A 56,950-nucleotide genomic window follows, 5' to 3' on the forward strand; every position below is an offset into this window, starting at 1 on the left:
AAATGCATGAGGAGGTGTTTTCGGACCCGACCATCGCGCAACTGATCTCGGACAATTATTTCGTCATCCAGATCAACATGTTTGGAGATATTCCCGTCACCGATTTCGACGGCACCGAACGGCCCGAGAAAGAGATGGTGAACCGTTGGGGGGCGATGTTCACGCCGACCATGATCTTTTTGCCGGAAGAGGTCGAGGATGGCGCCACCGCCGCCCAGGCCTCGGTCGCGACCATGCCCGGCGCTTTCGGCAAGGGGACGACCACGGCGCTTCTGGAATGGGTCCGCGATCATGGCTATGACGCGGAAGAGAATTTCCAGAAATATATGCAGGACAAGGCCAGTGGGTCGAACTAATTCCCCAAGCCCGTCTCGCGCAGGTAATGGCGCAGCGCATCCGCTACATGGCGAAAGCGGTCACCGCCCAGATGCTTGCCGCCATACCAGCGCGTGACGACCACCACGTGATCCTGCAACCCGGCGCGCTCCAGCATCTGCAACATCAGCGCCCCCGCCCCTGCCTCGCCATCGTCATCCTTGACCGGCTCTCCGCCCAGAATCGCCGCCCATGTGTTATGCGTCGCCTTGGCAAAGCGCTTGTTCCGCTTCAGTTCCGCAATGAATGCCGCAACCTCGTCCCGGTTCCTCGCCGTCCCGCCCGAAACCGCATAACGCGACCCGCGATCCGAGATGATCTTGTCGAAAACCTGCATAAACCCTTCTTCTTCATGAAAATATCCCGGGGAGCCAGCCCGAACGGGCTGGGCGGGGGCAGAGCCCCTTTCCCCTATTCCGCCTCCAGGAACGCCCTTATCCGCTCACCGGCCTGCGCGATTCCCAGCACCCCGTCCAGATGCCCGCGCGTGCCTTCCAGTTCGACGAACTCCACGGGCGTTCCGTCCGATTTGATGATAGCCCCCGTCTCGCGCACCGCGTTTCCGGGAAAGACCAGGTCCTCGTCGGTATGGATCAGCATCACCGGCACGTCGATATCCAGCAAACCCTGGTACAGGCTGCCCTCGGGATGGCCTGCGACGAATTGCTGGTTGGCGCGCACGAGATACAGGAAGTGGTTGGCGTCCGACACCGATGCCCGCGCCGCGCCCGCCCCGTTCAGGACATCCACGACCTTGTAATCATTCGCCCAATCCTCCCCGGGATCTGCACCCTCCTCGGCCCAGTCCCGCCCGAATGCGCCATTGGTCCATTCCGCCGAATTCGCATGCAGCGTCACGATCTTGAGCGCCTGCGCCAGCCCCGCCTCCGGAGCCTCTCCGTCATAATAATCTCCGCCGTTCCAGTTCGGGTCCAGCCGGATCGGCGAGCCCCAGACATCCAGCCAAGCGATGAGGTCGGCATCCGCCCAGCCCGAGGAGATCACCGGGATCACCCGCTCCAGCCGGTCGGGATAGCGCGCCGCCCATTCATAGCTTTGCAACCCGCCCATCGAGGCGCCCATGACGGCATGCCATTTCTCGATCCCCAACTGTTCCATCAGGCCCAGTTGCGTATCGACGAAATCGCCGATGGTCAGGATCGGGAAATCCATGCCCCAGGGCTTGCCCGTCTCGGGGTTGATCGTCGCGGGCCCGGTAGTGATGACATTGGGATCATGCGCGCCCAGATTGACCGGCGTATCGACCGAGACGACGAAATACCTGTCCGTGTCGATCGGCCTGCCCGAGCCGATGATCGAATCCCAGTAACCGGGCGCGGCATCGTCCTCGCTGTATTTCCCCGCCGCATGGCTGTTGCCGCTGAAATAATGCGGGATCAGGATCGCGTTGTCCCCGGCCTCGTTCAACTTGCCATAGGTCTCGTAGCCCAAGCGCATCTCGGGGATGACCTCCCCGCCGCGCGTGGTGAAATTCTCCAGGGTAAATTCCTGTTTCTCGACCAAAGGCTCGTAACCCGCGGCCGGTCCGGCCAGCATCACGGCGATCATTGTCGTCAGACGCATCGATATCCTCCCTCGTTGCGCGCTCAGGGAACATCGCGCAAACCGGAAAGTCCAGCGCCCCCGGAACCAGAGCGGGTGGCCAGCCCGGCCGGTCTTGCCCTATGTTCGCGCCAACAGCACAGAAGGAGCCCGACATGCTACCCTCCCGATCCGAGTTCCCCGGTGATTTCATTTTCGGCGCCGCGACCGCCGCCTACCAGATCGAAGGATCGGGTTTCGGCGGTGCGGGACCGTCGCATTGGGACACATTCGCCGCCACTCCCGGCAATATCGCCGATGACAGCAGCGGGGCGCGGGCCTGCGATCATTATCACCTGTGGGAAACCGATCTCGACCTGATGCGCGATGCGGGTTTCGACGCCTATCGCTTCTCGACATCATGGGCGCGGGTCATGCCGGATGGCCGGACCCTCAATCCCGAGGGGCTGGATTTCTACGACCGCCTTGTCGACGGGATGCTGGAGCGCGGGTTGCAGCCCTTCCTGACCCTGTATCACTGGGACCTGCCCGCCGTACTCGCGGATCAGGGCGGCTGGCGCAATCGCGACATCGCCGCGCTCTTCGCCGATTATGCCACTGCCGTTCAGGCCCGTCTCGGCGACCGGCTCGCCAGCATCGCGACGCTGAACGAGCCCTGGTGCATCGCGTGGCTGTCGCATTTCCTTGGCCATCACGCCCCCGGCCTGCGCGACATCCGCGCCGCGAGCCGCGCCATGCATCACGTTCTGCTGGCACATGGCACCGCGATGGAGGCGTTGCGTGCCGATGGCGCGCGAAATCTCGGCATCGTGCTGAATTTCGAAACTTCGCATCCCGTGGACGACAGTCCCGAAGCCGCGGAATCCGCGGCCCGGCAGGACGCGATCTATAACCAATGGTTCATCCGGGCGCTGATGGGACAAGGCTATCCCGAAACCGCGCTGGAGGGGATCGGTCCGCATCTTCCCGAGGGCTGGCAGCACGACATGGAACGCATCGCCGCGCCGCTGGATTGGCTGGGGGTGAATTACTACACCCGCAAGCTGCATGGCCATCTTCCCGGACCATGGCCCAACGACCGGGCCGAGGATGGCCCGCTGCCCAGGACCCGGATGGGCTGGGAAATCCGTCCCGAGGGGCTGAGCGAATTCCTGGTCCGGCTGGCCCGCGATCATATCGGCGATCTGCCGGTGCTGGTGACCGAGAACGGCATGGCCCTGGAGCCCGGCGAGGACGTCACCGAGGATGCGGCGCGCGTGGCCTTTATCGGCGAGCACCTGCGGGCGGCCAGATCGGCGCTGGATCAGGGCGTCAACCTGCGCGGATTCTTCTACTGGTCGCTGCTGGACAATTACGAATGGGCGTTCGGCTATGGTCCCCGCTTCGGGTTGGTGCATGTGGATTATGCCAGCATGAAGCGCACGCCCAAGGCGAGCTGGCATGCATTTCGGTATATGATGCGCGGGTAGATTAGCATACAATACCCACAACCAGGACGATCTCAATGCATATATAATTATTTTAAATCAATGACTTAATTGTATATTTAACCATCAGTTCATCGCGATGGAAAATATTTGACTCCCTTGCGGGTTGCCGCCAAGTTGCCAGTTGTGAATCGGGGGAATCACGTTCCGCAACATTGGTTTGGCCTGCTCTTGTCTCGCCGCATCCAAGCGGATCATGAATTGACACAAGGGGAATTACAGACATGGCTTCATTTGCATCATGGGGTTGGATCACCGGGGAAAACGTTGGCTTGGATTCTTCGGGGTTTGTCGGATATACGTTTGATCCAAATGCAATTTACACTGAGGGGACGATCCGTGACGGGGATGAGGACGGTCGGGTATCCCCCCGTAACAGCGGCGGCTTCCATCCGAATGATGGCTGGGGTTTCAACGGTCAGGCTTACCAGGTGTCCCGTAACTGGACATTTGAAGCGACGGTTACCTACGCTGACGGAACGACCTCTACCGCAAACATAACCGGGGCGCGTCTGGTTGATCCGGATAACGATGCATCCGATCCGCTCCACAGCACCATGATGTTCCGGTTGCAAGACGGCGCGATGTTTGCCACCGCCGATGGCGGTACCGATGACGGAAACGGCGAATATGTTTACGCCATGGAGGACATCACCTCGATCGAGATCACCAGTGTTGTCAGCGAAGATACCTGGCGAAACCCGGATAATAACGATGATTTCTGGCCGGCAGTGGTGTGCTTCTCCGCAGGCACGCTGATCGAAACCTCCCGTGGCTCGGTGGCAGTGGAAAATCTGAACCGGGGCGACATGATCCGCACCAGGGATAACGGCTTCCAACCCATCCGCTGGATCGGATCGCGCAAGATCGGCACCGCCGAGCTGGAGCGTAATCCCGGGCTCCGCCCGGTCCGGATCGCTGCGGGTGCGCTTGGGAACGGCCTGCCCCTTCGCGATCTCGTGGTCTCGCGTCAGCACCGGGTCCTGGTGCAATCGCCCGAACTCGACATGGCCGAGGCCCTGGTTCCGGCCAAGGACCTGTTGGCCCTGCCAGGGGTCGAGATCCTCGATCATCTCGAACATGGGGTCGAGTATTTCCATGTGCTTTGCGAGAATCACGAGGTGCTGCTTGCCGAAGGCATGCCGGCCGAAAGCATGCTGACGGGAACCGAGGCCCTGAAGGCGCTGGACGACACCGCGCGCGAGGAAATCGCGATCCTGATGCCGGAATTGCGGAATGTCGATTACGTCCCGACCCCGGCCCGCAGGCTTCTCAATGGCAAGCCGGCCCGCAAGATCGTTCAGCGGCATCTTGAAAGCAGGGACCCCCTGTCGGCTCGGGTCCTGTAACCCGCAGCATCATCGCGAATGAACAAACCCGCCGGCAAGGATCATGTCGGCGGCCTTTTCCGCGATCATCGTCACCGGCGCATGCGTGTTGCCCGAGGGAAGCACCGGCATGATCCCCGCATCCGCGATGCGCAACCGCTCGATCCCGCGCAGCCTCAGTTCCGGATCCACCACGGCCATGGGATCATTGCCCATTTTCGTGGTGCCAACGGGATGGAAGATCGTCGTCCCCACATCCCCCGCAGCGCGCGCCAATTCGGCATCGCTTTGCAGATGCGCGCCGGGCTTGATTTCCTCGGGCCGAAACTCCGCCATCCGCCGCGTCTCCATCAGCCGCCGCGCATGACGCAGGCTGTCGATGGCTACCTGCCGGTCCGCTTCTGCCGACAGGTAGCGCGGCGCAATGGAAGGTGCCGCCGCGGGATCCGGCCCGGTGATATGGCTGCATCCCCGGCTTTCCGGCCGCAGGTTGCAGACCGAGACGGTCAGGCCGGGAAAATCATGCAAGGGATCGCCGAATTTCTCCAGCGACAGCGGCTGGACGTGATACTCGATATTCGCCGTCTCGAATACGTCCGAGGATTTCGCGAATATCCCCAGCTGACTGGGCGCCATCGCCATCGGCCCCGTCCGCCGCCACGCATATTCCAGCGCGATCCCCGCCTTGCCCCAGATCGACCGCGCCCGATCATTCAACGTGCGCGCGCCCCTGATCCGGAACACGGTCCGCAATTGCAGATGATCCTGCAGGTTCTCGCCCACTCCCGGCAGGTCCAGAACGGTCTCGATGCCCAGATCCGAGAGCCGCTCGCCCTGCCCGATCCCGCTCAGTTCCAGGATCGCCGGAGAGTTGATCGCCCCCGCCGCAAGCACCACCTCGCCCCGCGCCTTCGCATGCATCCGGCGGCCCTTTTGCGTGAAGACGACACCGGTGGCGCGCGTGCCTTCCAGCGACAGGCGCTCGACCTGCGCATGGGTCTCGATCCGCAGGTTCGGGCGGGATTTCGCGGGGTTCAGAAAGGCCTTGCGCGAATTCCACCTTATGCCGCCACGTTGGGTCACGGGAAAATAACCCACCCCCTCGTTGTCGCCATCGTTGAAATCGTCGCGGACCGGCAGACCCAGCTCCTGCGCAGCCTCGGCCACGGCATCGAGGATCGGCCAGCTCAAGCGCTGCCGCTCGACCCGCAATTCACCGCTATCGCCATGGAATGTGTCGGCCGGGCCGTAATGATGCTCGGAGCGGCGGAAATAGGGCAGCACATCGTCCCAGCCCCAGCCCGGATTGCCCGCTTGACGCCAGCGATCGTAATCGCCCGCCTGCCCCCGCATGTAGATCATGCCATTGATAGAGGAACAGCCGCCCAGCACCTTGCCGCGCGGATAGTTCAGGCTGCGGCCATTCAGCCCCGCCTCGGCCTCGGTGCGATAGCACCAGTCCAGCGTCGGATCGCCCATGGCGTATAGATAGCCGACCGGCACATGCACCCAGAAGCGGTTGTCGCTGCCCCCGGCCTCCAGCAGCAGGACACGATTGCGCGGATCGGCGGAAAGACGATTGGCCAGCACGCACCCACCCGAGCCCGCGCCCACGATGATAAAATCATATTCCCCGAAATCCTGCATATGCTCCCCCACGGATCAAGCGCGACGGCCCGTACGCCGAATTCCGAACCGCGCTTATTCTTCTTCATGCAAATATCCCGGGGGTCCGGGAGCAGCGCCCCCGGCCATCGCGGGACGCAATCACCCTACTCCGCCGCCGCCAGCAGCGAGGCATTGCCCCCCGAGGCGGTCGTGTCGATGCACAGATGCCGTTCCAGCACCGCATAGCCCGGCAGTTCCACCGAGGTCACGAGCGGAATGATCGCCCCCTCGCGCGCCGCCAATGCCTGCCGGTAAAGCTGCGCCTGCTCCTCGGGGCCGTCATAGGCCACCAGCGCCATGCCTGACAGCGTTCCAAGGGCATCGGCGGGCAGGCTTCCCGGCACCTCCACAGCGGCACAGCCCTTCGCCCGGGCGATAGCCGCCTGCGCAGCACTATCCGGGCCGAGGCACAGCACCGTGCCCCGGGCATGGGTGGTCAGGCGGTTGGATTCCCCCGTCGGACCGGGCAGCAGCACGGTTTCACGCGGAGTCGCGCTATCGGTCCGTGCGGCATCCAGCGCCTTTTGCAGTGCCGCCGGATCGGCCTCGGGTCCCTCGGATGCGGGCATCCGGTTCACCTTCGCCGCCCGGAAACGCGGGACGTAATGCGGCCCGCCCGCTTTCGGCCCGGTCCCCGACAGCCCCTCGCCGCCGAATGGCTGGCTGCCGACGATGGCGCCGATCTGGTTGCGGTTCACATAGAGATTGCCGACATTCACGAGGCTGTCGATATGCTGCACCCGGTCGTCGATGCGCGTATGTAACCCGAAGGTCAGCCCGTAGCCCGAGGCATTGATCGCCCCGATCACCCGGTCCAGGTCGCTGGCCTCGAAGCTGGCGACATGCAGCACCGGGCCGAAGATCTCGCGCTCGACATCCTCGATCCCACCCACGCGGATCGTCACCGGTGCGACGTAATGCCCGCGCCCCGGCGTCTTGAGCCGGTGCAGGATGCGTCCATCGCTGCGCGCCTTGGCGATATGATCCTCGATCCCCTTCTTGGCGGCTGCGGAAATGACCGGGCCGACATCGCTGTCCAGATACCACGGATCGCCGATATGCAGCTCATCCATCGCGCCATGCAGCATCTTCAGCAGCTTCTCCTCGACATCGCGCTGAACATAGAGCACCCGCAACGCCGAGCAGCGTTGCCCCGCCGACTGGAAGGCGCTGGCAAGGATGTCGCGCACCGCCTGTTCGGGCAAGGCTGTGGAATCCACGATCATCGCGTTCAGCCCGCCGGTTTCGGCGATCAGAGGCGCCTCGGGCGACAGATGCGCGGCCATCGCCCGGTTGATTGCCTGCGCGGTGGGCAGCGAGCCGGTAAAGCATACGCCCGCAACACGCGCATCGCTGCACAGCGCAGTGCCCACACGCCGCCCCTCGCCCGGCAAAAGCTGCAACGCAGTCGCGGGCACACCGGCCTCATGCAGCAATTGCGTTGCCCGCCAGGCGATCAGGCTGGTGGTTTCGGCGGGCTTGGCCAGCACCGCATTGCCCGCCGCCAGCGCCGCCGCGATCTGGCCGGTAAAGATCGCCAGCGGGAAATTCCACGGCGAGATGCAGGTGAACACCCCGCGCGGAGCCTCCCCCGTGGCGAAACCCGCGTAATAGCGCAGGAAATCCACCGCCTCGCGCAGCTCTGCCACCGCGTCGGGCAGCGATTTCCCCGCCTCGCGCGAGATCAGCGCGAACAGCTCGGCATAATGCGCCTCGTAAAGATCGGCAGCGCGGCGCAGGGCCTCTGCCCGTTTCTCGGGCGCGGCATCCCAGATCTGCGCCGCCGACAGGGCCGCCGCGATGTCGCCATCCGTGGCCCATGCCACCTGCCCCACGCGGTCATTGCCATGCGCGGGGTTGACGATCTCTTCAAGGTCGCGCCCATTCTCGTCCCCCACCGCCGCCAGCAAGGGTCCGCCCGTCCAGCGATGCTCGATCCAGCGCGTGCGCTCGGTCTCGATCCGCGCCAGCTCCAGCGGATCGCGCAGGTCGAAGCCTTTCGAATTGATCCGGTCGGGGGCGAACAGTTCGGCCGGGCGGATGACGCCGGGCGCGGGCTTGCCCGCCATCGCCTGCCATTCGGCAAAGGGATCGGGGGCGACGTCCTCGGGGGCGATATCCTCGTCCACGATCCGGTTGACGAAACTGGAATTCGCGCCGTTCTCGAGCAGGCGGCGGACCAGGTAGGCCAGCAGATCCTCATGCGCACCGACCGGGGCATAGATACGGCAGCGGGTGTGATGCCGTTCCTTGACGATCTCGTGCAGCGCCTCGCCCATCCCGTGCAGGCGCTGGAACTCGAAATCCCGGTCCTCTCCGGCCAGATGCAGGATCGCGGCGACGGAATGAGCGTTATGGGTGGCGAATTGCGGATAGATGCGCGGGCTGGCCAGCAATTTCCGCGCACAGCAGATCCAGGCGACATCGGTGGCCGATTTATGCGTCCAGACCGGGAAATCCGCCAGCCCCTCGACCTGGTAGCGCTTGATCTCGGTATCCCAATAGGCGCCCTTGACCAGCCGCACCATGATCCGGCGGTCGAGGCTTTCGGCCAGCGCCTCCAGCCAGTCGAGCACCGCGGGCGCGCGCTTGCCATAAGCCTGCACCACGACGCCGAAACCGTCCCAACCGGCCAGCGAGGGATCGGACAGCACCGCCTGGATGACATCCAGCGAGATGTCCAGCCGGTCGGCTTCCTCGGCATCGATATTCAGCCCCATCCGCGCCTCTTTCGCCTGCCGGCACAGGCGCAGCACGATCGGCACCAGCTCGGCCATGACCCGGTCGCGCTGCGGTTCCTCGTAGCGCGGATGCAGCGCCGACAGCTTGATCGAGATGCCGGGATTGTCGCGGATATCGCCCGCCTTCGCCTCGCCCGCAAGCGAGCGGATCGCGCCCTCATAGGCCGCCTGGTAGGCGCGGGCATCGGCCTCGGTCCGTGCCGCCTCGCCCAGCATGTCATAGCTGTAGCTGTATCCCTGCCCGACCCGTTCGCGCCCGCGCCTGATCGCGTCCTTGACGGTTTCGCCCAGCACGAATTGCTGCCCCATCTCGCGCATGGCGCGGTGAACGGCGGTGCGGATCACCGGCTCGCCCAAGCGGCGGATGGCGTTGCGCAGATGGCCCGCGATCCCCGGATGCGGCTCGTCGCGCAGAACCTTGCCGGTCAGCATCAGGGCCCATGTCGAGGCATTGACCAGCGACGAGGACGACTTGCCCATATGCTGGCCCCATTCCGACGGCGCGATCTTGTCCTCGATCAGCTCGTCCATCGTCTCGGCATCGGGCACGCGCAGCAGGGCCTCGGCCAGGCACATCAGCGCCACGCCCTCATCGGTGGACAGACCGTATTCGGCGAGAAACACCTCCATCAGCCCCGGCTTGCTGTCGGATCGGATCGCCCGGACCAGGTCGGCGGCACCCTTGGCGATGCGGCCGCGCGCCTCCTCGTCGGGAGCATGGGATTGCACGAGTTCGCCGATGAGGCTCTCTTCGCGGCCCAGATGCAGGTCGCGGATCGTCTGGCGGATATCGTCAAGCTGGCTCATCGGTCGTTCTCCCCGGGGTCATTGTGCCGCGCCCATTCGAATCGGCAAGCGGTTGCACGATGTTGAAGCACGGTCTATTCGCTGATGCAAAGGATCTACCGAGGCCATCATGATTGTCATCGCCGCCCTTGTCATCGGTGCCCTGCTGGGCTGGCGCCGCGCCGCCACGCTTGGCGGGAATCGCCGCGATCGCGCCCAATATGCCGCCGCCTTCGCGCTGGCATTCGCGGTGCTCGGCCTGTTCGCCACCGTCATCATCGACCGGATGGCGTGATGTTCATTCCCTTCCTCGACCATTTGCGCAGGCAAGGGGTGCCCGTTTCCCTGCGCGAATGGCTCGACCTGATGGGAGGGATGCAGGCGGGTGTCACCGGCTGGTCAGTCGATGGTTTCTACCATTTCGCCCGCGCCGCGCTGGTCAAGGACGAGCGTCATATCGACCGTTTCGACCGCGCCTTCGGCGAGGCCTTCGCCGGGCTGGAGCATATCCCGGTCGAGGCGCTGCTGCATGAACAGGCAATTCCGAAGGAATGGCTGGAAAAACTGGCCGAAAAGCTGCTGACCGACGAGGAACGGGCGCAGATCGAGGGTAGCGGCAGTTTCGAGGAACTGATGAAGAAGCTGCGCGAGCGCCTGGCCGAGCAGCAATCCCGCCACCAAGGCGGCAACAAGTGGATCGGCACCGCGGGCACCTCGCCCTTCGGCGCCTATGGCTACAATCCCGAGGGCGTGCGCATCGGCCAGCAGACAAGCCGCCACCGCCGCGCCGTCAAGGTCTGGGACAAGCGCGAATTCCGCGATTTCGACGACAGCGTGGAACTGGGCACCCGCAATATCAAGGTTGCGCTGAAACGGTTGCGGCAATGGGCGCGCCATGGCGCGAACGAGGAACTGGACCTGCCCGCCACCATCCGCGCCACCGCCGATCACGGCTATATCGACGTTCAGACCCGGCCCGAGCGGCACAATGCCGTCAAGGTGCTGCTGTTTCTCGACGTGGGCGGCAGCATGGACGACCATACGAGGCTGGTGGACGAGTTGTTCTCGGCCACCCGGGCGGAATTCAAGCATATGGAGCATTTCTACTTCCATAACTGCCTTTACGAGGGGCTCTGGAAGGACAATCGCCGCCGCTGGACCGAGCAGACACCGACATGGGACATCCTCAATCGCTTCGGGCGCGACTACAAATGCATCTTCATAGGCGACGCCTCGATGTCTCCTTACGAGATCGCCGTGCCCGGCGGTGCCAATGAGCATTGGAACGAGGAGCCCGGCGAGATCTGGCTGCGCCGCATCTGCGAGACATGGCCCGACCATGTCTGGCTGAACCCGGTGCCCGAGACGCATTGGCGCTATACCCAGTCCATAGCCATGGTCCGGCAGATATTCGAGAACCGGATGATGCCGTTGACGCTGGAAGGGCTGACGCAGGCGATGCGGGTCCTGGGATAGCCTGCCCGTCCGTCCCGCCCGGGTTTCCCGGGCTGGACCGAACCGCCCTAGCCGAAACGCGCCACCCAGCTTTCGATCAGTTCATGCTGCAGCCTCTTCGCGCGCCGGGTCCAGCTACTGACGCCCGCAGGCATCTCTTGCCCCCGCGTCGCCGCATGGCGCGGACCGTCCGAGCATAGCGTCGCGAAAGCCAGTCGTCGTCCCGAGGGGGCGATGGCGTATCCGGCAAGGTTCGACACGAAATTCAGGGTTCCGGTCTTGGCGAAGACCTCGGCGCGGTGGGGGGTGTCGTCGTCCGCCACCCCGGCCAGTGGGTTATGCTTGAGCAGATCGGGCAGCCCGGCCTCAAGCCCCGGTCCCGCCAGTAACCGCACCATCGCCACGGCGCTCACCCGGCTTTCGGCGGAAAGGCCGGAATGATCGGCGAAACTGAAATCATCGGACAGTCCCTGCGCCGCCACCCATTCCCGCATCTTCGCCGCCGAAGCCGTCAGGTCCGGCGCGCCGCTGGCATGCAGGCCGATGACCTCGGCGGTGAGATTGGTCGAGTAATAGAGCATTTCCTCGACCACCCTGCTCAGCGGCGGGCTTTCATGGCTGACCAGTTCCTCGGCGGCGGGCAGGCTGTCGATCACCTCGGGCGCGGGCAGGACCAGCCCCTTGGCGCGGCACAGGGTCTGGAACACGTCACCCGCGTAAAGCTCGGGCTGACGGACCGGCAGCCAGCGGCTGCCAGCCCGGCCCATCGCGCTACGCGAAACCGTCCAGACCTCGCGCCCATCGTCGAAGCGATAGCCGAACAGGTCCTGCTGCGCGGCGGGATGGGCGGTGATCGTATAGGCGCGCGGCGAATTCCGGGCCGCACGCGCCTCCAGCGAGACCTCGTAGCTGTCCCCCCCGCGCCGCCAACCCAGATGCACCCGGTTGAAATTCAGGATCATTCCGGAGAGCGCCGGGTTATAGGCGAGGTGATCGGCCTGCGGCGGGGCGATCTCTTCGATCCGCGGCAGCGCACCGCCCCATATGGCGAAACGCTTGGGCGATCCCTGCCCCGTATCCACCAGCTTCGCCGCCAGATCCGCCAGATCGTCGCTGGACAACACCGGATCCCCGGCCCCCGCCAGCACCAGCATGTCGCCCGCGCGCAGGATACGGGTGCGGAACCGATGCGACGGCCCCAGGCGGTCCAATGCGTAAAGCGCCGTCACCATCTTGAGCGTGCTGGCCGGCGCAAGCGATGCCGATCCCGCCCCGTCCTCCAGCATCGCACCAGCCGACGGATCGAACACCGCATAGCAGACCTGCCCCGAAAGATCGGCCCGGGCGATCAGCGACGCGCTTCCCGGCACCGGCTTGACGGGTGGCCGCTGCGCAAGGCCCAGGGCCATGTCCCGGGCGAGAGCCTGCCGGCCTGTCAGACCGGCGGCAAGCGCAGCGGTCAGGACCGCCCGTCTGGAAATCAGGCTCACCTTGCCATCCCTTCCTTGTCTGTCCGCCCGTTCCGCCCCTGCCGGATCATCGTCGAGGAAAGCGGCGACATCGGCAGGTTGAGCAGCACCCATGCGGGCGGTTTCATCATCGGCAACAGGCGCGCATAAGCTTCGGGCAGCCTTGCTGCCCGCATGATCTGCGCCGCGCGCGACTGCCGGGCCGCCAGGCGCGATCCCGGCCGCGCCAACACCCCGATGGGAACCCGCGCCGCGATCTCGGACCAGCGGTCCCATTGGTCGAACTGTACCAGGTTGTCCGATCCCATCAGCCAGACGAATTGCACGGCGGGACAAAGCCGCTGAAGTCCGGCAATCGTGTCAGCGGTCATCCGCGTGCCAAGCCTGGCCTCGATATCGGTGATCTCGACCCGGGGATGGCGCATGACCTGGCGGGCCGCCGCCAACCGTTCGTCCATCCTGGCGGGACCATGCTCCTTCAGCGGGTTTCCGGGGCTGACCAGCCACCAGACCCGGTCGAGCCCGAAACGGCGCAAGGCGAATTCGGTGATATGCGCATGCCCTTCATGGGCGGGATCGAAGGATCCGCCCAGAAGGCCGACGCGCATTCCCGGCCGCACAATGGGAGTTCTCACCGTCATCGGCCCGACTTAGCGGATCGCCCGCGCCATGCCAACGTGGGATCGCATATTTGGAAATGGGTGGTGCGGGATCACTTCGTGACCGGCCGCAAGGGTGTGGCCGGAGGCAATGAGCCGGTCAGGATCGTCACCTTCCCCCGTCCCGCCCTCTTGGATTCGTAAAGCGCCATATCGGCATCGGCCAGAAGCTGCTCGGCAATCGGATCGTCGTAATTGCTTGATATGGTGAGCCCGATACTGGCGGCGACATGGCAGAGATTGGGGCCGGATTCGATGGGTTTGCGGATCTCGCTGATGATCCGCTGCCCCAGTTTGCGCAACGCCCGGTGATTGGTCGCACCATGCAGGATCAGGACGAATTCATCTCCCCCGGTCCGGGCGGCGACATCACCGTCCCGGATCGCTTCTCCCAGCACCCGCGCGACATGGCGCAGCACATCGTCCCCCGCGGCATGCCCATACAGGTCGTTGACCGCCTTGAAGTGATCCAGGTCCACCTGCGCAACGGCAAAACCGCCGAAACCCCGGGCCTCTTCACTGCCGCGGGTGGCATGCAGCGCCATGTCCAGCGCCAGTTCCAGGCCACGGCGATTCCGCAATCCGGTCAGCGGATCGGTATAGGCACGGTCCTCGGCCTCGCTGCGCGCATCGTTGAGCCGAGTATTGAAAAGCGACAATTCCCGCAGGATTCCGTGATTGGCTTCATGCAGGAACAGAAATTCCATGGCGAGACTCGATGCCGCGAAATCCCCCTCGTCCAGTTTCAGCCTTCTGACCGCCTCGGGCAGGGTCATCCCGAATCCCAGGTCCAGCAGGAACATGTCATCTGCAAGTCTCACGACCTGGCCGCGCAGCCTGACCTTGGCATCCGCCGTCAGTCGAAGCTCGATCCGGTCACTGCTTTCGACCAGTTCGCTCAGCAGTTCTGCGATGGGAGCGGCAGTGATCGGCCGGGTGATCACGAAGGCGTCATGCAGGAACCGCGCATTCCCGGGCAGTATCTTCCGGGTGGTCGGTCCGGCACCCAGCAGGAGCCCCTGCGCATCGACAAGCAGGTGCTGGGGCATGAGCGCCGACAGATCATCCGCGCCCAGAAGAACCCGTTCCGGAGACAGGATCTTTCCCAACCCGGCATTCATCGCGCCGCCTCCTCGTCCCCGCCAAGCAGGAATCTTCGTCCGGGGGCGAAGGAGCCGTCCGATATCTGCACCGTCACGCTGTTCTCACCGATCCAGATCAGGCCCAGGGCGCCGTAATCATCCGCCATGCAACGGATCAGCCCCGCCATGCAGCAAGCCCAGTCATGCCCGTCCGGCGGGAAATCGATCCGGAGGCAATCGGCACCATCCTCGAAAACCTGCACCCGAGGCATGAAGAAATCCGGCATGACCATGCGCACCCGGTCCGCCAGCATCTCGAGATTCAGCAGGAAATCGGGGAAATTCCGCCCCGAGAAGCGCAGCAGGCGCCTTACTCGCCTCCGCCGGGCGATCCAGGCGCCGAGATCCTCAAGCAAATCGTCTTCGGGCTTGTCCAGGAATCGCGCAGCGTCGGAGATCAGATCGATACTGTGGCGATCGTAAACGTAACGCTGAAGCGCATCGTCCCCAGAGCGCTGGCATACGCGCAGCCAGAACTGATCGGAATAGGTTTCCCGCAGGAACGACTCGATGGATCTTCGGACCAGCCAATGCATGTTCACCTCCGGACAGGCGATCCATAGCGCGGAATCGTAAAGGAAGTGGAAAGCCGGCCGGGTCCGAAGCGCCGGGCCTCAGTCCGGCTCCCATCCGAAGCTGCCCGGACCGGCAAGCGCCATGCGTGCGGACAGCACCTCGTCGGGACGGATCGACAGCGATTGCGCGAAATCCAGCACGCGGCGATCATCTTCGAGCAGGAAATCCAGGACATGCACGCAGAAATCGGGATCCCTTGCCGCCTGCCGCAGCGCTTCGGGCCGGAGCCCGCTCGTGGCCAGCAGGGCCGAAGCGAGATCGGGATGTTCCGCGATATGAACCAATGCCCTGACCGCGAGTTCCTGTGCGGCGACCGCCGAATAACTCATCTCTCACCTCCTGAACTTGCATGATCCGCGGCAAAGTCGCGCAGCCCTACAGCAAACTCTGGCCTCGCGGGCGTCAAGTCACTATGTTGACGGCACGAAACAAGGCGGCCGCCATTCGCCGCATGGCCCCGACAACCCGGACACGACCCGACGGGTCATGCAGGGAACCCGGCCCCACGGCAAGGCGGATTGCGAATGGAGAAGACGGAATGAGCCAGATCGAAACCGACAGCCCCGGCGAAACCGAGCGTCCGACGCGCGAGGCGATGTTGCGCGGGTTTCGTGGCCGCTGCCCCGCATGCGGAGAGGGGCGGCTGTTCAGCTCCTTTCTCAAGGTCGCCGATCATTGCCCGAATTGCGACGAGGCGCTGCATCACCAGCGCGCCGATGACGGGCCCGCCTATTTGACGATCCTGCTGGTCTCGCATCTGGGCGCGCCGCTCTTGCTGGCCTGCTACATGGCCTGGCGGCCCTCGGCTATGACCATGATCCTGAGTTTCGGCATCGGTGCGGTCGTTCTCTCGCTGCTGCTGCTGCCGCGCATCAAGGGCGGCATGGTCGGGCTGCAATGGGCGCGCCGGATGCATGGCTTCGGCTCGGCCCCCGAAGCGGCCGCGTCATGACGGTGCAGGACAGTCCCCCGATCCGCGACGCCTCGACGATCATCCTGCTCCGGCGTCATGCCGGGAGCAGTTCGGTGCTGATGGGCATGCGCGGCGCCAAGGCGGTCTTCATGCCGTCGAAATATGTCTTCCCGGGCGGGGCGGTGGATATCGCCGACGCCTCGGCCCCTCTGGCCCGCCCGCTTGACGAGGTGAGCCGGCGCCGCCTGCTGGAGGAGCCCCGCGATGGCCTGACCCCCGATCCCCATGCCATCGCGGCCGCCGCCCTGCGCGAACTGGCCGAGGAAACAGGCCTGCTGGTCGGCGCAGAGCAAGAGCAGGGACCCCGCAGCGATTGGCCGGGCTATGCCGAAACCGGGCTCAGCCCCGATGCGTCAAAACTGCATTACGTCTTTCGGGCCATCACCCCGCCGGGCCGTCCGCGCCGTTTCGACGCCCGTTTCTTCGTCATGGATGCGGATGCGATCAGCGGGGATCCCGATGATTTCGGCCGCGCCTGCGACGAGTTGTCGCATCTGCATTGGGTGCCGCTGGCCGAGGCGCGGGCGCTGAACCTGCCCTTCATCACCGAGGTGGTGCTGGCCGAGACCGCCGAACTGACCGGCTCCGTCGCCCATCACGATCCGCTGCCGGTGCCCGATACCGTGCCGTTCTTTGACAATCGCGGCAGCGCGCCCCGGTTCGCGCAGATCATCTAGGGGAAGGCGGCGGACAGGGTTCAGGCCCTGGATGCGGTGCCTGCGTCCCCCGATGGCCGGGGCTTTGCGCCCCGTCGCCGGCTGGTTCTCGAACCAGTGGCGCGCCCTGCCGGCGACCCCCGCAAGGTATTTCAGCAAAGAAGAAGGGGTACCCGGTTCCTGTGGAATCCGGAGACCTTCAGACGGGTTTCAATGCCCCGTGAAGCGCGGCTTGCGTTTTTCGAGGAAGGCCGTCACGCCTTCGCGGAAATCGCTGCTGCGCCCGGCCTGTCCCTGCAGCTTCGCCTCCAGTTTCAGTTGTTCCTCCAGGTCATTGTCGAAAGAGGCCGACACCGCCTGCCGCACCGCGAGATAGGCCGAACTCGGTCCCTGTGACAGGTGCCGGGCACGGGCGGCGACCAGCTCGGCGAATTCTTCATCGGGAACGGCCTCCCAGATCAGGCCCCAATCGGCGGCCTGTCGCGCGGGGATGGCATCGGCAAACAGCATCATGCCCATGGCCCGCGCAGCACCCACGGCGCGGGGAATGGCCCAAGTGCCCCCCGCATCCGGCACCAGTCCGATCCGCGTGAAGGCCTGGATGAAATCCGCGCTTTCCGCCGCGATCACCACATCCGCGACCAGCGCCAGATTGGCCCCCGCCCCGGCCGCCGTGCCGTTCACCGCCGCAATGACCGGCACCGGGCAGTTGCGGACGGCATGCAGCATCGGCTCGTATTCATCGCGCAAGGTCGCCTCGAGATCGCGGGCCGCGTTCGCGTCGGTCAGATCCTGTCCGGAACAGAAGGCCCGGCCCGATCCGGTCATCACCACGCAACGCACCTGATCCGGTAGCGAGGTCAGCGCCTGCGTGATCTCGGCCCGCATTTGGCTGTTCAGCGCGTTCATCTTGTCGGGCCGGTCGAGAACCAGCCTCGCGATGCCGTCCTCGGCGCTGAACTGAATGGTTTCGAAATCCATGATATCCCCCTTGTTCCTTGCAGCCATGATGGCGAAATTGGCGCGGGGGGAAAGCGCAACCCTGCGTCACTCACGCATGATCTCGTCCAGGCGGGATTTCTCGGCTTCGCTCAGCGGCGCTGCCGGGGGCGTAACTCCTGATCGACCTCGGATAAAAACCCATGCGATCAGCAGCCCCAGCAGCGCCATCACCGGCCCGGCCAGCCACAGGATCAGGTTGCCGCCACGGGCACGCGGCTCGAACAGAACGAACTCCCCGAAGCGATCGACCACCGCGTCGATCACCTCGTCATCATTGTCGCCCGCCACCAGCCTTTCGCGCACATAAAGCCGCAGATCGCGGCTGATGGCGGCATTCGATTCGTCGATATTCTCGCCCTGGCAGACGGGGCAGCGCAGCTTTTGCGAGATCTCGCGGGCGCGCGCCTCCATGGCCGGATCCTCCAGCACCTCGTCGGGCTGAACCGCCAGCGCGGGGGACAAAAGCGCCATCAACAACGCGAGGATCAGGGACAGGCGTTTCATTCCGCGGGCACCGCCGCCATGGGGCTGCGCTTTCCTGCGCCGGCGGCGACACGGTAGCGGCGATCCGACAGGCTGATCACACCGCCAAGCGCCATCAGGATCGCTCCGGCCCAGATCCAGTTTGCGAAGGGTTTCACATAGGACCGCACCGCCCAGCCTCCGCCCTGCTGCGCATCGCCGATCACCAGGTAGATGTCGCGGAAGATGCCATTGTCGATGGCCGCCTCGGTCGTCGGCATGGCCTGCACGGGGTAGACCCGCTTCTCGGGGCGAAGCGTGGCGACATGACGACCGTTCCTGGCCACATCCATCACCGCCATCGTCGACAGGTAGTTCGGGCCCTCGACCTCGTCCACCGCCTTCAGCGTGATCCGGTAACCTGCGACATCGAAGGGCTCATCGATCCGGGCGACGCGGATATCCTCGGTCTGCCAGGCGGTCAGCAGCGCCACCCCGATGAAGGTCACGCCAAGACCCGAATGCGCCACCGCCTTGCCCCAATCCGCGCGCGGCAGGCGCAACAACCGCGACAGGCCGGATTTGCCGGTGCGATGGATCAGTTCGGCGACCGAACCACCGATCAGCCAGGCACCCAGCCCCGCCCCGATGATCGCGATGGCAGAACGCCCGGTCGAGACCGCGAAGACCAGCAGCATGACGGCTGCCGCGAAGATCAGCGCCCCACGCAACGGCCGGATCACCCGTGAAAGGGTGGCGCGCTTCCAGGGCATGATCGCCCCCAAGGGCAGCGCGATGGCCAGTGCCAGCATGAATGGCGTGAAGGCCTTGTTGAAGAACGGCGCGCCGACCGACAATTTGCGGTCCCACATCATCTCGGCGAAAAGCGGCCACATGGTGCCGACGAAGACCACGAAGGCCGAGACCGCCAGCAGCAGGTTGTTGAGCACCAGCGCCCCCTCGCGCGAGACGGGGGCAAAGACCCCCTTCGCCGTCATCTGCCCGGCCCGCGCGGCGTAAAGCGTCAGGGCGCCGCCGGTGAAGACGGCAAGGATGCCCAGGATGAAGATCCCGCGCGCCGGATCGCTGGCGAAGCTGTGGACCGAGGTGATCACGCCCGAGCGGACGATGAAGGTGCCGATCATCGAGAAACCGAATGCCATGATCGCCAGCAGGATCGTCCAGCTTTTCAACGCCTCGCGCTTTTCGACGACGATGGCTGAATGCAGCAGGGCGGCGGCGAGCAGCCAGGGCATGAAGCTGGCATTCTCGACCGGGTCCCAGAACCAGAACCCGCCCCAGCCCAACTCGTAATAGGCCCACCATGACCCGAGTGCGATGCCGATGGTCAGGAACATCCAGGCCGCCAGCGTCCAGGGCCGGACCCATCGCGCCCATGCCGCGTCCACCCGCCCCTCGATCAGCGCGGCGACGGCAAAGCTGAAGCTCATCGAGAGCCCGACATAGCCGAGATAGAGGAAGGGCGGGTGAAAGGCGAGCCCCGGATCCTGCAGAAGCGGGTTCAGGTCGCGCCCGTCGAAAGGCGGATTGGCCAGCCGCAGGAACGGGTTCGAGGTAAAGATGATGAAGGCATAGAAGGCCGCGCCGACCGAGGCCTGCACCGCCAGCACCCGCGCCCGCAGGCTGGGCGGCAGGTTGCCCCCGAACACTGCCGCCGCCGCACCGAACAACGCCAGGATCAGCACCCAGAGCAGCATCGAGCCCTCGTGATTTCCCCAGACCCCGCTGATCTTGTAGATCATCGGCTTGGCGGTATGGGAATTCTCGTAGACCAGTTTCAGCGAGAAATCCGAGGTCACGAAAGCCATCGTCAGCGCGGCGAATGACAGCCCGGTCAGCAGGAATTGCGCCATGGCCGCGGGGCGGGCGCTGTCCATCCAGCCCTGCCATCCCCTTGCCGCACCGATCATCGGCACGATCATCTGATAAAGCGCCACGGCAAAGGCGAGGATCAGGCGAAATGGCCGTATTCTGCGATCATGGGGGCAGTCCTCCGTATGCGCGTAGCATAAGGGCACGAAAAAAGGGGGGAAAGTCCCCCCTTGGTCTTTGCCTGTCAGTTTTCCGTGTGACCTATCCGCGCAGGCTTGCCGCCCAATCCCGCAAGGCCGCGTTATCGGCGAAATTGTCGGCTGGAGGAACGGGGGTTGTTTTGCCTTGCACGGCGGACATTTTAGGCGATCTGTGCATGGACCAGGCGCGATGACGGAAATGATGCGCCTCACGCGCGCCGAAATAGAAACCGACGATCGCGCCCAGCAACCACCAGAGCGGCTCGGGCACCTGCTGCAAGCCTTCCATCCGTAACCCGAATCCCTCGGGCTCAAGCATGGCATAGACGAACAATCCCATCGTCCCCAATGCCAGGGCGGGTCGGGGAAGCCTGTTCAAGCCATTGACAAAGCGATCGAACCATCCCTCGGGTGCGAGTTGAAACTCCTGACCAAACTGAGCGATAGCGCGGGCATATGCCTCTTCGTCCAGCTCCATCCGGCGTGTCGCGTTGCGGGTAAAGACCTCGGCCACGCCACGCGCGGCACCTCCGATTGCGGTCACCGCAGGAGCGCCTCCGACAAGGCGGTCGATCAGCCCCATTTCGCGATCCTTTCACGATGCTCGGTTTCACTCAGATGATAGCGGGGCGCGATGAATTCTTCGGCCCGTGTGATCCAGCCACCCTTTCCGCCCGAGCGCCTGCGGGCATATTTGCGGCTGGTCGGGCGCCGATCTGCAAGCGCGTAATAATAGTTGCGCCGGGCGATCCCATAGGCATCGGCCAGATGATCGGGAGCGGCTTTGGCGGCGGCGCGCGCGGCAGCGATGGTCCGGGGTCCGATCACCCCGTCGGCCACGGCGGGAAATCCCATCCGCGACAGCAGGCGCTGCAGGATCTTCACCGCATTGGTGCCAGCATTCACATACATGTCGAAAACGCTGGCATGTATCGTTTGCGGCAATTCCGCCAATCGAGGCCCGTGGAAGTAATGCTCGATGAAGATCCGCTCGACCTGTTCGGGCGTCAGTGCCCTCACATCGGCATTATCCACCCTGCCGTTGCCATCCAGGTCCAGCCCGAGCCTGCGCATCGTGCCGATAGTGACACCATGCTTCGTAGCTCCGCCCGGATCGTCCGGGTCATTCACATATCCACCCTCGCGGGCGACGATCTCTCGTGCGATTTCTTCGACGCTTGGCATTGCATCTCCTCTGGTCCACACCGCCGGAATCGGCGGGCGCGGCCAAGGTGCCTCGCGCCGGTTAACCTCGCCTTAACCATGCGCGCGTTGCCAAGCGTTCGAAATTCAGTTTTCGGGTTCCTGATACACACCGCTTTCCTTAAGTGTATCAATCACTTCGCGCGGCATATAGGTCTCGTCATGCTTCGCCAGCAGGTCGCGGGCCTCGAAGAGGCCATCACGGTAATAGCCCTTGGCAATGGTGCCCTGCCCCTCCTTGAACAGGTCGGGGCGGGGATCATTGCCGATGTAACGCACCGGGATCTCTACCGCGCCATCGGTGATGACAAAATCAAACGCGACCCCGTCGCCATTCACGATGGAGCCCTCTTTCACCAACCCGCCAAGCTGGAAATATTCCTCTGGGGCGGGCGCGTTCTCACTGACCTGCGTGGGCGATCGATACAGGTTGATGCCGTCGCGAAACCCGTAACCGATCAGCGCGACCGCAATCACCAATGCCCCGGCCGCCCCCAGAAGAACCTGGATGCGGCGGCGTTTCTTCAGTGATTTCAATCCTGCCATCCCGGCTCCTCATGCAGTTTCGAAGCGAAGCGGGCGACGCAGGAACTGCACCGCCTTGCCCGAGACCCGGGTCGGATCGCCCGTGGTCAGGAAACGCGACTGCGCGCCCTCGCCCAGGAATTCGGGCCTGCGCTCTAGGTAGTCCGCCAGGCTTTCCGCCACCAGTCCCGGCTGACTGTAAACCGTCACCTGCGGACCAAGGGCCTGCTGAAAAACGGCCTCGACCAGCGGGTAATGGGTGCAACCGAGGATTGCCGCCTCGGGTTGCGGCATCCGGCGCAGCAAGGCCTCGACATGGCTGGTCACCAGCGCTTCGGCCAGGATCTCGTCCCCCTGCTCGATCGCATCGACGACACCGCCGCAGGGCTGCGCCTCGACATCCACGCCCACGGCGCGGAAGGCAAGTTCGCGCTGGAATGCCCGGCTGGCGACGGTGGCCGGTGTCGCGAACAGCGCCACCTGCTTGATCTCTACCTCGCGCGGCGGTGAATTGTCGCCCCAACGGCGCTCGGTCAGCGCCTCGATCATCGGCACGAAAACCCCGAGGACGCGCTTGTCTTCCGGCAACCATGTCTCTTGCATCCGGCGCAGGGCGGCGGCGCTGGCAGTGTTGCAGGCAAGGATCACGAGGTCGCAACCCTCTTGCCACAGCCTTTCGACACCCGCGCAGGTCAAATCGAAAATATCGTCGGCATCACGGACCCCGTAAGGAGCATTGGCATTGTCGCCAAGATAGACGAGCGGCAGATCGGGCAGCCTCTCGGCAACGGCCCGGTGGATCGTCAGTCCGCCCAGCCCCGAATCGAAAATCCCGACCGCCATGTCATCGCTCCCTCACCCGCGTGACGCCGTTCTAGGGCGTCGCGCAGGATTTGGAAATGACACAAATGTTTGAGACCGGGATTCCAGCGCCCTTTCATGATGCGGAAATCATTCCGCCGCCTCGCGGACCGGAGCGCCGCCGGAACGGAACTGCGCCAGCAATTCCTTGCGGCGCGGTGCCGCCTCATCGGCCGCCTTGTCCTTGATCAGTCCATATCCGCGAATATTCAGCGGCAGTTCCGCCAATTCAATGGCGATGGGCATTGTCGCGTCCGTCACCTTGCCCAGAACCTCGCGCATATCGGCTTCATATTCGCGGATCATGGCACGTTCCCGACGCCGTTCGGCCATGTAGCCAAAGGGATCGAGCGGGGTGCCGCGCAGGAATTTCATCGCCGCCAGCAGCTTGAAGCCTTTCAGCATCCACGCGCCGAACTCGCGTTTTTTCGGGCGTCCCTCGGCATCCTTGCCCGGCAGGACCGGCGGAGCCAGGTGGAAGGACAGTCTCACATCGCCTTCCCATGTCTCGGCGATCTGTTCAGCGGTGCTCAGATGTAGCCGCGCCACCTCGTATTCATCCTTGTATGACAAGAGCTTGTAATAGCCTCTTGCAACGGATTCCCGAAGTGGCGCGGGCGCGGAATCAACCAGCTTGCGGAATTTCCTCGCCAGCCCCTTGCCTTGATATTCAATCAGGCGGGTGGCGCGGTATTCGACCGGATCGACTGGAATTTCAGTGATTTCGGCGGGTTTCCTCGCCTGATCCGGGAAAGCGATGGCCCAACGCCCGATCTGGAAGGCGCGCTGGTTTTCCTCGACCTTGGTGCCGTTCAGGCGGATCGCCTCCATGATCGCCTCGAAACTCAGCGGCAGCAGACCGCGCTGCCAGCAGGCCCCCAGCACCAGCATATTGGAATAGATCGAATCCCCCAGCAGCCGCAGCGCGAGCTCATTGGCGTCGAAGAAGGCCGATTTCTCGCCCAAGCGGGCCTCCAGCGACAGTTTCAGCCGGTCCGAGGGCACCTGGAAATCGCGGAAACGGGTGAAATCGCCGGTGATGATCTCGTGATCGTTGACGACCGCACCGGTCCGCCCCTTGGTCATCAACCCGATGGTCTTGGCCCCGGCGGTCACGACCAGATCACCGCCGACGACACAATCGGCCTCGCCCACCGCCACGCGGATGGCGCTGATATCCTCGGGCCGGTTGGCCAGACGCAGATGGATATGCACGGCGCCGCCCTTCTGTGCCAGCCCGGCCATTTCCATCATGCCCGCGCCCTTGCCATCGACATGCGCCGCCTGCGCCAGCACCGCGCCGATGGTCACAACCCCGGTGCCGCCGACACCGGTGATCACGACATTATGCGTGCCGTCTATCTCGGGAAGCGCGGGCATGGGCAGGTCTGGCAATTCGAACGCCTCTGCCTTGGGCTTGCGCAGCTTGCCGCCGCGAACCGAGACAAAGCTGGGGCAGAAGCCGTTCACGCAGGAGTAATCCTTGTTGCAACTCGACTGGTCGATCTGTCGCTTGCGGCCCAGTTCCGTGTCCAGTGGCACCACCGAGACGCAATTCGACTGCACCCCGCAATCGCCGCAGCCCTCGCAGACCTCGGGATTGATCCAGATCCGCCGGTCGGGATCGGGGAAGGTGCCCTTCTTGCGGCGGCGGCGTTTCTCGGCCGCGCAGGTCTGGATATAAAGGATCGCGCTGACGCCCCCGACCGTTTCCAGTTCGCGCTGCACATTCATCATCTCTGCGCGTTCCTCGAAGCGCAGCCCCGAGGGGAATTGCTTGCGGTCCACATCCTCCTTCTCGTCATAGACGACGATCACCGGATCGACGCCCATCGCGGTCAATTCGCGGGCGATCTGCGGTGCGGTCAGCCCGCCCTCGTTCGGCTGCCCGCCGGTCATCGCCACGGCATCGTTATAGAGGATCTTGTAGGTGATATTGGTTTCCGCAGCCAGGGCGGCGCGGATCGCCAGAGAGCCGGAATGATTATAGGTTCCGTCTCCAAGGTTTTGGAAAACATGGGGTCTCTTGCTGAACGGAGCCTCTCCGACCCAGTTCACCCCCTCACCGCCCATATGGGTGAACCCTTCGGTCTCGCGGCCCATCCACTGCACCATGTAATGGCAGCCGATCCCGGCATAGGCGCGGCTTCCCTCGGGCAGTCGCGTCGAGGTGTTATGCGGGCAACCCGAGCAATACCACGGCGTGCGCGTGGCGATCTCGGGGGCGTTGTCGTTGCGCAGAACCTCGGTCAGACGCGCCAGCCCGGCCTTGATATGCTCGGTGCCGCGGCCCTCCTCGATCAGGATGCCGCCGATCTTCTGCGCGATCATCACCGGGTCCAGCGCATAGCGCGTCGGAAACAGTTCCTCGCCTGTGCGGTCATGTTTCCAGCCATGCACCCGGCGACCGTGGCGATTGTCGAAGATCGCCTCTTTCAGCTGCACCTCGATCAGCTTTCTCTTTTCTTCAACACAGACGATAAGTTCAAGATTTTCAGACCATTCCTGCATGGACTTCATGTCCAATGGCCAGGTCTGCCCGACCTTGTAGGTGGTCAGGCCCAAGCGTTCCGCCTCGGCCTCGTCGATGCCCAGCAGGGACAATGCATGTACCAGGTCCAGCCAGTTCTTGCCTGCTGCCACGAAACCGATCTTGGCGCCCGGCTTGCCCCAGATCTTGCGGTCGATGCGATTGGCCCGGCTGAACGCCTCGGCCGCCCATCGTTTGTGATCGATCATCCGTGCCTCTTGCAGCACCGGGGTATCGCCAAGCCGGATATTCAGCCCGCCCTCGGGCATGGCGAAATCGGGCGTCACGAATGTCAGCCGATGCGGATCGCCATCGACCACCGCCGTCGCCTCGACCGTGTCCTTCATGGTCTTGAGCCCGATCCAGACCCCGGCAAAACGCGACAGCGCAAAGCCATACAGACCATAATCCAGGATTTCCTGGACCCCCGCCGGGGACAGCACCGGGATATAGGCGTCGATCATCGCCCAGTCCGACTGATGCAGCACGGTCGAGCTTTCGCCGGTATGATCGTCGCCCATGGCCATCACGACGCCGCCATGTTTCGACGATCCGGCCATATTGGCATGGCGCATCACGTCGCCGGTCCGGTCCACGCCCGGCCCCTTGCCATACCACAGGGCATAAACGCCGTCATATTTGCCCTCGCCGCGCAGTTCCGCCTGCTGACTGCCCCAGATCGCGGTCGCGGCGAGATCCTCGTTGAGGCCGGGCTGAAAGAGAACGCCAGCCTCGGTCAGCCGCTTGCCCTCGCGCATCATCTGCAGATCGACACCGCCAAGGGGGCTGCCGCGATAACCGGTCACGTAGCCTGCCGTGTTCAGACCGGCGGCTTTGTCGCGTGCCGCCTGCATGAGCATCAGCCGAACCAATGCCTGCGTGCCGTTCAACAATACGTGCGATTTCGACAAATCAAAGCGGTCGGCTAGCGAGAATTCTTGCTTGCTCATCCTGCGTCTCCTCCAATGCCCGAAGGCTTCAAGGGGATTATAGGTCAGAATAGCTGACCGATAAAGGGTAATTTCCCTGCTTGACGTAAAGCGCGCGGACAGGCAGGTGATTGGCAGATTTGCAAAAAACGCATGGCTGCCAAGGCAGGATTGTAACAGCGATGGACTGGGACAAGTTAAGAATATTTCACGCGGTTGCCGATGCGGGCAGCCTGACGCATGCTGGCGACACGCTGCATCTGTCGCAATCCGCCGTCAGCCGCCAGATCCGCGCACTCGAAGAGGCGCTCGGGACCACGCTGTTCCACCGCCATGCCCGTGGACTGATTCTCACCGAGCAGGGGGAACTTCTGTTCGACGCCACCTCCTCGATGGCCCGCAAGCTCGACAGCGCCTCGGCACGGATGCGCGACAGCGCCGAGCATGTCCTGGGTGAATTGAAGGTCACTACAACGGTCGGCTTCGGCACCTTGTGGCTGGCGCCGCGTCTGGTCAAGCTCTACGACAAATTCCCCGATCTCAAGATCGACCTGATGCTGGAGGAGCGCGTCCTCGACCTGCCCATGCGCGAGGCCGATGTCGCCATCCGCATGAAGGAACCGAGCCAGTCCGACCTGATCCGCCGCCGGTTGCTGAATATCCGCATGCGGCTTTATGCGACGCAGACCTATCTGGATCACGCGGGCATTCCCGAATCCATGGCGGATCTGACCAAGCATCGGCTCATCTGCCAGAAGATCGATCAACCGCAGGTCGCCGCAGGCGCCCGCCTGATCCAGGACATCATGGCGCAGGAGATCACCTCGACCCTGACGGTGAACAATTATTTCGGCGTCTTGCAGGGTGTCCTGGCCAATGTCGGGATCGGCGTGCTGCCCGATTACCTGACGGCGGATCACCCGGAACTGGTGCGGGTGCTGCCCGATATCGATTCGGCCGAGGTGCCGGTTTTCCTCGCCTATCCCGAGGAGCTTCGCCAGACCCGGCGCGTCGCGGCCTTCCGCGATTTCGTCCTGGAAGAGATCCAGGCCTATCGCCGCATGCAAAGCGAAGGCGCCACCCGGTAAACCGTGCGGTCGGAACCCATCGTTACCCCCTACCCCGAAATGCGGCGGAACCGGAATTTCCGGCGCATCGCGCATGTCCGTGAAAGACCCGAGTCAACAGGTCCGACAAAAACGCGCCATCGGCCAAAACGCGCCGATCACGCGTTTTCCCCGGAATATCTACGACTTTCGCCTGTAGCCATTCGGTCACTGCATGCCCGCTATGCTGCGCGCGCAGCATGATTTCTCTTGAACGGTGCACGATCTGCACATAAATCGGTCTGCGAAGGCGATGGTTTGCGTAATCGCTCATCACCTTCTACCTCCCTGTTGGACTTAGGCCGGGCCTCGTGCCCGGCTTTTTTTTATTCCCCCGACCGCAAGACTGCCGCAGCGCCCTTTCCATGCGCCGCAACTCGCCATAAAAGGCGCGTGAACGCACGGGCAGGAAGGGCCAATCATGCAGGAACCGACGATCACCCCGGAATTGATCGCCGCGCACGGGCTGAAGCCCGACGAATATGACCGCATCCTGCAGATCATCGGACGCGAGCCGACATTCACCGAGATGGGCATCTTCTCGGCCATGTGGAACGAGCATTGTTCCTACAAATCATCCAAGAAATGGCTTCGCACCCTGCCGACCGAAGGCCCGCAGGTGATCTGCGGCCCCGGCGAGAATGCGGGCGTCGTGGATATCGGCGACGGCCAGGCCGTGGTCTTCAAGATGGAGAGCCACAACCACCCCTCTTATATCGAGCCCCATCAGGGCGCCGCGACGGGCGTGGGCGGCATCCTGCGCGACGTGTTCACCATGGGCGCGCGCCCCATCGCCGCGATGGATTCGCTGTCCTTCGGTCGCCCCGAGCATCCCAAGACCCCCCATCTGGTCAAGGGCGTGGTCGAGGGGATCGGTTCCTACGGCAATTGCTTCGGCGTGCCCAATGTCGGCGGCGAGGTACGGTTCCACGCCTCCTATGACGGCAACTGCCTCGTGAACGCCTTTGCCGCCGGACTGGCCGATACCGACAAGATCTTCTACTCCGCCGCCTCGGGCGTCGGCATGCCGGTCGTCTATCTGGGCGCGAAAACCGGTCGCGACGGCGTCGGCGGCGCGACCATGGCCAGCGCCGAGTTCGACGACACGATCGAGGAAAAACGCCCCACCGTCCAGGTCGGCGATCCCTTTACCGAGAAATGCCTGCTGGAAGCCTGCCTTGAACTGATGGCTTCGGGCAGCGTGATCTCGATCCAGGACATGGGCGCGGCGGGACTGACCTGCTCGGCGGTCGAGATGGGCGACAAGGGCGGCCTCGGCATCAAGCTGATCCTCGACGAGGTGCCGCAGCGCGAAACCAACATGACCGCCTATGAGATGATGCTGTCCGAAAGCCAGGAACGCATGCTCATGGTGCTGAAGCCCGAGAAAGAGGCAGAGGCGCGGGCGATCTTCGAGAAATGGGATCTCGATTTCGCCATCGTCGGCGAGACCATCCCCGAGGACCGGTTCCTGATCCTGCATGGCAACGAGGTGAAGGCCGATCTGCCGCTGTCGAAACTGTCCTCCTCGGCACCCGAATATGACCGTCCCTGGGTCGAAACCCCGGCGGCTGGCCCGGCCCCGGCACTGCCCGCAATCACTCCGATCGCCGCTCTGAAGGCCCTGATCGGCAGCCCGAACTACGCCCATAAGGCCTGGGTCTGGGAACAATATGACACGCAGGTCGGCGCCGATACGATCCGCCGTCCCGGCTTGGGTGCGGGCGTGGTTCGCGTCCACGGCACCCGCAAGGCACTGGCCTTCACCAGCGACGTCACCCCGCGCTATGTCCGCGCCAATCCCTACGAGGGCGGCAAGCAGGCCGTGGCCGAAGCCTATCGCAACCTCTGCGCGACCGGCGCGACGCCATTGGCCACCACCGACAATCTCAATTTCGGCAATCCCGAAAAGCCCGAGATCATGGGCCAGTTCGTCGGTGCCATCAAGGGTATCGGAGAGGCCTGCGCGGCGCTGGATTTCCCCATCGTCTCGGGCAATGTCTCTCTGTATAACGAGACCGACGGCAAGGGCATCCTGCCCACCCCCACCATCGGCGGCGTCGGCCTGATCCCGGATATCGACGAGTTGATCGCGGGCCTGCCCTCCGAGGGCGATCTGGCATTGGTCATCGGCGAGACCGCGGGGCATCTGGGCCAATCCGCGCTGGCAATCGAGGCTTTCGGGATCGAGACGGGCGACGCCCCCCATGTCGATCTGCAAGCCGAGCGCAAGCATGGCGAGTTCCTGCGCGCCAATCGCCAATATCTGCGCGCAGCAACCGATCTTTCCGATGGCGGCCTTGCGCTGGCCGCATTCGAGATGGCAGAGACTGCGGGCATTGGCGTGACCCTTGAGAACGCCGATATCGCCCAGCTTTTCGGCGAGGATCAGGCCCGTTACCTGGTCGCTTGCCCTGCCGATGCCGCCGAGTCCCTGCTCGACGCCGCGAAATCAGCCGGGGTGCCCGTCGCGGCTGTGGGCCGCTTTGGTGGAAATCGCGTCACCCTGGGCGACGACAGCGCGGCGCTGGCCGATCTGTCGGAACTCTATCGCAGCGCCTTTGCCAGTGCCATCAAGGGCGACATGCCCGACCACGCATGATTGTCCGCGCGCCCGCAGGCCATGCCGCCATCGTCCTGGCCGCCGGGCGCGGCATTCGCGCCGGCGGGGCACAGCCGAAACAATGGTGCGATCTCGGCGGCCGCCCGGTGCTGGCCCGCGCGCTGGACGCCTTTGCCGGGTTCGAGCGGGTCGTGCTGGTCGTTCATCAGGACGATATGAGGGCAGCCATCGCGCAATTCGCAGGCCCCGTCACCATCGTCACCGGGGGCGAGACCCGTTCCGCCAGCGTCATGGCGGGCCTGGCGGCGCTGGAAGGTCAGGCGAGCCATGTCCTGATCCATGACGGCGCCCGCCCCCTGACGCCCGCCCGTGTCATCCAGGGGGTCATCGACGCGCTGGAAGGCGGCGCCATCGCCGCCGCCCCCGGTCTGCCCGTGTCGGACACGCTCTGGCGCGGCGAAGCGGGGCATGTCTCGGACATCACGCCGCGTGACGGACTTTATCGCGCCCAGACCCCGCAGCTTCCGCCTGCCCGAGATCCTCGCCGCCCATCGCGCCCATCCCAAGGGCGCGACCGACGACGTGGCGCTGGCCCTGAAGATGGGCCATCCCGTTGCCATTACCGAGGGCAGCGAGGACAATCTGAAGATCACATGGCCGGGTGATTTCACCCGCGCCGAAAAGCTGCTGGGGGGTGCGATGGATATCCGCTTGGGCAATGGGTTCGACGTGCATGCCTTTGGCCCGGGCGATCATGTCTGGCTCTGCGGCATCCGCATCCCGCATGATGCGGGCCTGGTCGGCCATTCCGACGCCGATGTCGGCATGCATGCCCTGACCGATGCCATCTATGGCGCGCTGGCCGAGGGCGATATCGGCCGCCATTTCCCGCCCTCCGATTCGCAATGGAAAGGCGCGGCGAGCGAGATCTTCCTGCGCCACGCCACCGACCTTGCGCGCGAGCGGGGTTTTCGCCTCGCCAATGCGGACGTGACCCTGATCTGCGAAAAGCCCAAGATCGGTCCCCATGCCAGTGCCATGCAGGCCCGTCTGTCCGGGATCATGCGGGTCGAGGCAGAGCGCATCAGCGTCAAGGCCACCACCTCGGAGCGGCTCGGCTTCACCGGGCGGGGCGAAGGTATCGCGGCGATCGCGACCGCGAGTTTGATCAAGGGATAGATCATGGACAGACTTCTCTGCATCTGGTTCGGCACCGGCCTGCTGCGCCCCGCCCCCGGCACATGGGGCTCGGCCATCGCCGTCGCGCTTGGCGTGCTGCTGCATCGGATCGGCCATTTTCCCCTGCTCGCCCTTGCCACCATCGCCGTCACCATCGCCGGCTTCTGGGCCGTGCGCCGCTATACCGCAGGCATGGCCGATCCCGACCGCAGTGAAATCGTCATCGATGAAGTGGCAGGCCAATGGCTGGCCCTGTGCTTTCCCTCGGCCGCCTTCTTCTTTGCACAAATACCTTCCGACAATTTCCCCTATCCCGGCTGGCTGGCCGCCTTCGCCTTCTTCCGCCTGTTCGACATCTGGAAGCCCTGGCTGGTCGGCCGCGCCGACCGCGAGGGCGGGGTTGACGGTGTGATGAAGGACGATCTCTGGGCCGGGCTGTTCGCGGGCATCGCCACGCTGATCGCCGCCGCAATCGCGCATCTGGTGCTGCTATGAGCCTTGCTGCCGATGTGCTGGAGGCCGCCCGCGCACGCAAGGTGCTCATCGCCACCGCGGAAAGCTGCACCGGCGGCCTGATCGCCGGGGCATTGACCGAACAGCCGGGTTCCTCCGACGTGGTGGATCGCGGCTTCGTCACCTATTCCAACGCCGCCAAGCAGCAGATGCTGGGCGTCCGCGCCACGACGCTTGAGGCCCATGGCGCGGTCAGCGAGGCCGTCGCGGGTGAGATGGCCTCGGGCGCATTGTCCCGCTCGGATGCCGGCCTGACCGTCGCCGTCACCGGCATCGCGGGTCCGGGTGGCTCGGAACACAAGCCCGAAGGCCGGGTCTGTTTCGGCATCGCCGATGCGTTCGGAATCACCACCGAAACCGTGGATTTCGGCGCCATCGGCCGAGGTCAGGTCCGCGCGGCAACGGTGGATCATGCGTTGCGGCTGCTGCTCGCGGCCCTGGAGCGGTAGCAGCAGCCCTGACTCATCTGCCCGGGACGAATCCGGGACAGGCTGGTTTAGCTGTCGTCGGTGTCGGGACCAATATTGACACCGGACGTATCGTCGTCATCCGAGGCGATCGCGGCAACCACCCCCAGCAAAAGCAGGGAGGGAACGACAAGACCGGCATTCGAGCTGGAAGGTTGCTCTTCGACGATCACGGGCTCGACATCGATAACCGGGGCGACATAGCCGCCAGCCAGTGCCGAAGAGGCAGTCAGTCCAAGAATGGCAGGGAGAATGGCGAATTTAATCATGCTTGTGCTCCGTTTCACTGGTTACATCGCCGCTCGGGCGACACTCGCGAGTGAACCTTAGCCCCATGAACGCCCCGATGTCACGTGGCAATGGCAAGATATCTTTGCCGGTTGCGAAGACCGGATCCATTCCCGGCGTCCAGCGGGAATCCCGTCCGGTCCCGGCAAGGCTGGTCGCGCCCGGATGCGCCGGGCTTGCAATGATGCCCTTGCCGGACTAATCCGCTGGAACCAGCAAGAGGCAAGCATGTTATGAGCGTCACGTCAGCCAAGGGGCTCCATCCCCGCACTCAGGCCGTCCATCACGGAACCCGTCGCAGCCAATATGGCGAGATGGCCGAGGCGATCTACCTGACGCAGGGCTTCGTCTATGACAGCGCCGCGCAGGCAGAGGCACGCTTTGTCGAAAGCGGCCCCGACGAGTTCATCTATGCCCGCTACGGCAATCCCACCAGCCGCATGTTCGAGGATCGCATGGCCGCGCTGGAGGGCACCGAGGACGCATTCGCGACCGCAAGCGGCATGGCGGCGGTGAATGGCGCGCTGTTTTCGCTTTGCGCGCCGGGCGATCATGTCGTCGCGGCACGGGCGCTGTTCGGTTCCTGCCTCTATGTCCTGGACCTACTGGCGAAATTCGGGGTCGAGATCTCCTATGTCGATGGCACCGATCTGGATCAGTGGAAATCCGCGATCCGTCCCGGCACCAGGGCGGTATTCTTCGAGTCGGTCTCGAATCCCGGGCTGGAAGTGATCGACATGAAATCCGTCGCCGATCTTGCCCATGCGGCGGGGGCGGTGGTCGTGGCGGATAACGTCTTCGCCACCCCGGTCTTTTCCCGCGCGGTCGAGCTGGGCGCCGATATCGTCGTCTATTCCGCCACCAAGCATATCGATGGCGGCGGGCGGGCACTTGCCGGCGTGGTTTGCGGCACGCGGGACTATATCCGCGGCACGCTGGAACCCTATCTGAAACATACCGGCGGCGCGATCAGCCCGTTCCATAGCTGGATCATGCTGAACGGGTTGACGACGATGGATCTGCGGGTGCGGGCACAGGCCGACAGCGCCGCGACGATTGCCAAGGCGATGCAGGGCCATTCCCGGCTGAAACAGGTCATCTATCCGGGCCTGCCCGAACATCCGCAGCATGATCTCGCGATGCGGCAGATGGGATCGGGCGGCACCATGATCGCGATGGAGATCGAGGGCGGCAAGGATGCCGCTTTCACCGCTCTGGACCGGCTGCAGATCGTCAAGATCTCCAACAATCTGGCGACGCCAAATCCATCGTGACCCATCCCGCGACAACCACGCATCAGCGCCTGTCCGACGAGGACAAGGCGCGGCTTGGCATCACACCGGGCCTGCTGCGCCTGTCGGTCGGGCTGGAGGATGCGCAGGACCTGATCGGGGATTTGCGGCAGGCATTGGGCAACTGATTCCGCAAAAACACCGAGATCCGTCGGTTTTCGGGGGTGATTTAGGTTAATCGTCTCTTTAGAATGGCTCGGACTGTGCCCATATGGAGGGGCGCAGTCCCAAGGAGGATGACCGCATGACCGAAGCCCGTCCCATGGTTCCGGCCTATCCGGCGCTCAGCGTGATTACGACGCCGATTTCCGCGTCGATGATATCTACAAGGCCGGTCTGCCCGATCTGCAGAACGGCCCGGCCAGCCTGATCGTCGGCGCGCGCGCGCCCATCCAGCATGTCGGCATCTCGAATTTCCGGCTGCCGATCCGCTACCAGACCCGCGATGGCGGAGAGATCATGCTGGAAACAAGCGTCACCGGCACGGTCAGCCTGGAAGCCGACCGCAAGGGCATCAACATGAGCCGGATCATGCGTTCCTTCTATGGTCATGCCGATCACCTGTTCAGCGTCAAGGTGCTTGAGGCCGCGCTGGACGATTACAAGGCCGATCTGGAGGCATTCGATGCACGGATCCAGATGCGGTTCTCTTATCCGATCCAGGTGGACTCGCTGCGCTCCGGCCTGTCGGGCTGGCAATATTACGACATCGCGCAGGAGGTGATCGAGCATAAGGGCGAGCGGCTGCGGGTCATGCATTTCGACTATGTCTATTCCTCGACCTGCCCCTGCTCGCTGGAATTGTCGGAGCATGCGCGCGAGACCCGCTCGCGCCTCGCGACCCCGCATTCGCAGCGCTCGATCGCCCGGATCTCTCTGGTGATGAACGGACCCGAGAAAATCTGGTTCGAGGATATCGTCGAACTCTGCCGCCGCGCCGTACCGACGGAAACCCAGGTCATGGTCAAGCGCGAGGACGAACAGGCCTTCGCCGAACTGAACGCCGCGAACCCGATCTTTGTCGAGGATGCGGTGCGGGCCTTCGCCAAGGAATTGCAGGCCGAGCCTCGGATCGGTGATTTCCGCATCATCGCCAGCCACCAGGAATCGCTGCATTCGCATGATGCGGTCAGCCTGCTGGTCGATGGCCCGACCTTCGCGCAATCCTCGCTCGACCCGATGACCTTCGCGGGGCTGCGGGCGTGACGGCCTGATGCCCCATTGCGCTCACGCCGCGACCTTTCTGCCCGGCTTTGCGATTTTGCAAGGCCGTTTTGCCGGTTTGCCCCGCTGCAAAGCTTGCAACACTCCTGCAAGATTCGGATATTAAACGAACCGTCAATTCTATGTGGCTGAGGGGGGAGAACAGCATATGGATTTCGCGCTGAGCGAGGAACAGCAGGCCATATTCGACATGGCGCGCGATTTCGGCCAGACCCGCATCGCCCCGCATGCGCGCGAATGGGAAGCCGCAGGCACGATCCCCAGGGAATTGTGGTCCGAGATCGCCCAGCTCGGTTTTGGCGGTCTTTACGTCAGCGAGGAATATGGCGGCTCTGGGCTGTCACGGCTCGACGCCACGCTGGTTTTCGAAGCCCTGGCAATGGCCTGTCCGGCGGTCGGATCCTTCCTCTCGATCCACAATATGTGCGGCGGCATGATCGACAAGTTCGGCAGCAGCAAGACCAAGGCCCGCTGGCTGCCCGGCCTGTGCAGCATGGAGAGGATCTTCAGCTATTGCCTGACCGAACCCGGCAGCGGCTCGGACGCCGCCGCGCTGCGGACAAGGGCCGAACGGACCAACGAGGGTTATCGCCTGAACGGAACCAAGGCCTTCATCTCGGGCGGAGGTTATTCGGACGCCTATGTCACCATGGTCCGCACCGGCGATGACGGACCCAAGGGCATCAGCACGGTGATCGTCGAGGACGGCGCACAGGGCCTGTCCTTCGGCGGGCACGAGGACAAGATGGGCTGGCGCGCACAGCCCACGGCACAGGTGCAGTTCGACGATTGCGTGGTTCCGCATGACAACCTGCTGGGCGAAGAGGGCAAGGGTTTCGCCTATGCCATGGCCGGGCTGGATGGCGGGCGGCTGAATATCTCGGCGGGCGCATTGGGCGGCGCGCAAGCCGCGCTGGACGCAACGCTGGCCTATATGGGCGAGAGAAAGGCTTTCGGCAAATCGCTCGACCAGTTCCAGGCGCTGCAGTTCCGGCTGGCCGAGATGGAAACGGCGCTGCAATCCTCGCGCATCTTCCTGCGGCAGGCGGCGTGGAAGCTTGACAATGGCGCGCCGGACGCGACCAAGTTCTGCGCCATGGCCAAGCTTCATGTCACCGACCGCGCCTTCGAGGTCGCCAATCAATGCCTGCAACTGCATGGCGGTTACGGCTATCTGGCCGATTACGGAATCGAAAAAATCGTTCGCGACCTGCGCGTGCACCAGATCCTCGAAGGCACCAACGAGATCATGCGGCTGATCATCGGCCGCGCCATGCTGACCGAACGGGGGTAAATCCTTGAGCGATCTGAATATCCGCATATCCGGCCGCGCCGGCCGCATCACCTTCAACCGGCCTAGGGCGCTGAACGCGCTGAGCCACCGGATGGCGCTGGATCTCCATGCCGCGCTTGAGCAATGGCGCGACGATCCGGACATCGCCCTCGTGATCATCGATGCCGAGGGTGAGAAAGCCTTCTGCGCGGGCGGAGATATCGCGGCGGTCTATCGCGCCGGGGTGGAGGGCGATCACCAGGTCGGGCGAGACTTCTTCCGCGACGAATACAGGATGAACGCGGCCATCGCGGATTATCCCAAGCCGATCGTCGCCTTCATGCAGGGTTTCGTCATGGGCGGCGGTGTCGGGGTTGCCGGCCATGCCAGCCATCGGATTGTCGGGGACACGACCCAGATCGCAATGCCCGAAGCGGGTATCGGCCTCATCCCGGATGTCGGGGGAACATGGCTCCTGGGACGCGCTCCGGGACGGATCGGCGAATATCTCGCACTGACCTGCGGGCGGATTCGGGCGGGTGACGCGATCCATGCAGGCTTCGCAGACTGCTATCTTCCCGAGGCCGAATGGCCGGCGCTGATCTCCTTGCTCGAACAAGGCGGTGATGTGCCCCGGGGCATCGGGCTGACGCCTCCCCCGGCATCGCTGGCCACCCGCGACCTTTCGGCCTTTGGCGAAAGGAACCTGTCTGATATTATCGTGGCACTGGAAAGGATCGGCGACGAAGAGGCGCTGAAACCCATCCGCCGCAACTCGCCCCTGTCGATGGCGGCGGGGCTGGCGATGGTCCGGGCGGCGCGCGGTGACCGGCGGATGCAGGAATCGCTGAGCCGTGAATACCGCTTCACCTGGCGGGCAACCGAGCATAGCGATTTCCTGGAAGGTGTGCGCGCCCAGATCATTGACAAGGACCGCGATCCGCAATGGTCGGCGGATCCGTCGGAAATACATGTCCAGGAACTCCTGTCGCCCCTGGGCGAGAACGAATTGCGTTGGAAGGAAAAGCTATGAAGATCGGTTTCATCGGACTGGGAAACATGGGCGCGCCAATGGCCGTCAATCTGGCCGGGGCCGGACATGAGGTCACGGGATTCGACACCGCCGCGCCAGTTCCCGCCGGGATCACCCCCGCCGCCAGTGCGGCAGAGGCGGCACGCAACGCCGATGTCGTCATCACCATGCTGCCCAACGGACCGATCCTTAAAATGGTGGCCCAGCAGGTCATCCCGGCAATGACCCGGGGCGCCGTGTTCTGCGACTGCTCGACCGTCGATGTGAACAGCGCCCGCGTGGTGGCCTCCATGGCCACAGCCGCGGGGCTCGGTGCGCTGGACGCGCCGGTCTCGGGCGGGATCGGCGGCGCGCAGAACGGCACATTGACCTTCATGGTCGGTGGCAGCGGGGCGAGCTTTGCGACCGTATCGCCGCTTTTCGAGATCATGGGCCAGAAGGCCGTCCATTGCGGCGAGGCGGGCGCCGGGCAGGCTGCCAAGATTTGTAACAACATGATCCTCGGCGCCACGATGATCGCCACCTGCGAGGCCTTCGCGCTGGCCGACAAGCTGGGACTGGACCGGCAGAAGATGTTCGACGTGGTCTCGACCAGTTCCGGTTACAGCTGGTCAATGAACGCCTATTGTCCCGCCCCCGGCATCGGCCCGCAATCGCCCGCCGACAACGATTACAGGCCCGGATTCGCCGCCGAACTGATGCTGAAGGATCTCAATCTCGCGCAGGAGGCGGCGCGATCCTCTGGCGCGCAGACACCGATGGGCGCACTGGCCCAGCAGGTTTACGAGCAATTCGTCGAGCAGGAGGACGGGCGTGGCCGGGATTTCTCGGCAATGCTGCCCAGATTCGTGAAGCTGAACAGTTGAATGGCTGAACGGCAACGGCACCCGGCGCCCGGCGCCCGGCGCCCTTGGCGATGGAACCAGTCTAGTCGTGAGAAGTTACCTATCTGACCGAGTCACGTAGCAAGTAAAAGCCAAGGACTTATATTCCAGATGGGTTATGTTCGTATTCTTGCAGCCACCGTTACCGCGACCGTCCTGACCGTCGGAATCCTCGACGCGCCCTTCCTGCAGCACGCGTTTACCGCTGCGGCGGCAGGTGCGGAGGCGGCGAGTTTCGATGTCGGCGACAGGCTGCCCGCCGATCAGGTTCACGTCATCACCAAGCCCGGCCTCTACGGTCTTGGCCCGGAACCGGCCAACAGCAAATATGCGGTCGCGCATGGCAAACTGATCCGGATCGATCCGGAAACCGGCAAGGTCCTGTCGATCCTGCGCAGCCAGACCGAGATCCTGGACTGATTTGCCACGGTCTCGGCCCTGCAAGAGAAAATTCATCGGATCGCACAACCGTGACGGAACCACGGCAGCCATTGGCGGTTGATAAGCCAAAAGCACAAAGGAGCCCGACGTGAAACCACAGCACCGATTGATCGCGGCAACAGCGGGGCTGTTGCTGGCGCTTTCACCTATCTCCGCCTTCGCCGAGCCGCCCGGCCATGCCAAGGGCCACCGGGCGGATAAGGGCAAACAGCAGCACGTGATCATAAGGCGGGACAATGCCGAACGCCGGATCATCGTGACGGGCAACTGCCCCCCCGGCCTTGCCAAGAAAAGCCCGTCCTGCGTGCCTCCGGGGCAGGCCAAGAAGCACGGCATCCGCCTGGGCGTCGGGGACTTCATCGATTGGGATGATGTGCATATCGTGACCCGTCCGGGCCGATACGGCCTCAGCATGCCGCCCGATGGCAACCGCTATGCCATCGTCGATGGACAACTGGTCCGCGTGAACAGGGATAGCGGCAAGATCCTGTCGATCCTGCGGCTGGTGGACGCCATCCTCGACTGATCCCGGCAGCCGATCCGGATGGCGGTATCCGGGGGCTGTTTCAACCCGCGGCGCGCATCAATTCCTCCAGGGAAGCCGGGGACAGCGCCGCCGGGTTGGCCTTCATCGAGGAAGAGCTCGCCGCGGCCTTCGCCGCCGCCTGTTGCGCCTCTGTATCCACGCCCAGCCCGGTCAGCGATGGCAATCCGCAGGCATGCGACCAATCGGCCAGGGCCCTCGCCGCGTCTTCAAGCCCCCCGGCAGGAAGATCGAAGGCATCCCCGATCCACGCGCCGATCTGGTCCAGCCGCCCGGCGGCCTCCTGATCCGTCACGGCGGCGCGGTTCACGATCAGGGCATGGGGCAGCAATATCCCGCAAATCGCTCCATGCGCCGCGCCGGTCAGTCCTCCGAGGGGTCCGGCCAGCCCATGCACCGCCCCGAGCCCCGCATTGGCCAGGGCAAGTCCGCCGCACAGGCTGACCCATGACATCTCGTCGCGGGCCTGCGCGTCTTCGTCTTCCATCAGGCGGCGCAGCGCCGCCAGCCCGCGCGGGATCGCGTCGCGGCACAGCGCATCGGTCATGGGATTGGCACGGGTGCAGATATAGGGCTCGATCACCTGGGTCACCGCATCCAGCCCCGAGGCCAGAGTCACTGCGCGCGGGCAGTGGTCGGTCAGCGCCGGATCGACGATCGCCAGGCGCGGCAGCATCCTTGCGTCGCGCAGGCTGACCTTGCGGCGATGCCCGGGCACGCCGATCACCGCGTTGCGCGTCACCTCGGCCCCGGTGCCGGCAGTGGTCGGCATGGCAATGAAGGGTAAGGTTGCCTGATCGAGCGGCAGCCCCTGCCCCACCACCTCCAGGTGATCCAGCATCGGCCGCTTCGCAGGCACCAGTGCGGCGATGGCCTTGCCGGCATCGATCACCGCTCCGCCGCCGATGGCGACAACGGTCTGGACCGCCGCCGAGCGGGCTGCCGCAATCCCCGCCTCGATCATGGCCATGTCGGGCTCTGTGGCAACCGGGAAACCCGTCACCTCGCAGCCTGCCGCCGCAAGGCCGCGCCGCAGCCAATCGCTGCGGGCAGGAGTGCCGCCATGAACCAGCAGCAGCCTTCGGCCTAGCGCCGCGATCCGGGATGGCGCGGCACCGGCCTGACCGCGGCCGAACAGGATCTCGGTCGCGGTCGCAAAGGCGAATGGGTTCGGCATGGCGCGGGCTCCTTTGGCAGGTGTCGTCCCCATGCGGATAACCGATCCCGGAGCGCCGGTGTACAGGTAAATCACCCTGACATGAGCGTGTTTTCCGGGGCTGTTCCACTTGGCCGCGACAAAATCGGCCGCTGGCAGGATAGGTTCACTTCATCCGGCCATGCCCGCGCCGCTGTCAGGCGACGGCGGCGCGATCCTCGGCGGCAAGTTGCGCGTCCAGCGCCAGAACCTGCCGCACGGCCTCGGCGGCCTCGCGGCCCTTCTTGACGAAATGCTCGCGGAAGAAGGCGGTCATTACCTCGACCTCCTGGTAATTATGCGGCGTCAGCGAGACCGAGAAACAGGGCACCTCGGTTTCCAGCCCGACATTCATCAGCCCGGCCACGACCGCATCCGCCACGAAGTCATGGCGATAGATGCCGCCATCGACGACGAAAGCCGTCGCGACCACGGCGTCATATTTGCCGGTCTTCGCCAGTTTCTTGGCCAGGAGCGGCATCTCGAAGGCGCCCGGCACGTCATAGGCGTCGATCTGCGCACCGGGAATGATCCGGACGGCTTCGTCGGTGAAACCCTCATGGGCGCGGTCGACGATATCGGCGTGCCAGCGGGCCTTGATGAAAGCGATACGGGGGGTGGTTGTCTTGGTCATCGTTTAGGAACCTTCCGTTCAATTGCGTCAGGTCCCAGAGCATGAGCCATGACCGGCCCATGGGAAGGGGATCGGCCACGGTTCTCTTCCATCCGGACTATACCGTCGGCCCCGGAATTTCACCGGATCTGCTGACCCTTCCCGAAAGGAAGGCGCTCGCGGGCTATCACCGCCGGTGGGGAATTGCACCCCGCCCTGAGAACGGGAATCGCATAGCATGACGGATCGGCCTCGCCAAGAGATAACGCGACGGTTGCATCTCGGACAAAAGTCGGAAGAACCCCGCCGCCCCGGCATGTCACGGCTGAACCATGGCCGCGTTCCATTCGGCCAGCAATCCCGCCTTCCGCAACTGGTCGTCATAGACCAGCAGCCCGGTATCCAGCCGGATCGGGCGCAGGTGGATCGAAGGATCCGGCCCCGTGCCCGGGATCAGCGCAACCTGGGAGCTGGCCGCGATCCGGCGCTGCGCCGGTTCCGAGAGCAGGTAGGACAGCAGATCGGTGGCGCCCGCCGGATTGGCCGCATTGGTGGGCACCAGTGCCGAGCGAAGGATGGCCAGCGTATAATCTTCGAGCGCGACGCGGACGATATCGGGATCGTCCGGCGCGAAACGCGCGGCATAGCTGGCCACGACGTTATAGGCGATGGCAACCCGGCCCGCCCGCAACTCGTCGATCATCTCGCCCGAGCAACAGAACAGCCGCGCGTTCAGCCGCCCCATGACCTCGGCCAGGCGCCAGAAGCTTTCGGATTGCTGGCTGTCCTGCGACATCAGGAAATAGCCGACGCCGGATAGCTTGGGGTCATAACTGGCGATACGCCCGTCGAAACGCGCCGGGTTCTCGCGCAGCATCGCGATCAGGTCGCGCCGCGTCCTTGGCACCGGCAGATCGCCCAGCCCCTGCCGCGAGGCCAGCGTCACGACTGGCTCCAGCCCGACGCCGAACAGCTGATTCCGCCAGCGCGCCCAATCCGGCAGTTTCCCGGTGTCGGGCGAAATCGAGGCGGCAAAGCCGTCATTGGCCAGCTTCATCTGCAAATCCATCGCCGAGGACATGACCAGGTCGAAAACCGCGCCCTCGTCATGGATGGCCCGGAACAGCTCGACGCTGGCGGCCTGTTCATAGCGGATCCGCTGGCCCGGATGGCTGGCGACATAATCTTCCAGCACCGGGGCGATGGAGGCCAGGTCGGTCGTGGACAGCACGGAAATCTCGCGCCCGTCTTCGGGGCCGAAATGACGCTCTTCCTCGATCTCGTATGCGGCGGCGGATGCCGCCAGCATCAGGAAGACGAGACCGGATCGGACAGCGGCAAGGACAGGATCGCGCATGTGCCCCTCTCTGCTCGGGATTGCAGGGTAAAGCGGCCACCATGCGCGGCCGCGACTTCGTTCACGATGGTCAGGCCGAGACCCGAGCCGACGATATCGCCGACATTGCTGCCCCGGCGGAACCGGACGGTCAGGTCCTCATCCCCCGGGCCGAGCCCCCTGCCCTCGTCCAGCACAGCGAGCGTGGCCATGCCTTCGCGGCAGGTCAGGCTGATCCGCACCTGTCCCTCGGACTGCGAGTATTTCAGCGCGTTGTCGAGGATATTGCGCAAGGCCACCTCGATCATCCGATCATCCCCCGGCACAAGGCAGGCCGTATCCAGCCCCTCGGCGCGCATATCGATCTCGCGCATCTCGGCAATGGGCTGGACGGATTGCAGCACCGAGGCGGAGAGTGCCGCGAAATCGACGGGCGCGGCAGAGAACTGGTCGCTGCGATACAGGACCATCGCGTGATCGAGGATCTGATTGGCCGAACGGCTGCTCTCGCCGATCGCGCGAACCATCCGGCGCAGCCGCTGGCGGGTCGCCTCGTCCGAGGTTTCGGCCAGCGCGATCTCGGCCTCGGTGCGGACCAGCGACAATGGTGTCCGAATGCGGTGGGCGGCCTCGAAGATAAAGGTTTCGGCCAGCGCGAGCGCTCCGCGCAGCCGGGTGATGAAACCGTTCAGCGCAGCGACCAATGGCAGCAATTCCTGTGGCGCCGGATGCCGGACCGGACGCAGGTCATGCGGGCCGCGCCGGGCGACGGCACCGGCAAGGCGATCCACGGGCCGGATCACCGATCGCGCCGCCCAAAGCGCCAGCGGCAGGGCCAGGACGAAGAAGCCCAGCCCGATCCAGACCGAGCTGCGGGCGGTGTCGCGGGCGATGGCCGCCTGACCATAACGGGTCTGCCCCAGAGTCACGGTAATTTCCTCGACCCGCGTATCCACCAGCACCCGGCGCGAAATCGCGGCCAGGCGCAGCCGGTTGCCCCGGTAATCCGCATCCCAGAACAGCGGCGACAGATCGCCGGGAACCCCCGGGGGAGGCGGCAGGTTCTCGTAACCGGTGATCAGCCGCTCATCCGTCGAGAGGCTGTAGAACACCCGCTCATCCCCCATCGCGCCCAGCATCGAGAAGGTCGCATAGGGCAGATCAAGCTCCAGCCCCTCGTCCACCGGCCGCAACCCGTCGCCGATCGAGATGACCGCCGCCTCCAGAACGGCATCCTGACTGGCCCGGGAGGCACGTTCCGCCGCGAAACGGACGGCGAAGAACAGCGCCAGAACCAGAAGCGCGGACAGTGCCACGAACTGCCAGACCAATCGCCTGCGCAGGGAGAAACGTGCCGGTCGCGCCTCGCCTCGCCTCATTCCGGGATCAGCCGGTAGCCGACACCCCGAAGCGTTTCCAGTCTTGCGCCGGATCCTTCGAGCTTGCGGCGCAGGCGGGCGATATAGACCTCGATGGCGTTGTCGCTGATCTCCTCGTCGAAGGAAAAGAGACGATCGATCAGATGCGCCTTGGAATAGGCCTGCCCGGGGCGCGACAGCAGGATTTCCAGCAGCCGCAATTCCCGCGCGCGCAGCTCCCGCACCTCCTCGCCGATGGTCAGCGTGGCGGCCAGCGCATCGAAAATGAAACCCGCGTAATGCTGCCGGCTGTCGGCCACCCCGGCATGACGGCGGCGCAGGACGGCACGGCAACGAGCCTGGAGTTCGGCGAAATCGAAAGGCTTGGTAATGTAGTCATCCGCGCCCTGATCCAGCGTATTCACGCGGTCGCTGACCGAGGCGCTGGCCTCATCATGATGACGGGGGTATCGTGCCCGGCCTTTCTTTCCTCTCGAAGGAAATCCCTTCCGTCGCCGTCTGGCAGTGAAATATCAAGCAAAATCAAATCATAAGGGGCTGACCTCAGGAAATCCCCCGCCTCCGACAGGCTGGCCGCCCGGTCGACGCCATGCCCATCCATCGCCAGCCGCGAGACCACGGCAGCTGCCAGTTCATCACTGTCTTCAACCAACAGAAATCGCATTCGCTCAACTTTAAGGCAGTCCGTGACAGGTTCGTGTCAGCTTTTCATCAAATTGTAATTATCGCAATCCCGTGATCCTATACGGGAGCTGACCAATCCTATGGGAGGATATCATGAAGAACTGGACCCGCGCGGCCGTTGCCGCAATTTTGACAAGTATCGCTGTGCCTGCGGCTGCCGAGGAATGCATCGCTCCCGCCAATCCGGGCGGCGGATGGGACTTCACCTGTCGCCAGATCGGCCGGATCATGACCGATCTGGGCGTCGCGTCCGGCCTGGTGCAGGTCACCAATCTTGCCGGTGCCGGCGGCGGCGTGGCCTATTCGCAGGTCGTGAACGAGCGCAATGACGATCCGGATGTCTTCATCGCGGCATCATCCGCAACCACCACGCGCCTTGCCCAGAACGCCTTTGGCGGCGCGACCGCCGACCAGGTGCGTTGGGTGGGCACGATCGGCGGCGATCCCGGCGTGATCGTCGTGGCGGCCGACAGCGAATTCGAAACCCTGCCCGACCTGATCGAAGCGATCAAGGCCGATCCCTCTTCCGTGGCTTTCGCTGGCGGTTCGGCCGTGGGCGGCTTCGATCACCTGAAAGTGCTGATGACGCTGGACAAGGCCGGTTTCACCGATATCCGCAAGGTCAAGTATATCGGCGTCGATGGCGGCGCGGATGCCATTACCCAGACCGTGGGCGGTTTCGCGCAGGCGATGACCGGCGATCTTTCGGAAATCACCGGCTTCATCAAGTCCGGTGATGTGCGGCCCATCGCGGTGCTGTCGGAAGAACGCGTGGAAGGCTTCGAGGACGTGCCAACCGCCAAGGAACAGGGCATCGACATCGTCGCGATGAACTGGCGTGGCATCTATGTGCCCAAGGGGATCAGCGACGAGGATTACCAGAAATGGGTCGATGCGCTGAAGCAGGTCGGTGAAAGCGAGGAGTGGCAGAAGGTCATGACCGAGAACGGCCTGGCACCCTACAGCATCTATGGCGATGAATTCGAGACCTTCGTGGCCGACAATATCGCCCAGACCCAGAAGATCTCGAAAGATATCGGGTTGCTGCAATGATCCGCGGCGACCGTATCTTCGGAGCGGTCATGATCGTGCTGGCGTTGGGGTATATCCTCACCGCCAGTCGTATCGGGACCAGCTTCATGTCCGACCCGGTCGGTCCGCGCGTCTTTCCCTACATGGTCGCGGGGGTGGTCATCCTGTGCTCGGTCAGCATGATCCTGCGCCCGGATCCCGAGGCCGAATGGCCCGCCGGACCGATGCTGCTGCAACTGGGCATCGCCTTTGCCGCATTGATCGGATACGCTTTCGCGATCAAGCCACTGGGCTTCATCCTGCCGACAACATTCGTCGCCGGTATCCTGAGTTGGCAGATCGGTGGCCATCCGGCACGCGCCGCGATCTCCGGCGTGGGGCTGGGCATCGGGCTCTTCGTGCTGTTTCGGGTCATCCTCGGCCTGGGGCTCCGGGGCCTTCCCGCAGGCTGGGGGTTCTGAACCATGGAAATTCTGAGCAATCTCGCGATGGGCTTTTCCATCGCCGCCACTCCCTACACGTTGCTGCTGGCGGTGATCGGCTGCTTTGTCGGCACCATCATCGGCGCCCTGCCCGGGCTTGGGCCCGCCAATGGCGTGGCGCTGCTGATCCCGATCTCGTTCTCGATGGGACTTGATGCAATCCCGGCCCTGGTACTGCTGACCTCGGTCTATTACGGGGCGATGTATGGCGGGCGGATCAGCTCCATCCTGCTGAACATCCCCGGCGACGAGCCGGCGATGATGACCACGCTGGACGGCTATCCCATGGCCAAGCAGGGCAAGGCCGGAGAGGCGCTGGTCGTGTCGGGCGTGGCCTCTTTCGTGGGGGCCTTCATCGCCACGATCGGGCTGATGGTCTTTGCCCCCTACCTTGCCCGCGTCGCCTTCAAATTCGGTCCGGCGGAATATTTCGCGCTTTACCTGCTGGCCTTCTGCACGCTTGGCGGGATCGGTTCGAACAACCAGGCCAAGGCGGCGATGGCCGCCGCGATCGGCCTTGGCATTGCCATGATCGGACTGGACAAGACCACCGGCATGCCGCGCTTTACCTTTGGTGAATTGCACCTGCAGGACGGGGTGGATTTCCTTGTCGCCATCGTCGGACTGTTCGCGGTCGCCGAAGTGTTCTTCTTCATCGAGACCCATGGCAAGAACAGCGCCATCGGCGTGAAGCTGGGAAAGATCCTCGTGCCGTGGCGGATGCTGAAACAGACCACCGGGGCGATGCTGCGCGGCACCGGCATCGGTTTTGTTGCCGGGGTGCTGCCGGGTGCGGGTGCGTCACTGGGGTCGTTCCTTGCCTACACGGCCGAGAAATCGGCAGCGCGCGACAAGTCGCAATTCGGCAAGGGCGATCCACGCGGCGTCGCCGCACCCGAGGCTGGCAACAACGCCGCCGCCGGAGGTGCGCTGGTGCCGATGCTGACGCTCGGCGTGCCGGGATCGGGCACGACCGCGGTGCTGCTGGCGCTGCTGCTGACGCTGAATATCACGCCGGGACCGCTGCTGTTCACCGAACGGCCCGAAGTCGTCTGGTCGCTGATCGCGGCGCTGCTGATCGCCAATATCGTGCTGCTGCTGATGAACGTGCCGATGGTCAAGGTCTTCGTCCATATCCTGTCGGTCCCGGCATGGGTGCTGCTGCCAGGCGTGACCATGGTCGCCTTCGTGGGCATCTATTCGCTGACCGGCTCCAGCTTCGACATGCTGATGATGGTGGGCTTCGGGGTGCTGGGCTATATCATGCGCAAGCTTGAGATCCCGACGGTTCCGGTGATCCTCGGCATCCTGCTGGGCAACGCCATGGAGGACAATCTGCGCCGCGCCATGGTGCTGTCGGACGGGGACTGGACCTTCCTCTTCAGTTCGCCTATCGCAACCGGACTCTGGATCGCAGCGGTTCTCGGTTTCGTGGCCCCCGTGTTCCTGCGCCGCTTCCTGAAGAAGCCGCCAATGCCGGAAACCGAACCCAAGGTAGGAGACTGACATGCCGACACGCGTTCTGGTGCCTTCGGGCGTTCTTGGCCTCGGCTTCGACCGCAAGGCGCTGGCGCGCGGAGTTGCCATGCGGCCCGACATCATCTGCATCGACGGAGGGTCCACGGATAGTGGGCCCTTCAGCCTTGGCGCCGGGCAGTCCAAATATTCCCGCGCCGCGACCAAATCCGAATGGCGCATCCTGATGCAGGCCCGCGCCGAGGCGGGCGTGCCGCTGGTCATCGGCACCGCGGGCACCTGCGGCACCGACAGCACGGTGGACTGGATGCATGACATCACCACCGAACTCGCCGAGGAACTGGGCCAGAGCGTCAAGATCGCGCGTCTCTATTCCGGCCAGCCGGTCGGGCGCATCGCCCGGGCGCTTGAGGCCGGCGATGTCACGCCGCTGACCCCCGCCCCCGAGATCCGGCTGGACGACCTGAGCAATATCGTCGCCCTGGCGGGGGCCGAGCAGATACAGGCCGCGCTTGCCACCGGCGCCGATATCGTCATCGCGGGCCGCACCACCGACACCGCCACCATTGCCGCCCTGCCGCTCTTGCACGGGGATGCCGCCGGGGGCGCATGGCACGGCGCCAAGATCGCCGAATGCGGAGCGCTGTGTTCGACCAATCCGACCTCTGGCGTGATCATGGTCGATTTCGACACGGACGGCTTCACGGTCGAGCCCATGGCCGAAAGCGCCGCCTGCACGCCGCATTCGGTCTCGGCCCATATGCTTTATGAAAATTCCGACCCGTTCCATCTCTATGAGCCGGGCGGATATCTGGACGTGACGGGCGCGCGCTATACCGCGCTGGACCAGCGCCGCGTGCGGGTCGAGGGCTCGGAATGGGTGCCCGGCCCCTATACCGTCAAGCTGGAGGGCGCGCGGATCGCGGGCTACCAGACCACCATCCTCGCCATCCTGCGCAATGCCCATTACGTGAAGAACGCGTCCTTATGGGTAGAGCGGCTCACCGCCTATCTGACCGGCGAGATCGAGAGCAGGATGGGGCTGACGCAAGGCGATTACAGCCTTGAATTCCGGCTGATCGGGGTGAACGGGGCGCTTGGCGATCTTGAGAACCGTTCCGGTGATCCGGTCGAGATCGGGGTGCTGGGCATCATCACCGCCGCCTCCCAGCCTATCGCGGCCGAGATCGGCAAGCTGATCAACCCCTTCGTCCTGCATTATCCGCTGACCGACAGCGAGGAACTGCCGACCTTCGCCTTTCCCTATTCCCCCGCGACAACCGACCGGGGGCCATTGTATGAATTCGCGCTGAACCATGTCATGCGGTTAAGCGACCCGATGGAGGCGTTCCGGATCGAGCTCAGCCAGATCGGCGCGGAGGTTCCGGCATGAGGCTTGGCGATCTTGTCCTGAAGGTGCGTTCGAAGAATGCCGGTCCGTTCTGGGTCACCATCGACATCTTCTGCGACCGGCCCGAGATCTTCGGGCAGGTCCGCGACAACCTGTCCACCCGTGCGGTCGCCGAACTGTACCAGGTGCCCGAGCAACTTTTGAAACGGTTCGACATCGAGGATCTGCGGGTCGTCAAGTTCAGCATCCCGCGCCCGGTGGTGCAGGGTTCCGCCGCCGACCGCGACATGCACGGCGCCCAATATGCCGCTTTGCTGGAAGAATATGAATTCGACTAAACGCCGCATCCTGACCCTGGCGCTGGCTGCCGTCGGTGCGGGAATTTTCCTGCTTTTAGGTCTGCCCTTGCCGATGCTGCTGGGCCCCATGCTCGCCTGCCTGATCGCGGCGCTGGCCGGTGCGCCGCTGATGGGAGCGGGCGGATTTGCCGTCTTCATGCGGACCTTCCTGGGCGTCGCCGTGGGCGCCTCGATCACGCCGCAGGTGCTGGGGCAATTGCCGGGCATTGCCGCCTCGCTGGCCTTCGTGCCGCTGTTCATCGGGGTCATCGCGCTGATCGGCTATCCGATGTTCCGGCGGCTTTTCGGCTTCGATCACCCGACCGCATGGTATGCGACCATGCCCGGCGGGCTGCAGGACATGCTGGTCTTCGGCGAAGAGGCGGGCGGCGATGTCCGCGCACTGTCGCTGATCCATGCGACCCGGGTTCTCGTGCTTGTCACCGTCGCACCGATGATCATGCATGCCTATTGGGGCGTGGATCTCTCGCAGCCGCCCGGAGCCCAGATCCGCGATACCGCCCCCTACGAGATCCTGCTGATGGTCGCCTCGGGATTCTTCGGCTGGAAGATCGCGGAAAGGCTGGGACTGTTCGGAGCCTCGATCCTCGGGCCGATGCTCCTGACCGCGATCCTGTCGCTTTCCGGTGTCATCCAGCACCGCCCCCCGGCCGAGATCCTGCAAGCGGCGCAATTCTTCATCGGTATCGCCGTCGGCGTGAAATATGTCGGCATCACCGGGCGGGAGTTGCGCATCGACGTGACGGCGGGGCTGCTGCATGCGGTCATCCTGGCCTGCATCAGCCTGGTCTTCTTCGAGATCATCGTGCAACTGGATCTCGCCCCCGCACTGGACGCCATGCTGGCCTTTCTGCCCGGAGGCCAGGCCGAGATGGTCGTGATCGCCATCATCGCCGGCGCCGATCTGGCCTATGTGGTCAGCCATCACCTGCTGCGGATCATCATCGTCATCACGCTCGCCCCCATCGTCGCCAGGATCATGAGCCGTTCGCGCCACTAATGCCGGGTTTCTGCGGGCTGAACGGGCGGATGGCTTTGCCTTTTGCGGCGCAAAGCTATTATACGGCATGACACCGGCTGCATATGGGAGCCGATCGAGATTTGCGGCATTCAAGGAGAGAGACAATGGACCGCCTGCCCCATGAAAAGGGTTTCCACGTAAGCTGGGACCAATTGCACCGCGATGCGCGCGCCCTTGCCTGGCGGCTGGACGGAACCGATTGGCGTGCCGTCGTCGCGGTGACTCGCGGTGGATTGGTCCCGGCAATGATCGTCGCGCGGGAACTCGACATCCGCACCATCGACACGATCAGCATCAAATCCTATCACAAGCAGGAACAGGGTGGCCTGAAGGTTCTGAAACACCCCGACCCCGAACTGATGAGCGATGGCGAGGGAATCCTCGTCGTTGATGACCTGGTCGATTCCGGCCGCACGCTGGAGCTGATCCGCGAGATGTATCCCAAGGCCCATTTCGCGACCGTCTATGCCAAGCCCAAGGGCAAGCCGATGGTCCAGAGCTATGTGACCGAGGTCAGCCAGGATACCTGGATTTTCTTTCCCTGGGACATGGCCTTGCAATATGTGCAGCCCTATCGCGGCGAGGATTGAGGCGAAATCACGCCGCCATCCCATCCGGAACTGGCGGTGACCCGCAAGCCGCCAATCACCCGGTGATCGGCACGACCTTGCCTGCTTGAGGTATATATCGTAATATTCTGTTATTGCATGATAAAACCACCTAAATAGCACGCGCTCTCCGCGTTTGCATATCAAGGGCTGGCAAAATCTTGCCCGGATACTGGCGACGCAGGAACCCGAAGGGCTTGCAGCACATTGTCCCAGTGCATTGCGTCGATCAAATTCACAGGCGCAACGCAATTGGTAAAAAGGAGACATGTGATGCGTAAGCTTTTTATGACGACTGCTGTTGTGCTGCCCTTTGCCCTTGCTCCGGCCTTCGCGCAGGAGACGACGACCGAGGAACCCGCCATGGACCCGGTGGCAGAGGCTCAGACCGATCCGGCGGCCGATGCTGCCGCGGCAGAGGCCGAAGCGGCCGCAGCTGCGGAAGAAGCACTGAAAGCGAGATCACGGAAAGCGGCAAGGTCGTGCAAGAACAGGCCGCGAACGAACTGCGCCTGGACTGGATCACCAATGCGACCGTGATGGCACCTGACGGCAGCTCGATCGGCAGCATCAACGACCTGATCCTGGACGGAGAAACCGGTGAGATGATCGCTGCTGTGATCGGTGTCGGCGGTTTCCTCGGCATTGGCGAGAAGCAGATCGCCGTTCCCTGGGAGCAGCTCACGATCAATGCCGACGCGCAAGAGGTCACGAGCGATCTGACCAAGGAAGAAGCCGATGTCGCGCCGGCATATGTGTTCCGTGAACGGGCCGCCGCACCGGGCGCTCCGGCGGGCGATGCCATGGCACCGGCGGATGACACGATGGCACCGGCGGACGACACGATGGCACCGGCCGACGACACGATGGCACCGGCCGACGACACGACGGCACCGGCGGACGACCCCGCCGCCGCGCCCGCCGAAGGCGAAGAGCCTGCCGGCAACTGACAGGCAGATGACATGAAGGCGGCCCTCCGGGGCCGCCTTTTCGTTTTGCGCAGGGCTCTTCGGATCCTTGCCGAGGCTCAGCCGTTTCCACGCACGAAACGCGCCGCGCCTTCGGCGGCACGCTGCAAGGCCCGGCTCTTGTTGACGGTTTCCTGGAACTCCGCCTCGGGATCGCTGTCATAGACCACGCCGCCCCCGGCCTGGATATACAGCGCCCCGTCCTTGACCAGCCCGGTGCGCAGGGCGATGCACATGTCCATCTCGCCATTGGCGGCGAAATAGCCTACCGCGCCGCCATAGACGCCGCGCTTTTCGGGCTCCAGCTCGTCGATGATCTCCATCGCGCGGACCTTGGGCGCCCCGGAAACGGTTCCGGCGGGCAAACCTGCCAGCAGGGCCGACAGCGCATCCTCGCCCTCGCGCAGCTCGCCCACCACGTTCGAGACGATATGCATGACATGGCTGTAGCGCTCGATCACGAATTGCTCGGTCGGGCGGACCGTGCCGGTCTTTGCCACCCGTCCCACATCGTTGCGCCCCAGGTCCAGCAGCATCAGATGCTCGGCCAGTTCCTTCTGATCGGCCAGCAGATCGGCCTCCAGCGCCCGGTCCTCGGCCTCGTCACCGCCACGCGGCCGGGTTCCGGCGATCGGGCGAATCGTGACCTCGCCATCGCGCAGCCGCACGAGGATCTCGGGGCTGGCGCCGATAATCTGGAAGCCGCCCATGTTCAGGAAGAACATGAAGGGCGAGGGATTGGTACGGCGCAGGCTGCGGTAAAGCGCGAAGGGCGGCAGCGGGAAATCCATCCGCCAGCGCTGCGAGGGCACGACCTGGAAGATGTCGCCCGCCCGGATATATTCCTTGGCCCGTTCGACCGCCGCCAGGTAGTCCGGCTTGGCGAAATTCGAGACCGGCTCGCCGATGGCCGCGTCATGCCCCAGGGCGCGCGGCTCGGAGGGCTGGCGGTCCAGCGCGCGCAGCGCATCCATCACGCGCTCGGCGGCGCGGGCATAGGCAGCGCGGGCATTCTCGCCCGGCACATGCCAGGCGGGGGCGCAAAGCGTCACCTCGCCCTTCACCCCGTCCAGCACGGCTACGACCGAAGGCCGCATCAGCATCGCGTCGGGCAAATCCAGCGGATCGGGATTCACATCGGGCAGATTTTCGACCAGCCGGATCATGTCATAGCCCAGATAGCCGAACAGCCCCGCCGCCATCGGCGGCACTCCATCGGGCATCTGCTCGATCCGGCTTTCCGCGATCAGGGCGCGCAGGCTGTCCAGCACCGGGCGATCATCGGGCTGAAATTCCTCCGAGAACCGCGCATGGCGGTTGATCCGGGCCTTGCCATCGCGGCATTCCCAGACCAGGTCGGGCTTCATGCCGACGATCTGGTAGCGGCCGCGGATCTCGCCGCCGGTCACCGATTCCAGCATGAAGCTCATCGGTGCGGCATCCGTCAGTTTCAGCATCAGGCTGACGGGGGTGTCCAGATCGGCGGCGAGGCGGATAGTGACAAGCTGGTTATGCCCCTGGGCCCAGCCCGTCTCGAATTCCGCGAAATCGGGAGTGAGTTCCATCACCGGACCTGAGTGTTGATCGCGTCGATGGCGGATTGATTGACCTTTACCCCGGCCTTGCGCTGCGCCGCACGCGCGTAATAATCAAAGATATCGGCCTGCAGAGACTGCGCCATGCGTTGCTGAATGCGATCTTTAACCTCCCTGGCATCCTCGCTGTCCAGATCGGCCGCATGGATCGCATCAAGGCGTACCAGGAACACGCGGTCACCGGTATCGACGATCTCGATATCGCCGATCTCGTCGATCTCGAAGAGTTGGGCGACGATCTGGGCAGGCAGGCCGTCGATCCAGCCATCGCGGGTCAGGCCGGGTTCCGAAACCCATTGCGGTGCCGGTGCGACTTCGGCGGCGGCATTCTCTTCGGCCTCGTCATCACCGGCATCGCTCTCCCGCATGTCCGGATCCGACTCTGCCACCAGTTCCGCGCCATTCTCCCCGCCGTCCACGGCATCGGGATCGGGGGTCGTGGCCGAGATCGCCTGTAGCCGCTCTTCCTCGGCATGGGCCAGCAGAAGCCGGTGAACTTCCGCCAGACGCCAATCTTCGGCGACCTCGTCCCGGATTTCGTCAAAGGGAATGAGCGTCGGGGGCACCACCTCGTCCAGGCGCAATGCGAATATGCCGCCATCATCCAGCCGTTCGATCTCCGGGAAATCCCCTTCGCCGACCTCCTCCGCCCGTTCGCGGAAGGCCGGATAACCGGCGATGCTGCCCTCTTCCGGCTTCATATCCGCCGACCAGTCCAGCGTTCCCAGTTCCGCCGGTGTCTCTTCCGAAACCTCTTCCAGCGTTGCGCCGCCGGCGAGGAGATCCTCGTATTCCTCCATCCGGCTCTCGATCATTCGGACGGCCCGGTCCAGGGCGGCCTCGGCGCGCAGATCCTCGCGCGCTTCCTCGAAGGGAATATCGACCGGTTCCAAGATCGCATTCATAGAGATCAGCGCCGGACCGAGACCGGTCTCGACCGGTCCGGCGACTCCCGGAGCGTCCAGCCCGAAGACCGCATCTCCGGCCTGCCCCAACTCTTCCCTGGTCACCTCGCCCTGGTCGATATCCTCAAGCGTCAGGCCGCGTTCGGCCACCAGTTCATCGAACCCCACCTCGCCCGCATCGAGCCGGTCCCGGGCGGATTGCGCATCCTCCATCGACGGGTAGACCAGCGTGCCGACCATCCGCCGCTCGGGCTGACGGTATTTGGCGATATTCGCTTCATAGGCCTCGCGCAGCGCATTCTCGTCCAGTTCAACCTCGTCCGACAGCATCTCGGGCGTCAGCCAGACATAGGTCAGCTTGCGCTTCTCGGGTGCGGTGAAACGGTCGGAATTCGCCTTGTGCCAGGCCTCCAGGGTTTCTTCGTCCGGTGCAGAGACCGCTGCGGTCAGATGGCTCTCATCCGCCTCGTGCCAGCTGAGATCGCGGGTTTCGAGCAACCATTTCGCGGTCTGATCGACCATCGATTCCGGCGCGACGACCCCTTCGCTGACGGCGCGTTGCAGCAATATCCGCGCCTCGTCCGCGCGGATCTGCCCTTCGAACTCGGCCTCGGTCAGACCCTCCCGGCGCAGGATCTGCGCATAGGCGCTGCGGTCGAAACGGCCATTCGGCCCCTGGAATGCCGGGGCGCTCGATATGCTTTGCGCAACTCGTTGATCTCCCACGGAGATGCCGAGGCGGCGGGTCTCCTCCTCCAGCGTGGCGGCGGTAAAAAGCTGCGCCTGTATCGCCCGAGGCAACCCCATCGATTGCGCCTGCGCCATGGTGATTTGCTGCCCTGCCTGCTGCGAATAGGCGTTCAATTCCGAGCGCAGCGCGCGGGCATAATCCTCGGCCGTCACTTTCGTCGAGCCGACCGAGCCGATCTCGCTCGATCCTCCCGAAAAGCTGGTCACGCCGAAACCGCCCAGCCCCAGGATCAGGAGACCCATCAGTATCCAGACGATGGTCGATTTTCCCTTGGTGCGCAGGTTCATCATGCCGCAGCTTTCCTCTCGGTCGTGTCAGGCCGTCTTTAGGACGCGCGGGGAGCGGCGACAAGCCTTCAGGCGACGAAGTTGTCAAGCCTTTCGGCCAGTTCGGCGATTCCGGCCGCGTCCACATTGGCAAAGGCAATGCGGAAATGCCGGGCACCGGACGAATCCGTCCCCGGCAGGAACATCGTTCCCGGCAATGCCAGAACGCCGATCTCGGCCACCATGCGCGGAGCCAGATCGGCAGAGGACATGGCAAAGGGATGCTCGATCCACGCGAAATAGGCCCCGGCGCTTTTCAACCGCCAGCCCGGCAATGCCGAAATCGTCTCGACGCTCGCGGCGCGGCGCGCAAGGATCTCGTCGCGCTCGCCGGCCAGCCAGCCGCGCAGGTTGCGCATCCCCCACACGCCCCGATCTGCCCCAGTTGCGAGGTCGAGATCGCCACGGTGTCGAGGAATTTCTCGATCTCGGCCATGCGGGCCCGCGAGGCGACCATCGCGCCCACCCGGTGCCCCGTCAGCCGGTATGCCTTGGAAAAGGAGTAAAGCTGGATCACCGTCTCGTCCCAATCGGGCCGGGCCAGCAGGTCATGCGGAGCACCCGTCCGGCTGTCGAAATCGCGATAGGTCTCATCGAGGATCAGCGCGAGCCCGTGATGCTGCGCCAGCTCAAAGAAACCCGCGACCAGATCCGCGGGATATTCCGCGCCCGAAGGATTGTTCGGTGTCACCAGCACGATGGCGCGGCTGCGCGGGTTGATCAGTTTCGCCGCCTCAACGGGATCGGGCAGCATGTCCTGCCCGCAGGGTAACGGCCGCGCGGCAATGCCCTGCATGTCCAGCCACATCTTGTGATTGAAATACCAGGGAGTCGGCAGGATGACTTCATCTCCGGCCCCGGCCAAGGTGCTGATCGCCGCGCAGAACGCCTGATTGCAACCTTGGGTGATCGCCACCTGCTCCGGCCCGACCTGACCGCCATAGGCAGAGGAGAACTCCGCCGCGACCGCTTCGCGCAGATCGGGATTGCCCAGCACCGGGCCATAAAGATGCGCTTCGGGCCGTTCCAGCGCCGCCTCGGCGATCGCCCGGCGCAATCCTTCGGGCGGAGGCTCGACCGGAGCTGCCTGGCTGACATTGATCAGCGGGCGATCCGGCGGAAATTCGACGCCTTGCAGCCAGCGCCGCGCCTCCATCACGGGCGGCGCGAATGTGCTGGCGATATGGGGGTTGAGCGGGTGCATTTCCTAATCCCGTCGCAAGGCGCGCAGATCGGACAGATCCGGCGGGGTGGACAGATCGAGCGCCGGAGACGGCAGAGCAGGCGCGGCGCTGTCCTGAACGCTTTCCGATGCGGATGGCTCGGTGGTCGAGGCGATGGGTTCCGCCCCATCCTGCCCGGTTTCATCCTGCGCGGTTTCGGCGGTTTCCGTATTCGGCGCCTGCGCGGCAATCGCCTCGATGGGTGAGGATGCAGGCAGGCTGTCCTGCTCGCTCGCCCTGATCTTTCCAGGCAGGTCGATGACTGTCGGGGCGGGCAGCGCGGAAGGCATTTCGAGTTCGGGCCCGTCCTCGGCCTCGGGCGCTCGGGTTTGCGACAGATCGCTGCCGGGCATCGCGGTTTCGGGCGGCAGGTTCACGGCCGTGGCTCCGACAGGCGCAGGCTCGGCCGCCGGGAC

At 64.3% G+C, this 56,950-nt stretch carries 50 protein-coding genes, 6 pseudogenes and 1 riboswitch (2 of these 57 running past the window's edge); of the genes and pseudogenes, 28 read left to right on the forward strand and 28 right to left on the reverse strand.

Going from position 1 to position 56,950, the window contains the following annotated elements; all coding sequences use genetic code 11:
* Positions 1-356 carry the 3' portion of a thioredoxin family protein gene (locus tag A7A09_RS16600; RefSeq protein ID WP_106692444.1) on the forward strand. 202 nt of this gene lie to the left of the window's left edge, so the window shows 356 of its 558 coding nt (coding positions 203-558); its start codon lies beyond the left edge, outside the window; the stop codon is at positions 354-356.
* Here A7A09_RS16600 and A7A09_RS16605 read toward each other — a convergent pair.
* On the reverse strand, positions 353-712 hold the full coding sequence (locus tag A7A09_RS16605; protein WP_106692445.1) for a YigZ family protein: 360 nt from the start codon (positions 710-712) through the stop codon (positions 353-355). The genes A7A09_RS16600 and A7A09_RS16605 overlap by 4 nt on opposite strands.
* 74 nt (positions 713-786) lie before the next feature.
* Positions 787-1,959 carry an E22 family MetX-like putative esterase gene (locus A7A09_RS16610; protein ID WP_106692446.1) on the reverse strand — a complete coding sequence of 391 codons (1,173 nt, stop codon included), beginning with the start codon at positions 1,957-1,959 and terminating at the stop codon, positions 787-789.
* A 134-nt stretch (positions 1,960-2,093) separates the two neighbouring features.
* Here A7A09_RS16610 and A7A09_RS16615 point away from each other — a divergent pair, with 134 nt between their 5' ends.
* Positions 2,094-3,407, forward strand: a complete 1,314-nt coding sequence (locus A7A09_RS16615) for a GH1 family beta-glucosidase (protein WP_106692447.1) — start codon at positions 2,094-2,096, stop codon at positions 3,405-3,407.
* A gap of 602 nt (positions 3,408-4,009) precedes the next feature.
* Positions 4,010-4,774, forward strand: a complete 765-nt coding sequence (locus A7A09_RS16620) for a Hint domain-containing protein (RefSeq protein WP_245999410.1) — start codon at positions 4,010-4,012, stop codon at positions 4,772-4,774.
* Positions 4,775-4,783: 9 nt separating this feature from the next.
* Here A7A09_RS16620 and A7A09_RS16625 read toward each other — a convergent pair whose 3' ends face one another.
* Positions 4,784-6,400 (reverse strand): GMC family oxidoreductase, encoded by a 1,617-nt coding sequence (locus A7A09_RS16625; protein ID WP_106692545.1) that lies wholly within the window; start codon positions 6,398-6,400, stop codon positions 4,784-4,786.
* 125 nt (positions 6,401-6,525) lie between these two features.
* Positions 6,526-9,969 (reverse strand): bifunctional proline dehydrogenase/L-glutamate gamma-semialdehyde dehydrogenase PutA, encoded by a 3,444-nt coding sequence (gene putA / locus A7A09_RS16630; protein WP_106692448.1) that lies wholly within the window; start codon positions 9,967-9,969, stop codon positions 6,526-6,528.
* A 109-nt stretch (positions 9,970-10,078) separates the two neighbouring features.
* Between putA and A7A09_RS20860 the strand changes: the two genes are divergently transcribed.
* Positions 10,079-10,243: a hypothetical protein gene (locus tag A7A09_RS20860; RefSeq protein ID WP_170167143.1), complete on the forward strand. Its 165-nt coding sequence runs from the start codon at positions 10,079-10,081 to the stop codon at positions 10,241-10,243.
* Positions 10,243-11,424 carry a vWA domain-containing protein gene (locus A7A09_RS16635; RefSeq protein ID WP_106692449.1) on the forward strand — a complete coding sequence of 394 codons (1,182 nt, stop codon included), beginning with the start codon at positions 10,243-10,245 and terminating at the stop codon, positions 11,422-11,424. The genes A7A09_RS20860 and A7A09_RS16635 overlap by 1 nt, the downstream gene beginning before the upstream one ends.
* A 47-nt stretch (positions 11,425-11,471) precedes the next feature.
* Here A7A09_RS16635 and dacB read toward each other — a convergent pair whose 3' ends face one another.
* From dacB to A7A09_RS16660, 5 genes are all read right to left on the reverse strand, one after another.
* The gene (gene dacB, locus A7A09_RS16640; RefSeq protein WP_245999412.1) at positions 11,472-12,893 is read right to left on the reverse strand and encodes a D-alanyl-D-alanine carboxypeptidase/D-alanyl-D-alanine endopeptidase; all 1,422 of its coding nucleotides are present in this window, start codon (positions 12,891-12,893) and stop codon (positions 11,472-11,474) included.
* Positions 12,890-13,513 (reverse strand): nicotinate-nucleotide adenylyltransferase, encoded by a 624-nt coding sequence (locus A7A09_RS16645; RefSeq protein ID WP_106692451.1) that lies wholly within the window; start codon positions 13,511-13,513, stop codon positions 12,890-12,892. Before A7A09_RS16645 ends, dacB begins: the two co-directional genes overlap by 4 nt.
* A gap of 71 nt (positions 13,514-13,584) precedes the next feature.
* The gene (locus A7A09_RS16650) at positions 13,585-14,652 is read right to left on the reverse strand and encodes a GGDEF domain-containing protein (RefSeq protein ID WP_106692452.1); all 1,068 of its coding nucleotides are present in this window, start codon (positions 14,650-14,652) and stop codon (positions 13,585-13,587) included.
* Positions 14,649-15,209 carry a heme NO-binding domain-containing protein gene (locus A7A09_RS16655; protein ID WP_106692453.1) on the reverse strand — a complete coding sequence of 187 codons (561 nt, stop codon included), beginning with the start codon at positions 15,207-15,209 and terminating at the stop codon, positions 14,649-14,651. The genes A7A09_RS16650 and A7A09_RS16655 overlap by 4 nt, the downstream gene beginning before the upstream one ends.
* Before the next feature lie 78 nt (positions 15,210-15,287).
* The gene (locus A7A09_RS16660; RefSeq protein WP_106692454.1) at positions 15,288-15,578 is read right to left on the reverse strand and encodes a DUF3572 domain-containing protein; all 291 of its coding nucleotides are present in this window, start codon (positions 15,576-15,578) and stop codon (positions 15,288-15,290) included.
* A 209-nt stretch (positions 15,579-15,787) separates the two neighbouring features.
* Between A7A09_RS16660 and A7A09_RS16665 the strand changes: the two genes are divergently transcribed.
* Positions 15,788-16,201: a DUF983 domain-containing protein gene (locus tag A7A09_RS16665; RefSeq protein ID WP_245999415.1), complete on the forward strand. Its 414-nt coding sequence runs from the start codon at positions 15,788-15,790 to the stop codon at positions 16,199-16,201.
* A complete protein-coding gene (locus A7A09_RS16670; RefSeq protein WP_106692546.1) occupies positions 16,198-16,899 on the forward strand; it encodes an NUDIX hydrolase in 702 nt (233 codons plus the stop codon). The genes A7A09_RS16665 and A7A09_RS16670 overlap by 4 nt, the downstream gene beginning before the upstream one ends.
* Positions 16,900-17,088: 189 nt before the next feature.
* Here A7A09_RS16670 and A7A09_RS16675 read toward each other — a convergent pair whose 3' ends face one another.
* The 8 genes and pseudogenes from A7A09_RS16675 to A7A09_RS16710 all read right to left on the reverse strand — a co-directional run bounded on the left by A7A09_RS16675 (position 17,089) and on the right by A7A09_RS16710 (position 26,444).
* Positions 17,089-17,859, reverse strand: coding sequence for an enoyl-CoA hydratase-related protein (locus A7A09_RS16675; protein WP_106692547.1), 771 nt, complete (start codon positions 17,857-17,859; stop codon positions 17,089-17,091).
* A 66-nt stretch (positions 17,860-17,925) separates the two neighbouring features.
* Positions 17,926-18,384, reverse strand: coding sequence for a cytochrome c-type biogenesis protein (locus A7A09_RS16680; RefSeq protein ID WP_106692456.1), 459 nt, complete (start codon positions 18,382-18,384; stop codon positions 17,926-17,928).
* Positions 18,381-20,344: pseudogene (locus A7A09_RS16685) on the reverse strand (heme lyase CcmF/NrfE family subunit). The gene A7A09_RS16680 and the pseudogene A7A09_RS16685 overlap by 4 nt, the downstream one beginning before the upstream one ends.
* A 92-nt stretch (positions 20,345-20,436) precedes the next feature.
* On the reverse strand, positions 20,437-20,958 hold the full coding sequence (locus A7A09_RS16690; RefSeq protein ID WP_106692457.1) for a holin family protein: 522 nt from the start codon (positions 20,956-20,958) through the stop codon (positions 20,437-20,439).
* Positions 20,949-21,560, reverse strand: a complete 612-nt coding sequence (locus A7A09_RS16695) for a holin-associated N-acetylmuramidase (RefSeq protein ID WP_106692458.1) — start codon at positions 21,558-21,560, stop codon at positions 20,949-20,951. Before A7A09_RS16695 ends, A7A09_RS16690 begins: the two co-directional genes overlap by 10 nt.
* A gap of 105 nt (positions 21,561-21,665) precedes the next feature.
* Positions 21,666-22,115: a cytochrome c maturation protein CcmE gene (ccmE, locus tag A7A09_RS16700; protein ID WP_106692549.1), complete on the reverse strand. Its 450-nt coding sequence runs from the start codon at positions 22,113-22,115 to the stop codon at positions 21,666-21,668.
* A gap of 18 nt (positions 22,116-22,133) precedes the next feature.
* Complete coding sequence (locus tag A7A09_RS16705; protein ID WP_106692459.1) at positions 22,134-22,946, reverse strand: glutamate racemase; 813 nt, start codon at positions 22,944-22,946, stop codon at positions 22,134-22,136.
* A 108-nt stretch (positions 22,947-23,054) separates the two neighbouring features.
* Positions 23,055-26,444: an indolepyruvate ferredoxin oxidoreductase family protein gene (locus tag A7A09_RS16710; RefSeq protein WP_106692460.1), complete on the reverse strand. Its 3,390-nt coding sequence runs from the start codon at positions 26,442-26,444 to the stop codon at positions 23,055-23,057.
* Between the two features lie 161 nt (positions 26,445-26,605).
* On the opposite strand from A7A09_RS16710, the gene A7A09_RS16715 reads away from it, so the two are divergent.
* Positions 26,606-27,511 (forward strand): LysR family transcriptional regulator, encoded by a 906-nt coding sequence (locus A7A09_RS16715; RefSeq protein WP_106692461.1) that lies wholly within the window; start codon positions 26,606-26,608, stop codon positions 27,509-27,511.
* Between the two features lie 22 nt (positions 27,512-27,533).
* On the opposite strand, the gene A7A09_RS20600 is transcribed toward A7A09_RS16715, so the two are convergent.
* A complete protein-coding gene (locus A7A09_RS20600) occupies positions 27,534-27,803 on the reverse strand; it encodes a hypothetical protein (RefSeq protein ID WP_148043703.1) in 270 nt (89 codons plus the stop codon).
* Between the two features lie 147 nt (positions 27,804-27,950).
* On the opposite strand from A7A09_RS20600, the gene purL reads away from it, so the two are divergent.
* The 5 genes and pseudogenes from purL (at position 27,951) to A7A09_RS16735 (ending at position 32,233) form a co-directional block, all read left to right on the forward strand.
* Positions 27,951-30,131: a phosphoribosylformylglycinamidine synthase subunit PurL gene (purL, locus tag A7A09_RS16720; RefSeq protein ID WP_106692462.1), complete on the forward strand. Its 2,181-nt coding sequence runs from the start codon at positions 27,951-27,953 to the stop codon at positions 30,129-30,131.
* Positions 30,128-30,722 (forward strand): annotated as a pseudogene (locus A7A09_RS21610) (IspD/TarI family cytidylyltransferase); the annotation flags it as partial. The gene purL and the pseudogene A7A09_RS21610, both read left to right, overlap by 4 nt.
* A 69-nt stretch (positions 30,723-30,791) precedes the next feature.
* Positions 30,792-31,271: a 2-C-methyl-D-erythritol 2,4-cyclodiphosphate synthase gene (gene ispF, locus A7A09_RS20870; RefSeq protein ID WP_170167147.1), complete on the forward strand. Its 480-nt coding sequence runs from the start codon at positions 30,792-30,794 to the stop codon at positions 31,269-31,271.
* A 3-nt stretch (positions 31,272-31,274) separates the two neighbouring features.
* Positions 31,275-31,766: a phosphatidylglycerophosphatase A family protein gene (locus tag A7A09_RS16730; RefSeq protein ID WP_106692463.1), complete on the forward strand. Its 492-nt coding sequence runs from the start codon at positions 31,275-31,277 to the stop codon at positions 31,764-31,766.
* A complete protein-coding gene (locus A7A09_RS16735) occupies positions 31,763-32,233 on the forward strand; it encodes a CinA family protein (protein ID WP_106692464.1) in 471 nt (156 codons plus the stop codon). Before A7A09_RS16730 ends, A7A09_RS16735 begins: the two co-directional genes overlap by 4 nt.
* A 47-nt stretch (positions 32,234-32,280) precedes the next feature.
* On the opposite strand, the gene A7A09_RS16740 is transcribed toward A7A09_RS16735, so the two are convergent.
* Complete coding sequence (locus A7A09_RS16740) at positions 32,281-32,520, reverse strand: hypothetical protein (RefSeq protein ID WP_106692465.1); 240 nt, start codon at positions 32,518-32,520, stop codon at positions 32,281-32,283.
* Positions 32,521-32,772: 252 nt separating this feature from the next.
* Here A7A09_RS16740 and metZ point away from each other — a divergent pair.
* The 7 genes and pseudogenes from metZ (at position 32,773) to A7A09_RS16775 (ending at position 39,212) form a co-directional block, all read left to right on the forward strand.
* Positions 32,773-33,959 (forward strand): annotated as a pseudogene (metZ, locus tag A7A09_RS16745) (O-succinylhomoserine sulfhydrylase).
* A 116-nt stretch (positions 33,960-34,075) separates the two neighbouring features.
* Positions 34,076-35,037: pseudogene (gene folE2 / locus A7A09_RS16750) on the forward strand (GTP cyclohydrolase FolE2).
* A 166-nt stretch (positions 35,038-35,203) separates the two neighbouring features.
* Positions 35,204-36,349 (forward strand): acyl-CoA dehydrogenase family protein, encoded by a 1,146-nt coding sequence (locus A7A09_RS16755; RefSeq protein WP_106692467.1) that lies wholly within the window; start codon positions 35,204-35,206, stop codon positions 36,347-36,349.
* Positions 36,350-36,353: 4 nt separating this feature from the next.
* Positions 36,354-37,361 carry an enoyl-CoA hydratase/isomerase family protein gene (locus A7A09_RS16760; RefSeq protein ID WP_106692468.1) on the forward strand — a complete coding sequence of 336 codons (1,008 nt, stop codon included), beginning with the start codon at positions 36,354-36,356 and terminating at the stop codon, positions 37,359-37,361.
* On the forward strand, positions 37,358-38,227 hold the full coding sequence (mmsB, locus tag A7A09_RS16765) for a 3-hydroxyisobutyrate dehydrogenase (protein ID WP_106692469.1): 870 nt from the start codon (positions 37,358-37,360) through the stop codon (positions 38,225-38,227). The genes A7A09_RS16760 and mmsB overlap by 4 nt, the downstream gene beginning before the upstream one ends.
* A 129-nt stretch (positions 38,228-38,356) precedes the next feature.
* On the forward strand, positions 38,357-38,665 hold the full coding sequence (locus A7A09_RS16770) for a hypothetical protein (RefSeq protein WP_106692470.1): 309 nt from the start codon (positions 38,357-38,359) through the stop codon (positions 38,663-38,665).
* A 109-nt stretch (positions 38,666-38,774) separates the two neighbouring features.
* On the forward strand, positions 38,775-39,212 hold the full coding sequence (locus tag A7A09_RS16775; protein WP_245999417.1) for an RcnB family protein: 438 nt from the start codon (positions 38,775-38,777) through the stop codon (positions 39,210-39,212).
* Positions 39,213-39,252: 40 nt separating this feature from the next.
* On the opposite strand, the gene A7A09_RS16780 is transcribed toward A7A09_RS16775, so the two are convergent.
* The 5 genes and pseudogenes from A7A09_RS16780 to A7A09_RS16800 all read right to left on the reverse strand — a co-directional run bounded on the left by A7A09_RS16780 (position 39,253) and on the right by A7A09_RS16800 (position 44,417).
* Positions 39,253-40,407, reverse strand: a complete 1,155-nt coding sequence (locus tag A7A09_RS16780; RefSeq protein ID WP_106692551.1) for an iron-containing alcohol dehydrogenase — start codon at positions 40,405-40,407, stop codon at positions 39,253-39,255.
* Between the two features lie 175 nt (positions 40,408-40,582).
* Positions 40,583-41,059, reverse strand: coding sequence for a 6,7-dimethyl-8-ribityllumazine synthase (locus A7A09_RS16785; RefSeq protein WP_106692471.1), 477 nt, complete (start codon positions 41,057-41,059; stop codon positions 40,583-40,585).
* A 76-nt stretch (positions 41,060-41,135) separates the two neighbouring features.
* Positions 41,136-41,266: riboswitch (FMN riboswitch) on the reverse strand.
* Positions 41,267-41,357: 91 nt separating this feature from the next.
* On the reverse strand, positions 41,358-42,395 hold the full coding sequence (locus A7A09_RS16790) for an ABC transporter substrate-binding protein (protein WP_106692472.1): 1,038 nt from the start codon (positions 42,393-42,395) through the stop codon (positions 41,358-41,360).
* On the reverse strand, positions 42,347-43,753 hold the full coding sequence (locus A7A09_RS16795; RefSeq protein WP_106692473.1) for a sensor histidine kinase: 1,407 nt from the start codon (positions 43,751-43,753) through the stop codon (positions 42,347-42,349). Before A7A09_RS16795 ends, A7A09_RS16790 begins: the two co-directional genes overlap by 49 nt.
* Positions 43,750-44,417, reverse strand: a pseudogene (locus A7A09_RS16800) (response regulator transcription factor). Before A7A09_RS16800 ends, A7A09_RS16795 begins: the two are co-directional and overlap by 4 nt.
* 113 nt (positions 44,418-44,530) lie before the next feature.
* On the opposite strand from A7A09_RS16800, the gene A7A09_RS16805 reads away from it, so the two are divergent.
* From A7A09_RS16805 to A7A09_RS16840, 8 genes are all read left to right on the forward strand, one after another.
* Entirely contained in the window at positions 44,531-45,490 is a 960-nt protein-coding gene (locus A7A09_RS16805; protein ID WP_106692474.1) for a Bug family tripartite tricarboxylate transporter substrate binding protein, read from the forward strand.
* A complete protein-coding gene (locus A7A09_RS16810) occupies positions 45,487-45,930 on the forward strand; it encodes a tripartite tricarboxylate transporter TctB family protein (RefSeq protein WP_211341165.1) in 444 nt (147 codons plus the stop codon). Before A7A09_RS16805 ends, A7A09_RS16810 begins: the two co-directional genes overlap by 4 nt.
* Before the next feature lie 3 nt (positions 45,931-45,933).
* Positions 45,934-47,457, forward strand: coding sequence for a tripartite tricarboxylate transporter permease (locus A7A09_RS16815; protein ID WP_106692475.1), 1,524 nt, complete (start codon positions 45,934-45,936; stop codon positions 47,455-47,457).
* A gap of 1 nt (position 47,458) precedes the next feature.
* Positions 47,459-48,820: an acyclic terpene utilization AtuA family protein gene (locus tag A7A09_RS16820; RefSeq protein ID WP_106692476.1), complete on the forward strand. Its 1,362-nt coding sequence runs from the start codon at positions 47,459-47,461 to the stop codon at positions 48,818-48,820.
* A complete protein-coding gene (locus A7A09_RS16825) occupies positions 48,817-49,116 on the forward strand; it encodes a DUF4387 domain-containing protein (RefSeq protein ID WP_106692477.1) in 300 nt (99 codons plus the stop codon). The genes A7A09_RS16820 and A7A09_RS16825 overlap by 4 nt, the downstream gene beginning before the upstream one ends.
* On the forward strand, positions 49,103-50,137 hold the full coding sequence (locus A7A09_RS16830; protein WP_106692478.1) for an AbrB family transcriptional regulator: 1,035 nt from the start codon (positions 49,103-49,105) through the stop codon (positions 50,135-50,137). The genes A7A09_RS16825 and A7A09_RS16830 overlap by 14 nt, the downstream gene beginning before the upstream one ends.
* A 125-nt stretch (positions 50,138-50,262) precedes the next feature.
* A complete protein-coding gene (gpt, locus tag A7A09_RS16835; RefSeq protein WP_106692479.1) occupies positions 50,263-50,748 on the forward strand; it encodes a xanthine phosphoribosyltransferase in 486 nt (161 codons plus the stop codon).
* A 500-nt stretch (positions 50,749-51,248) separates the two neighbouring features.
* Positions 51,249-51,716, forward strand: coding sequence for a PRC-barrel domain-containing protein (locus tag A7A09_RS16840; protein ID WP_211341166.1), 468 nt, complete (start codon positions 51,249-51,251; stop codon positions 51,714-51,716).
* A 77-nt stretch (positions 51,717-51,793) separates the two neighbouring features.
* On the opposite strand, the gene trpE is transcribed toward A7A09_RS16840, so the two are convergent.
* From trpE to A7A09_RS20605, 4 genes and pseudogenes are all read right to left on the reverse strand, one after another.
* Positions 51,794-53,299: an anthranilate synthase component I gene (trpE, locus tag A7A09_RS16845; RefSeq protein ID WP_106692480.1), complete on the reverse strand. Its 1,506-nt coding sequence runs from the start codon at positions 53,297-53,299 to the stop codon at positions 51,794-51,796.
* Complete coding sequence (locus A7A09_RS16850; RefSeq protein ID WP_245999419.1) at positions 53,299-55,275, reverse strand: peptidylprolyl isomerase; 1,977 nt, start codon at positions 55,273-55,275, stop codon at positions 53,299-53,301. Before A7A09_RS16850 ends, trpE begins: the two co-directional genes overlap by 1 nt.
* A 65-nt stretch (positions 55,276-55,340) precedes the next feature.
* A pseudogene (locus tag A7A09_RS16855) lies at positions 55,341-56,515 on the reverse strand (aminotransferase).
* 3 nt (positions 56,516-56,518) lie between these two features.
* Positions 56,519-56,950 carry the 3' portion of a hypothetical protein gene (locus A7A09_RS20605; RefSeq protein ID WP_148043704.1) on the reverse strand. 48 nt of this gene lie beyond the right edge of the window, so 432 of the gene's 480 nt are visible here — the last part of the coding sequence; its start codon lies off the right edge, out of view; it ends in the stop codon at positions 56,519-56,521.

The sequence above is a fragment of the Paracoccus methylarcula genome (assembly GCF_003007735.2).
Taxonomy (GTDB): Bacteria; Pseudomonadota; Alphaproteobacteria; order Rhodobacterales; family Rhodobacteraceae; genus Paracoccus; species Paracoccus methylarcula.

Coding starts and splice junctions, on each gene's coding strand:
- A7A09_RS16830 (WP_106692478.1), top strand. CDS start 49,103: ATGAATTCGACTAAACGCCGCATCCTGACCCTGGCGCTGGCTGCCGTC.
- A7A09_RS16715 (WP_106692461.1), top strand. CDS start 26,606: ATGGACTGGGACAAGTTAAGAATATTTCACGCGGTTGCCGATGCGGGC.
- mmsB (WP_106692469.1), top strand. CDS start 37,358: ATGAAGATCGGTTTCATCGGACTGGGAAACATGGGCGCGCCAATGGCC.
- A7A09_RS16740 (WP_106692465.1), bottom strand. CDS start 32,520: ATGATTAAATTCGCCATTCTCCCTGCCATTCTTGGACTGACTGCCTCT.
- A7A09_RS20860 (WP_170167143.1), top strand. CDS start 10,079: ATGATTGTCATCGCCGCCCTTGTCATCGGTGCCCTGCTGGGCTGGCGC.
- A7A09_RS16710 (WP_106692460.1), bottom strand. CDS start 26,444: ATGAGCAAGCAAGAATTCTCGCTAGCCGACCGCTTTGATTTGTCGAAA.
- A7A09_RS16645 (WP_106692451.1), bottom strand. CDS start 13,513: ATGACGGTGAGAACTCCCATTGTGCGGCCGGGAATGCGCGTCGGCCTT.
- A7A09_RS16790 (WP_106692472.1), bottom strand. CDS start 42,395: ATGCGCGATCCTGTCCTTGCCGCTGTCCGATCCGGTCTCGTCTTCCTG.
- A7A09_RS16690 (WP_106692457.1), bottom strand. CDS start 20,958: ATGGGGCTGATCGACCGCCTTGTCGGAGGCGCTCCTGCGGTGACCGCA.
- A7A09_RS16625 (WP_106692545.1), bottom strand. CDS start 6,400: ATGCAGGATTTCGGGGAATATGATTTTATCATCGTGGGCGCGGGCTCG.
- A7A09_RS16815 (WP_106692475.1), top strand. CDS start 45,934: ATGGAAATTCTGAGCAATCTCGCGATGGGCTTTTCCATCGCCGCCACT.
- A7A09_RS16820 (WP_106692476.1), top strand. CDS start 47,459: ATGCCGACACGCGTTCTGGTGCCTTCGGGCGTTCTTGGCCTCGGCTTC.
- A7A09_RS16850 (WP_245999419.1), bottom strand. CDS start 55,275: ATGATGAACCTGCGCACCAAGGGAAAATCGACCATCGTCTGGATACTG.
- A7A09_RS16655 (WP_106692453.1), bottom strand. CDS start 15,209: ATGCATTGGCTGGTCCGAAGATCCATCGAGTCGTTCCTGCGGGAAACC.
- A7A09_RS20600 (WP_148043703.1), bottom strand. CDS start 27,803: ATGAGCGATTACGCAAACCATCGCCTTCGCAGACCGATTTATGTGCAG.
- A7A09_RS16695 (WP_106692458.1), bottom strand. CDS start 21,560: ATGCCAAGCGTCGAAGAAATCGCACGAGAGATCGTCGCCCGCGAGGGT.
- purL (WP_106692462.1), top strand. CDS start 27,951: ATGCAGGAACCGACGATCACCCCGGAATTGATCGCCGCGCACGGGCTG.
- A7A09_RS16660 (WP_106692454.1), bottom strand. CDS start 15,578: ATGAGTTATTCGGCGGTCGCCGCACAGGAACTCGCGGTCAGGGCATTG.
- A7A09_RS16620 (WP_245999410.1), top strand. CDS start 4,010: ATGTTTGCCACCGCCGATGGCGGTACCGATGACGGAAACGGCGAATAT.
- A7A09_RS16675 (WP_106692547.1), bottom strand. CDS start 17,859: ATGGATTTCGAAACCATTCAGTTCAGCGCCGAGGACGGCATCGCGAGG.
- A7A09_RS16810 (WP_211341165.1), top strand. CDS start 45,487: ATGATCCGCGGCGACCGTATCTTCGGAGCGGTCATGATCGTGCTGGCG.
- A7A09_RS16770 (WP_106692470.1), top strand. CDS start 38,357: ATGGGTTATGTTCGTATTCTTGCAGCCACCGTTACCGCGACCGTCCTG.
- A7A09_RS16755 (WP_106692467.1), top strand. CDS start 35,204: ATGGATTTCGCGCTGAGCGAGGAACAGCAGGCCATATTCGACATGGCG.
- A7A09_RS16615 (WP_106692447.1), top strand. CDS start 2,094: ATGCTACCCTCCCGATCCGAGTTCCCCGGTGATTTCATTTTCGGCGCC.
- A7A09_RS16795 (WP_106692473.1), bottom strand. CDS start 43,753: ATGAGGCGAGGCGAGGCGCGACCGGCACGTTTCTCCCTGCGCAGGCGA.
- A7A09_RS16705 (WP_106692459.1), bottom strand. CDS start 22,946: ATGGCGGTCGGGATTTTCGATTCGGGGCTGGGCGGACTGACGATCCAC.
- putA (WP_106692448.1), bottom strand. CDS start 9,969: ATGAGCCAGCTTGACGATATCCGCCAGACGATCCGCGACCTGCATCTG.
- A7A09_RS16650 (WP_106692452.1), bottom strand. CDS start 14,652: ATGAATGCCGGGTTGGGAAAGATCCTGTCTCCGGAACGGGTTCTTCTG.
- A7A09_RS16610 (WP_106692446.1), bottom strand. CDS start 1,959: ATGCGTCTGACGACAATGATCGCCGTGATGCTGGCCGGACCGGCCGCG.
- ispF (WP_170167147.1), top strand. CDS start 30,792: ATGGATATCCGCTTGGGCAATGGGTTCGACGTGCATGCCTTTGGCCCG.
- A7A09_RS16805 (WP_106692474.1), top strand. CDS start 44,531: ATGAAGAACTGGACCCGCGCGGCCGTTGCCGCAATTTTGACAAGTATC.
- A7A09_RS16730 (WP_106692463.1), top strand. CDS start 31,275: ATGGACAGACTTCTCTGCATCTGGTTCGGCACCGGCCTGCTGCGCCCC.
- A7A09_RS16680 (WP_106692456.1), bottom strand. CDS start 18,384: ATGAAACGCCTGTCCCTGATCCTCGCGTTGTTGATGGCGCTTTTGTCC.
- A7A09_RS16825 (WP_106692477.1), top strand. CDS start 48,817: ATGAGGCTTGGCGATCTTGTCCTGAAGGTGCGTTCGAAGAATGCCGGT.
- A7A09_RS16780 (WP_106692551.1), bottom strand. CDS start 40,407: ATGCCGAACCCATTCGCCTTTGCGACCGCGACCGAGATCCTGTTCGGC.
- A7A09_RS16735 (WP_106692464.1), top strand. CDS start 31,763: ATGAGCCTTGCTGCCGATGTGCTGGAGGCCGCCCGCGCACGCAAGGTG.
- gpt (WP_106692479.1), top strand. CDS start 50,263: ATGGACCGCCTGCCCCATGAAAAGGGTTTCCACGTAAGCTGGGACCAA.
- A7A09_RS16665 (WP_245999415.1), top strand. CDS start 15,788: ATGAGCCAGATCGAAACCGACAGCCCCGGCGAAACCGAGCGTCCGACG.
- A7A09_RS16605 (WP_106692445.1), bottom strand. CDS start 712: ATGCAGGTTTTCGACAAGATCATCTCGGATCGCGGGTCGCGTTATGCG.
- A7A09_RS16635 (WP_106692449.1), top strand. CDS start 10,243: ATGTTCATTCCCTTCCTCGACCATTTGCGCAGGCAAGGGGTGCCCGTT.
- A7A09_RS16785 (WP_106692471.1), bottom strand. CDS start 41,059: ATGACCAAGACAACCACCCCCCGTATCGCTTTCATCAAGGCCCGCTGG.
- A7A09_RS16670 (WP_106692546.1), top strand. CDS start 16,198: ATGACGGTGCAGGACAGTCCCCCGATCCGCGACGCCTCGACGATCATC.
- trpE (WP_106692480.1), bottom strand. CDS start 53,299: ATGGAACTCACTCCCGATTTCGCGGAATTCGAGACGGGCTGGGCCCAG.